General features: G+C 46.5%; 57 protein-coding genes, 1 tRNA gene and 2 pseudogenes (1 of these 60 running past the window's edge). 38 read left to right on the plus strand and 22 right to left on the minus strand.

Features of this window, described 5'->3' with window-relative positions:
- Positions 1–244: 244 nt before the first annotated feature.
- The 9 genes and pseudogenes from ACKTR5_RS03895 to ACKTR5_RS03935 all read right to left on the minus strand — a co-directional run bounded on the left by ACKTR5_RS03895 (position 245) and on the right by ACKTR5_RS03935 (position 7,732).
- Entirely contained in the window at positions 245–1,216 is a 972-nt protein-coding gene (locus ACKTR5_RS03895; protein ID WP_407879351.1) for an LPXTG cell wall anchor domain-containing protein, read from the minus strand.
- 239 nt (positions 1,217–1,455) lie between these two features.
- Positions 1,456–2,874: an NAD-dependent succinate-semialdehyde dehydrogenase gene (locus tag ACKTR5_RS03900; protein WP_407879353.1), complete on the minus strand. Its 1,419-nt coding sequence runs from the start codon at positions 2,872–2,874 to the stop codon at positions 1,456–1,458.
- A gap of 250 nt (positions 2,875–3,124) precedes the next feature.
- Positions 3,125–3,256, minus strand: coding sequence for a hypothetical protein (locus tag ACKTR5_RS03905; RefSeq protein WP_407879354.1), 132 nt, complete (start codon positions 3,254–3,256; stop codon positions 3,125–3,127).
- Between the two features lie 13 nt (positions 3,257–3,269).
- Positions 3,270–3,521, minus strand: coding sequence for a GlsB/YeaQ/YmgE family stress response membrane protein (locus tag ACKTR5_RS03910; protein ID WP_407879356.1), 252 nt, complete (start codon positions 3,519–3,521; stop codon positions 3,270–3,272).
- A gap of 131 nt (positions 3,522–3,652) precedes the next feature.
- Positions 3,653–4,402 (minus strand): annotated as a pseudogene (locus ACKTR5_RS03915) (SDR family oxidoreductase).
- A 170-nt stretch (positions 4,403–4,572) separates the two neighbouring features.
- Positions 4,573–5,583, minus strand: a complete 1,011-nt coding sequence (locus ACKTR5_RS03920) for a baeRF3 domain-containing protein (RefSeq protein WP_407879358.1) — start codon at positions 5,581–5,583, stop codon at positions 4,573–4,575.
- A gap of 462 nt (positions 5,584–6,045) precedes the next feature.
- Positions 6,046–6,495: an ArsC/Spx/MgsR family protein gene (locus ACKTR5_RS03925; RefSeq protein ID WP_407879360.1), complete on the minus strand. Its 450-nt coding sequence runs from the start codon at positions 6,493–6,495 to the stop codon at positions 6,046–6,048.
- Positions 6,496–6,572: 77 nt separating this feature from the next.
- Positions 6,573–7,037 carry a MarR family winged helix-turn-helix transcriptional regulator gene (locus tag ACKTR5_RS03930; protein WP_407879362.1) on the minus strand — a complete coding sequence of 155 codons (465 nt, stop codon included), beginning with the start codon at positions 7,035–7,037 and terminating at the stop codon, positions 6,573–6,575.
- Positions 7,038–7,315: 278 nt separating this feature from the next.
- Positions 7,316–7,732 carry a pyridoxamine 5'-phosphate oxidase family protein gene (locus ACKTR5_RS03935; RefSeq protein WP_407879364.1) on the minus strand — a complete coding sequence of 139 codons (417 nt, stop codon included), beginning with the start codon at positions 7,730–7,732 and terminating at the stop codon, positions 7,316–7,318.
- Positions 7,733–7,941: 209 nt separating this feature from the next.
- Here ACKTR5_RS03935 and ACKTR5_RS03940 point away from each other — a divergent pair, with 209 nt between their 5' ends.
- From ACKTR5_RS03940 to ACKTR5_RS03950, 3 genes are all read left to right on the plus strand, one after another.
- Positions 7,942–8,379, plus strand: coding sequence for a universal stress protein (locus tag ACKTR5_RS03940; RefSeq protein WP_407879366.1), 438 nt, complete (start codon positions 7,942–7,944; stop codon positions 8,377–8,379).
- Positions 8,380–8,616: 237 nt separating this feature from the next.
- Entirely contained in the window at positions 8,617–8,973 is a 357-nt protein-coding gene (locus tag ACKTR5_RS03945; protein ID WP_407879368.1) for a hypothetical protein, read from the plus strand.
- Between the two features lie 124 nt (positions 8,974–9,097).
- Positions 9,098–10,537: an MFS transporter gene (locus ACKTR5_RS03950; protein ID WP_407879370.1), complete on the plus strand. Its 1,440-nt coding sequence runs from the start codon at positions 9,098–9,100 to the stop codon at positions 10,535–10,537.
- Positions 10,538–10,615: 78 nt separating this feature from the next.
- Here the strand turns inward: ACKTR5_RS03950 and ACKTR5_RS03955 are convergent, their stop codons facing one another.
- The gene (locus tag ACKTR5_RS03955) at positions 10,616–11,113 is read right to left on the minus strand and encodes an isochorismatase family protein (protein ID WP_407879372.1); all 498 of its coding nucleotides are present in this window, start codon (positions 11,111–11,113) and stop codon (positions 10,616–10,618) included.
- A 44-nt stretch (positions 11,114–11,157) separates the two neighbouring features.
- Positions 11,158–11,502 carry a hypothetical protein gene (locus ACKTR5_RS03960; RefSeq protein WP_407879374.1) on the minus strand — a complete coding sequence of 115 codons (345 nt, stop codon included), beginning with the start codon at positions 11,500–11,502 and terminating at the stop codon, positions 11,158–11,160.
- Positions 11,503–11,761: 259 nt separating this feature from the next.
- Between ACKTR5_RS03960 and ACKTR5_RS03965 the strand changes: the two genes are divergently transcribed.
- Complete coding sequence (locus ACKTR5_RS03965) at positions 11,762–12,523, plus strand: nucleoside phosphorylase (RefSeq protein ID WP_407879376.1); 762 nt, start codon at positions 11,762–11,764, stop codon at positions 12,521–12,523.
- A gap of 84 nt (positions 12,524–12,607) precedes the next feature.
- Here the strand turns inward: ACKTR5_RS03965 and ACKTR5_RS03970 are convergent, their stop codons facing one another.
- Complete coding sequence (locus ACKTR5_RS03970; protein WP_407879378.1) at positions 12,608–13,042, minus strand: hypothetical protein; 435 nt, start codon at positions 13,040–13,042, stop codon at positions 12,608–12,610.
- 450 nt (positions 13,043–13,492) lie between these two features.
- On the opposite strand from ACKTR5_RS03970, the gene ACKTR5_RS03975 reads away from it, so the two are divergent.
- Positions 13,493–13,741 carry a hypothetical protein gene (locus ACKTR5_RS03975; protein ID WP_407879380.1) on the plus strand — a complete coding sequence of 83 codons (249 nt, stop codon included), beginning with the start codon at positions 13,493–13,495 and terminating at the stop codon, positions 13,739–13,741.
- Between the two features lie 42 nt (positions 13,742–13,783).
- On the opposite strand, the gene ACKTR5_RS03980 is transcribed toward ACKTR5_RS03975, so the two are convergent.
- Positions 13,784–14,620, minus strand: a complete 837-nt coding sequence (locus tag ACKTR5_RS03980) for a glycosyltransferase family 8 protein (protein ID WP_407879381.1) — start codon at positions 14,618–14,620, stop codon at positions 13,784–13,786.
- Between the two features lie 354 nt (positions 14,621–14,974).
- Here ACKTR5_RS03980 and ACKTR5_RS03985 point away from each other — a divergent pair, with 354 nt between their 5' ends.
- Positions 14,975–15,775 carry a CPBP family intramembrane glutamic endopeptidase gene (locus ACKTR5_RS03985; protein WP_407879382.1) on the plus strand — a complete coding sequence of 267 codons (801 nt, stop codon included), beginning with the start codon at positions 14,975–14,977 and terminating at the stop codon, positions 15,773–15,775.
- A 58-nt stretch (positions 15,776–15,833) separates the two neighbouring features.
- On the opposite strand, the gene ACKTR5_RS03990 is transcribed toward ACKTR5_RS03985, so the two are convergent.
- From ACKTR5_RS03990 to ACKTR5_RS04010, 5 genes are all read right to left on the minus strand, one after another.
- Positions 15,834–16,415, minus strand: a complete 582-nt coding sequence (locus tag ACKTR5_RS03990; protein WP_407879383.1) for an LPXTG cell wall anchor domain-containing protein — start codon at positions 16,413–16,415, stop codon at positions 15,834–15,836.
- Positions 16,416–16,447: 32 nt separating this feature from the next.
- Positions 16,448–16,852 (minus strand): hypothetical protein, encoded by a 405-nt coding sequence (locus ACKTR5_RS03995; protein ID WP_407879384.1) that lies wholly within the window; start codon positions 16,850–16,852, stop codon positions 16,448–16,450.
- Positions 16,853–16,933: 81 nt separating this feature from the next.
- Complete coding sequence (locus ACKTR5_RS04000) at positions 16,934–17,281, minus strand: acetyl-CoA carboxylase (RefSeq protein ID WP_407879385.1); 348 nt, start codon at positions 17,279–17,281, stop codon at positions 16,934–16,936.
- A 383-nt stretch (positions 17,282–17,664) separates the two neighbouring features.
- Positions 17,665–17,753 (minus strand) — tRNA-Ser (locus ACKTR5_RS04005).
- Between the two features lie 80 nt (positions 17,754–17,833).
- The gene (locus ACKTR5_RS04010) at positions 17,834–18,142 is read right to left on the minus strand and encodes a hypothetical protein (protein ID WP_407879386.1); all 309 of its coding nucleotides are present in this window, start codon (positions 18,140–18,142) and stop codon (positions 17,834–17,836) included.
- A gap of 233 nt (positions 18,143–18,375) precedes the next feature.
- On the opposite strand from ACKTR5_RS04010, the gene ACKTR5_RS04015 reads away from it, so the two are divergent.
- Positions 18,376–19,542: a hydroxymethylglutaryl-CoA synthase gene (locus ACKTR5_RS04015; RefSeq protein WP_407879387.1), complete on the plus strand. Its 1,167-nt coding sequence runs from the start codon at positions 18,376–18,378 to the stop codon at positions 19,540–19,542.
- Between the two features lie 90 nt (positions 19,543–19,632).
- Here the strand turns inward: ACKTR5_RS04015 and ACKTR5_RS04020 are convergent, their stop codons facing one another.
- A complete protein-coding gene (locus ACKTR5_RS04020; protein WP_407879389.1) occupies positions 19,633–20,259 on the minus strand; it encodes a hypothetical protein in 627 nt (208 codons plus the stop codon).
- A gap of 279 nt (positions 20,260–20,538) precedes the next feature.
- Between ACKTR5_RS04020 and ACKTR5_RS04025 the strand changes: the two genes are divergently transcribed.
- Positions 20,539–20,979 (plus strand): nucleoside 2-deoxyribosyltransferase, encoded by a 441-nt coding sequence (locus ACKTR5_RS04025; protein ID WP_407879390.1) that lies wholly within the window; start codon positions 20,539–20,541, stop codon positions 20,977–20,979.
- Between the two features lie 61 nt (positions 20,980–21,040).
- Here ACKTR5_RS04025 and lexA read toward each other — a convergent pair whose 3' ends face one another.
- The gene (gene lexA, locus ACKTR5_RS04030) at positions 21,041–21,670 is read right to left on the minus strand and encodes a transcriptional repressor LexA (protein WP_407879391.1); all 630 of its coding nucleotides are present in this window, start codon (positions 21,668–21,670) and stop codon (positions 21,041–21,043) included.
- A 235-nt stretch (positions 21,671–21,905) separates the two neighbouring features.
- Here lexA and ACKTR5_RS04035 point away from each other — a divergent pair, with 235 nt between their 5' ends.
- The 4 genes from ACKTR5_RS04035 to ACKTR5_RS04050 all read left to right on the plus strand — a co-directional run bounded on the left by ACKTR5_RS04035 (position 21,906) and on the right by ACKTR5_RS04050 (position 26,151).
- Complete coding sequence (locus ACKTR5_RS04035) at positions 21,906–22,145, plus strand: DUF896 domain-containing protein (protein WP_407879392.1); 240 nt, start codon at positions 21,906–21,908, stop codon at positions 22,143–22,145.
- A 103-nt stretch (positions 22,146–22,248) separates the two neighbouring features.
- The gene (locus tag ACKTR5_RS04040; protein ID WP_407879393.1) at positions 22,249–22,473 is read left to right on the plus strand and encodes a YneF family protein; all 225 of its coding nucleotides are present in this window, start codon (positions 22,249–22,251) and stop codon (positions 22,471–22,473) included.
- Positions 22,474–22,555: 82 nt separating this feature from the next.
- Positions 22,556–24,307 carry an ABC transporter ATP-binding protein gene (locus ACKTR5_RS04045; RefSeq protein WP_407879395.1) on the plus strand — a complete coding sequence of 584 codons (1,752 nt, stop codon included), beginning with the start codon at positions 22,556–22,558 and terminating at the stop codon, positions 24,305–24,307.
- Positions 24,307–26,151, plus strand: a complete 1,845-nt coding sequence (locus ACKTR5_RS04050) for an ABC transporter ATP-binding protein (RefSeq protein WP_407879396.1) — start codon at positions 24,307–24,309, stop codon at positions 26,149–26,151. Before ACKTR5_RS04045 ends, ACKTR5_RS04050 begins: the two co-directional genes overlap by 1 nt.
- Before the next feature lie 65 nt (positions 26,152–26,216).
- On the opposite strand, the pseudogene ACKTR5_RS04055 reads toward ACKTR5_RS04050, so the two are convergent.
- Together ACKTR5_RS04055 and ACKTR5_RS04060 are read right to left on the minus strand one after the other, a co-directional pair.
- A pseudogene (locus ACKTR5_RS04055) lies at positions 26,217–26,977 on the minus strand (MerR family transcriptional regulator).
- A gap of 134 nt (positions 26,978–27,111) precedes the next feature.
- Positions 27,112–27,846: a lysophospholipid acyltransferase family protein gene (locus tag ACKTR5_RS04060; protein WP_407879397.1), complete on the minus strand. Its 735-nt coding sequence runs from the start codon at positions 27,844–27,846 to the stop codon at positions 27,112–27,114.
- 157 nt (positions 27,847–28,003) lie between these two features.
- Between ACKTR5_RS04060 and ACKTR5_RS04065 the strand changes: the two genes are divergently transcribed.
- The 26 genes from ACKTR5_RS04065 to ACKTR5_RS04190 all read left to right on the plus strand — a co-directional run.
- Complete coding sequence (locus tag ACKTR5_RS04065) at positions 28,004–28,771, plus strand: tRNA1(Val) (adenine(37)-N6)-methyltransferase (protein ID WP_407879399.1); 768 nt, start codon at positions 28,004–28,006, stop codon at positions 28,769–28,771.
- Positions 28,771–29,049 (plus strand): GIY-YIG nuclease family protein, encoded by a 279-nt coding sequence (locus ACKTR5_RS04070; protein ID WP_407879484.1) that lies wholly within the window; start codon positions 28,771–28,773, stop codon positions 29,047–29,049. Before ACKTR5_RS04065 ends, ACKTR5_RS04070 begins: the two co-directional genes overlap by 1 nt.
- Positions 29,050–29,224: 175 nt before the next feature.
- On the plus strand, positions 29,225–29,983 hold the full coding sequence (gene rpsB, locus ACKTR5_RS04075; RefSeq protein ID WP_407879400.1) for a 30S ribosomal protein S2: 759 nt from the start codon (positions 29,225–29,227) through the stop codon (positions 29,981–29,983).
- A gap of 106 nt (positions 29,984–30,089) precedes the next feature.
- On the plus strand, positions 30,090–30,965 hold the full coding sequence (gene tsf / locus ACKTR5_RS04080) for a translation elongation factor Ts (protein WP_407879401.1): 876 nt from the start codon (positions 30,090–30,092) through the stop codon (positions 30,963–30,965).
- A gap of 92 nt (positions 30,966–31,057) precedes the next feature.
- Entirely contained in the window at positions 31,058–31,780 is a 723-nt protein-coding gene (pyrH, locus tag ACKTR5_RS04085) for a UMP kinase (RefSeq protein ID WP_407879402.1), read from the plus strand.
- A 2-nt stretch (positions 31,781–31,782) separates the two neighbouring features.
- Positions 31,783–32,346, plus strand: a complete 564-nt coding sequence (gene frr, locus ACKTR5_RS04090) for a ribosome recycling factor (protein WP_407879404.1) — start codon at positions 31,783–31,785, stop codon at positions 32,344–32,346.
- 288 nt (positions 32,347–32,634) lie between these two features.
- The gene (locus ACKTR5_RS04095; RefSeq protein WP_407879406.1) at positions 32,635–33,402 is read left to right on the plus strand and encodes an isoprenyl transferase; all 768 of its coding nucleotides are present in this window, start codon (positions 32,635–32,637) and stop codon (positions 33,400–33,402) included.
- A 52-nt stretch (positions 33,403–33,454) separates the two neighbouring features.
- Positions 33,455–34,234 (plus strand): phosphatidate cytidylyltransferase, encoded by a 780-nt coding sequence (locus ACKTR5_RS04100; RefSeq protein ID WP_407879407.1) that lies wholly within the window; start codon positions 33,455–33,457, stop codon positions 34,232–34,234.
- Positions 34,235–34,306: 72 nt separating this feature from the next.
- The gene (gene rseP, locus ACKTR5_RS04105; protein WP_407879408.1) at positions 34,307–35,569 is read left to right on the plus strand and encodes an RIP metalloprotease RseP; all 1,263 of its coding nucleotides are present in this window, start codon (positions 34,307–34,309) and stop codon (positions 35,567–35,569) included.
- A 67-nt stretch (positions 35,570–35,636) separates the two neighbouring features.
- A complete protein-coding gene (locus ACKTR5_RS04110) occupies positions 35,637–37,346 on the plus strand; it encodes a proline--tRNA ligase (RefSeq protein WP_407879409.1) in 1,710 nt (569 codons plus the stop codon).
- Positions 37,347–37,421: 75 nt separating this feature from the next.
- Positions 37,422–41,741, plus strand: a complete 4,320-nt coding sequence (locus ACKTR5_RS04115) for a PolC-type DNA polymerase III (RefSeq protein WP_407879410.1) — start codon at positions 37,422–37,424, stop codon at positions 41,739–41,741.
- Between the two features lie 151 nt (positions 41,742–41,892).
- The gene (gene rimP / locus ACKTR5_RS04120; RefSeq protein ID WP_407879411.1) at positions 41,893–42,375 is read left to right on the plus strand and encodes a ribosome maturation factor RimP; all 483 of its coding nucleotides are present in this window, start codon (positions 41,893–41,895) and stop codon (positions 42,373–42,375) included.
- Between the two features lie 40 nt (positions 42,376–42,415).
- Positions 42,416–43,582, plus strand: a complete 1,167-nt coding sequence (gene nusA / locus ACKTR5_RS04125) for a transcription termination factor NusA (RefSeq protein ID WP_407879412.1) — start codon at positions 42,416–42,418, stop codon at positions 43,580–43,582.
- Positions 43,583–43,613: 31 nt separating this feature from the next.
- Positions 43,614–43,916 carry an RNase P modulator RnpM gene (gene rnpM / locus ACKTR5_RS04130; protein ID WP_407879413.1) on the plus strand — a complete coding sequence of 101 codons (303 nt, stop codon included), beginning with the start codon at positions 43,614–43,616 and terminating at the stop codon, positions 43,914–43,916.
- Positions 43,913–44,224, plus strand: a complete 312-nt coding sequence (locus tag ACKTR5_RS04135; protein WP_407879415.1) for a YlxQ-related RNA-binding protein — start codon at positions 43,913–43,915, stop codon at positions 44,222–44,224. The genes rnpM and ACKTR5_RS04135 overlap by 4 nt, the downstream gene beginning before the upstream one ends.
- A gap of 13 nt (positions 44,225–44,237) precedes the next feature.
- Positions 44,238–47,057, plus strand: a complete 2,820-nt coding sequence (gene infB / locus ACKTR5_RS04140; protein WP_407879417.1) for a translation initiation factor IF-2 — start codon at positions 44,238–44,240, stop codon at positions 47,055–47,057.
- 35 nt (positions 47,058–47,092) lie between these two features.
- Positions 47,093–47,455 (plus strand): 30S ribosome-binding factor RbfA, encoded by a 363-nt coding sequence (gene rbfA / locus ACKTR5_RS04145; protein ID WP_407879418.1) that lies wholly within the window; start codon positions 47,093–47,095, stop codon positions 47,453–47,455.
- Positions 47,456–47,634: 179 nt separating this feature from the next.
- Positions 47,635–48,543 (plus strand): tRNA pseudouridine(55) synthase TruB, encoded by a 909-nt coding sequence (truB, locus tag ACKTR5_RS04150; RefSeq protein ID WP_407879419.1) that lies wholly within the window; start codon positions 47,635–47,637, stop codon positions 48,541–48,543.
- Positions 48,544–48,582: 39 nt separating this feature from the next.
- The gene (ribF, locus tag ACKTR5_RS04155) at positions 48,583–49,548 is read left to right on the plus strand and encodes a riboflavin biosynthesis protein RibF (RefSeq protein WP_407879421.1); all 966 of its coding nucleotides are present in this window, start codon (positions 48,583–48,585) and stop codon (positions 49,546–49,548) included.
- Between the two features lie 188 nt (positions 49,549–49,736).
- The gene (hrcA, locus tag ACKTR5_RS04160) at positions 49,737–50,786 is read left to right on the plus strand and encodes a heat-inducible transcriptional repressor HrcA (protein WP_407879422.1); all 1,050 of its coding nucleotides are present in this window, start codon (positions 49,737–49,739) and stop codon (positions 50,784–50,786) included.
- A gap of 30 nt (positions 50,787–50,816) precedes the next feature.
- Positions 50,817–51,407 (plus strand): nucleotide exchange factor GrpE, encoded by a 591-nt coding sequence (gene grpE / locus ACKTR5_RS04165; protein ID WP_407879423.1) that lies wholly within the window; start codon positions 50,817–50,819, stop codon positions 51,405–51,407.
- Between the two features lie 24 nt (positions 51,408–51,431).
- Positions 51,432–53,285, plus strand: a complete 1,854-nt coding sequence (dnaK, locus tag ACKTR5_RS04170) for a molecular chaperone DnaK (RefSeq protein WP_407879485.1) — start codon at positions 51,432–51,434, stop codon at positions 53,283–53,285.
- A 148-nt stretch (positions 53,286–53,433) separates the two neighbouring features.
- Positions 53,434–54,555, plus strand: coding sequence for a molecular chaperone DnaJ (gene dnaJ / locus ACKTR5_RS04175; protein WP_407879424.1), 1,122 nt, complete (start codon positions 53,434–53,436; stop codon positions 54,553–54,555).
- Between the two features lie 309 nt (positions 54,556–54,864).
- Positions 54,865–56,709 carry a translation elongation factor 4 gene (lepA, locus tag ACKTR5_RS04180; RefSeq protein WP_407879425.1) on the plus strand — a complete coding sequence of 615 codons (1,845 nt, stop codon included), beginning with the start codon at positions 54,865–54,867 and terminating at the stop codon, positions 56,707–56,709.
- A gap of 33 nt (positions 56,710–56,742) precedes the next feature.
- The gene (locus ACKTR5_RS04185) at positions 56,743–57,084 is read left to right on the plus strand and encodes a hypothetical protein (protein ID WP_407879426.1); all 342 of its coding nucleotides are present in this window, start codon (positions 56,743–56,745) and stop codon (positions 57,082–57,084) included.
- A gap of 139 nt (positions 57,085–57,223) precedes the next feature.
- Positions 57,224–57,671, plus strand: the 5' portion of a protein-coding gene (locus tag ACKTR5_RS04190; protein ID WP_407879486.1) for a zinc-binding alcohol dehydrogenase family protein. It continues 578 nt past the right edge of the window; the window shows 448 of its 1,026 coding nt (coding positions 1–448); its start codon is at positions 57,224–57,226; its stop codon lies off the right edge, out of view.

A 57,671-nucleotide genomic window follows, 5' to 3' on the forward strand; every position in this document is an offset into this window, starting at 1 on the left:
TAGGACACTGAATAGCTGTCCGGCAATATGATATCTGTTTCGAACAGCAAGTTTTGAAGCCGTTCCTGTTAGATACGCTTCAACAGCAATGATTTTAGTTTCAATAGAAATTTTAGTCATAAGAAAACCCCGAAAGTTTGTTTCAACTTTCGGGGTAAAGGTCAAAATGGAAATTGCGATCGCCTTTTTTTGATACCAAGGCGGAAGTGCGATCAGTGATAATCGATGTGCAATCCTTCCATGGCTAATTACGTTGCTTTTTGATGAGGTGGTAGCCAGTACCACCAAGCAGAAGGACGCCCACGGTAATAATGATTCCACCGATAACATGCGTGGTGGATTTACCGGTTTCGGGTAAAGTAGCTTGTTTTGAAACGGTGGATGTTGGCTGTCCGGAACCGTGTGAAGAATGACTTTCCGCTGGTACCATCGTCACCGCACTCACAGAGCTTGATTGCTGCGTTGCATTACTAACCGCTGATGAGTGGGTCGTTGAGGTGCTGGTTGAACTTTCAGAATTTGTGGAAGAAGCCCCAGGTCCACTTGTCGAAGATGAGCTTGATGAGCTGCTGTTAGAGCTCGATGAGGCCACAAGTTCATAGGTAATGGTGACCACATTTTGATCAGCGCCGTCTTGAGTCACGGTATAAGAAGTTGGTTGATTAGCCATGATGGTGTACCCGGAAAAGGTTGGTTGGGCGATCGGAACCGTGCGACTAAACTTGGTGTTAATGGTCTTTGAGTCCAGTTTCTTGCCATCGGTCGAAACGTAATTAACAGTCACCGTTTCATCGTTTGGCGTTAGGACGGTCTTGTAAGTTTGTGACCCGCCCAAATCCTCGGCCGTTATTTTAGTGTGCGTCCCGGTTACGTATGCTAAGTATGCGTCAACCGTTGGGAAATGTAGATTGTTGATGATGTCCGTGTAGGGGGCATCCAGGTTAACGTTACCGTCCACATCAGTTTGCAGGATCCGTGAAGCAGTGTTGTCGACGGCAAAGCCGGTTACCGAGACGGGGCGGAAGACCAGTGTGTCGCCAACAGCAAAGCGATCAGAAACGGCTGTTGGAGCCGTCCCTTCTGGATCAGTGTTGGTCCAACTGTAGTTAACGGTGAAATTTGTTTTATCTGCGAATCCTGGTGACGTCAATGACATAAAAAAGAGGGCACCAAGGATCGCCAGAAATAATGGTCGTTTGAACGATGTGTGTGTCATTCGGTTAAACCTCGCTTTCTTAACTTAGTTAAGTATATCAGTTATAAGATTAGCAATCAAAATGATGATTTTTAATGCATGATAATTAATTTCCGAAAACATTTCAATGATTATCAGTTTACCGATTTTATTGAAAATCGAATTCGCCAGCCAAAAAACGATTCGTTTCTGGTGTAGAAACAGCCTGTTAAAACAAGGCCGCTAATGAGTGATCAAGCTCATTAGCGGTCCTGTTTAAATTATAAATATGTTGCCGGAGCGACAAGACCACCAAATTCATTGTCATTTGGTGCATCACGTTTTACCACGAGTTCTTGATTAGCAAAGCTAAGAATGCCGCTTTCGCCCATTTCACGGCCATAACCGGACATTTTGACGCCACCAAATTCTAATTCTGGAAGCGTGGAGAAGAATGTATTAACAAACACCATGCCGGTTTCAAGTTGGGAAGCAATTTCGGCTCCGTGATCCTTATCGCCAGAGAAGACGATACCACCTAACCCAAGGTCAGAATCATTGGCTAAATTAATGGCTTCTTCATCGTCTTTAACCTTGTAGACCATTGCCACTGGTCCAAAGAATTCTTGATGGTAGGCGGGGTTATCCTTGGTAACATCCGTCAAGATGGTTGGCAGGAAGAACTGTCCGTCTGAATCAACTGGGTCATGACGGAAGTAGAGGGTGGCCCCAGCGTCAACTGCGGCATCAACTTGCTCCTGAAGTTTTTCTTTTGCACGTTTTGATGACATCGGTGCTAGCGTCGTCTTGGGATCCATGGGATCGCCAAGGACGGCGTTTTTAAATGCCTTTTTTAAAGAAGCTAAGAATGCGTCATAGTTGTTTTCTGTAACAATAAAACGTTTGGAAGACGTGCAGACCTGGCCACAATTATATAACCGGGCCCGTGGCGCAATGGCGTTCACTTGGTCCATATTGGCGTCACTCGCAACAATAAAGGCGTCCGCACCACCTAATTCCATTGTGTTTTTCTTGAGGTTTTTACCTGCTTCTTCGGCGACTGAGCGACCGCCACGTTCAGATCCCGTCAATGCAATGCCGACAACACGTTTATCTGCGATGACGTCTGTTACTTGATCATAGGACAAGAAGAGGTTTGTAAGAGCACCAGCGGGCGCACCGGCTTCTGTGACAGCCTTTTCGAAGGCAAGCGCGGCGCCTGGCGTATTGGCAGCGTGCTTATACACGATGGGATCACCAACCGCGTAGTTGGGGGCAAAGATCCGCATCATTTGATAATAGGGGAAGTTCCACGGTTCAACCGCTAGGAGAACCCCAAGGGGATGATTTTCTAATTGTGCCTCACCGGCGATTGACTCAATCTGCCGCGGTGCGAGCAGTCGTTCCGCATTCTTAGCGTAATAGTCAGCGATGTCCGCACAAAGCAAGACTTCACCTTTGGCTTCCGAATAAAGTTTCCCCATATCGACGGTTAAGACGGTTGCTAATTCATCGACATGGTCGCGAAAATGAGTAGCAAGTTTCTGTAAAACGGTGATCCGACTGCTGACCGGGTCATTGCGCCAGTGTTTGTAGAGCGCTTGCGCGTTTGTTAGTGCCCGCTCAACGTCGGTAGCGGTAGCATTTTCATAAACATGAACTGTTTCGTTGGTATATGGATTAATGGTTTGATAGGCCATGATTGTGCCTCCTTAGTGACTGATAGTGACATGAAACCGGTTTCAACAGTTATATTGTAATGACGATTGTTACAGAATGCCAATGAAAATGCTTGTGATATGGTGAATTTTTAGATGCTATTGTTTAGATGCGATTAACATAATCGTTGGCTACTTTGACACGTGTCGTAACAGTTACTGACTTAACTAAAAAAATCCGTTAAAGGCACATTCAAGTTATGTGTTTAACGGATTTTATAATTGTTTGAATTTAATTATGAAGACGATCTTGAAGCTTATCGCCCCATTTATCAGCTTCTTTGGCAGCAAATACGGTACCACCAATTAAGAGGCCTCCAATAATTAGAACCATGGAAAAAGCTAATTTAAGAATACTAGACATAATATTAACCTCCTTAAGACTGATTCATTCGTGAAAAAATAAATGAAACAATGAGGACAAGAAGCACGGCGCCAATCAAAGAAGGGATAATTGCCATTCCTGCAAGTTTTGGCCCCCAAGAACCCAGGATAGCCTCACCCAAAGATGATCCTACTAGACCGGCAAGGATATTGCTAATCCAGCCCATGGAGTGACCGCGATTAGTAATCGCTCCAGCAATGGCACCAATGACAGCTCCGATAATGATTACCCATAACCAATGCATAGACTTTTACCTCCCGTGAAATGAATAAAATTATGGTGAAATGATACGTCAAATCGTAAAATCATTTCATTAATAAAACTAACCTAAAAAGCTTTTGTCGTCAAAAGCAATGCCTATGATTAAATTGACCACTAGATTTGGATTGTCTTGAAGAAAATGACGTTGTCCTTTTTACCGCCGGTAACCCATATATTTAGCCGGTTACATAGCTAGCATTATTTGAAGCTAAAAAAACATAGACAGAGGCCAGTTCGGCTTGGTTGACCAGCGCGACTCAGCAAAGATTTTTGACCAAATCCTGGAATTGCACCTTTTGGTTGGCCATTGTTAAGTTGTAACGGGGTCCAAATCGGGCCGGGGGCGACACCGTTCACTTGAATTCCTTTTTGAATTATTATCTGAGATAAGTTAATTGTATAATTCGCAATTGCGGCCTTTGTGGCCGCATAGTCAATTAAATGAGGGCTTGGATGAAACGCCTGGACAGAAGTTGTCGTGATGATGGCACTGCCGCTTTGAAGGCTTTTTTTCTGCTGCTTTCACAAGTGCCATCATCAAAAATAGATTGATTGTAAATGTCTCATGAATTTGCTCCATGGATAGTTTTTGATGATCTTCGACGGCAATTTGTTGGGCTGCATAGCAATGGTATCTAAGCCCCAAAAGGAGTAATAACACGTTTAATCATTTCTTGGGGTGCGGACTCATCTCTTAAATTAATGGGAGTAGCAATGCCTTTTGACCGGCAGAAATTGAAGGGCAACATCAGCACCTTCTCGAGCAAAAGCAATTGCAACAGCGCGACCGATGCCTGAATCACCGTCTGAAATAAGAACATTACGCTTGTCCAGGAAGCCCCGTAAAGCTAGGATTGAAGCGATGGTAGTGCGGTAACCAGAACTGGCAAAATGATGTGCTTTTGTGGACAGCGATTCAATGAAAGCAGCCAGAACTAAAAACGGTCATGAGAAAGCAAAAATTGCTTTCTCATGACCGTTTCGGTGATTATTAATTAGTACGGTGAGTCGTTCTATTACTCAAAAATTGGGAATTAAATTGAATGACGCAAAATTGCGAGTGGAGCAGTTGGTGTTGTCATTTGGTTATTAAAGATGAAAATGTCCGTGTCACTAGCAACTGCCTGCTTAAGAAAGCTGTTAGCCACTGTCGTATCACCGAATATTGTCAGGCTATCAGTAGTGAGTACAAGTGTTGCGACATTAGCTGCGTCGGTTTGTGTAACGATTTTAGCTGGTGTCTGGATAAGCCTGTTGGCACCTTGGGCCTTCTCAATCTCTGCTTGGAGTGTCGCGATGCCAGCGTTTATCAATTGATTGCTAACTTCTTGTACCAACTGGGTCAACTGAATGTGATCAGCCGGTAAATTAGGGTCAATGGATGCGGAGATTGTGGTACTCAGAGATTGGTTTTTGCTAACTTTACGAAAAAGGCCTTGATCTTCTTGATTAGCAACTAAGATCAGGGGTGATTTATCTTGGTTGGAGACATCTTTTATGATTTGTTTGTCAATATTAGTGAAAAAAGTGGTCGTATCTGTTATACCAGTCTCACTAATTGCGATATTGAAAATTTGATTAACGGATACTTGATTGGAAAAAGTGGCTCGAATAACTTGAGCATGGTCTTTTTGTAATAATAGTAGATCAAAGTCGGGGCGCGGTCGATTGTTGATCAAGACTGGCCATAATAATGGCTGAGGATCAATGTAGAGACCAGCTTCAATTGAAAAATTAAGTTCCACCACTTCAATACTATTGGTTGATACATAAATCAATAGTCCCTGACTTAACGTTTCCGAAATTGGGAGACCATTTGCAAATCTTTTATCAATCTGAAATTGGTAAGCGTTCCAAAGCTCCGATGAATATTCTAATTTAATGGTTGTTTCAGCCTGATCAATTAGTGAATTAAATGTTACCGTGTCTTGTTCAGGATTGTCTTGTTGTGGATGGAGTGGCAAATACAAGGAAACAATTGTGCCTTCGATTTTTTCTAAGGTTAGTAAGTCTTTGATTTTTTGTTTACGATCTTTTCTTGACATGAATTATCCCTCCAATTAAATTACCATCGGTTAACAGCTTGTCTTTTGAACAAACATAGTCTAAATCAGAGGGTTAAAAAAAGGTAATTTATGTTCTCCCAACTTGATAATGTTTTCAAACGAAAAGTCGTGAGGCGTCATTTATAGACAATAAAGCAAAGTGATTCTTAGACAGATTCGTGGTCATCTTTAAGAGCGAACCGAAAACTACGCCTTAATTGAATGTTTCAACTTACATGGACAGCCAACGGGTAGCGATGAAGTCGATTTAATCTCTAAAAGGGGAGACGCGGGTAATGAACGTGAAAAGTTAGTGTTAGGGCGCCGAGGTGATCGGAAATAGGTTGACTAATCTAAATATTGGAAGGATCACCTAATGCCCCGTTTGTTAACGGAATGGATATTAACAAAAAAACAATCACCCATTGTTCATGATGAGAACAGTGAGTGATTGTCGGTTAATTAAACGCTTTTGGCGGTTGTGTGCTGATGATTACTTGAGTTCAGTGGTTCTAATAATTGAAGTAAACTGTCATGTCTAACTGCATGGGGAATAAATGTCCGAATGTCATCCTCCGAAAAGCCAAATTGAACGATGGAACGGTCCGAATCAAAAATGATTGGAAAATGGAGCATGGATGGATTCTCAGCAATTGTGGTAAGTAAATCGTTTAGCGAAATGTCATCAATGCTATGGGTTTGCTTGAAGCGCACCATTGCTTTACTTTTCAGGGCAAGTAAATCATCGACGCCATTTTCAGAAGCGGCTAAAAATGATTTAAGTGGCAATTTTACCAACGTGGGGGCACTTGGATGAACCCGGTACTCCTTAACGGTAATGTGATGGTCTTTAAACCAGGTGACTGCACGTCTGGAAGGAAAATTTGATGGTATGGTATATAAACTAATCATAGTCCCTAACCTCGAATATAGTTTTTTGCAACTACATTGTACAAAACATTCCTTAACGTTACAAATGATTAGCGGGGCTAACGTAAATGATCGCCATTGACGAGCTTGTTGTTCGGGAGGACATCAGTCTCAACTTTTTTAATTAGGCGTAGTAATTCCAGCGTTTCATCGTGACCAAGAGCATTGGCCCACTGGTCGAAACGGGCCAGATGCCGTTTTTCGAGTTCATTGACAATGCGAAGACCATCGTCGGAGAGGGTGAGCTGCCGAACCCGGCGATCCTCATTACTCAATGATTGGTTAACAAGGCCACGCTTTAATAACGGTGAGAGTTGAATTGAGGTGCTGGCGGGCGCAACCTTCATAATCTGGGCAATTTTTCGGTTGGTTAATTGTCCGTTATCCCGAATGAGTTTTAGGATAAGCCAAGCGTTGTGGGACAACTGATATTGTTGATCGACGGTGGAAACAAACTCATCAATAAACTTTCCCATAAATAAAAATGCATTATTATACTGATCCATTAATTCTTTGTTGTCCATGGTAACTGCCTCCGAAAGGGTACGCCCGCCACTAGTTTAGTCTGGTCCAAAGCATCAATTGTCGTCGTCAACTGACGGTAAAGGAAGACACGGGATCCTTATTTAGAAAGTCATTATAGCGATTAACCGTGTTAAACACCGCTCATAAAAATCCAGATTCAAAAAAATTAAGAAACTAAATTGCCGGTGAAATTACCAGACCAACGGGTTAAAAATAACGTAGGAAATCAAAAAGCGATTACCTACGTCGTTTTATCTTGAATGTTAGTCCAGTTGGCCTAATCTTTGACAGGTGAATTGGCAATTTCGGTTCCGGCGTCTGGACCAGCATCTAACCGAATAATCCGGTCAACGCTGATGACCACTGCCGCAATCAAGTCGGGAAGCTTGTTATCGGTAGCAAACTGTTTTGCGTCGTCAAAAATCTTACCGTCCGTATAAATTGTAGCATGGCCTTCCACACGGATGCCCTTTAACCCGGGATAAGGATGCACGGCCACCGCAATTTTGCCGTTGTCCTGTAAATTTTGCCAGGCGTGGCGGCCAGTCTCTTCGTTATAGATCAAGTGCTCATCGTCTAAGACCCGCAGTGTACCCTTGGGACCAATCTGCGGATTCCCGTGCGCGTCCACTGTTGCGATAAACGGGAATGCCTTGTCGACTAATTCTTTCATTTCAGCGGTTAATTTTGCCATGAGCGATTCCTCCTGTTTATTGATGACCCAATTATAGAGGTGTGCAATCAAACAGACCAATTTTTGGACTTGAAATTATTGTTGACCGATTAAAAGCATAAAAGCACACTAGATGGGCCGACGTGATGATAAAAGCACCTTGGTTAGTGATGAAGAAATATAGCACTCTCGGGTTAGCAGCTTAGCGATTCAGTTGAGGAGGGTTAGTCATGGATGACACGGCGCAAACATTATTAGTTGCCATTGATGAATCGGCGCACGCCGACACGGTTGTGAAAGCGGCCATTCGCTATGCGGTCGATTTACGGATGAAAATCTTATTTCTCTTCGTGGTTGATGCCACGGGGTTCCATTTTGATGATGCTGATGGGAAGTTGAACCTACTCGTTCAAACAGAGCAACTGGCGGAACAAAAGAAGCTGACGGGTTACGTTGACCAGGCAAAAGCTAGCCGGGTTTTTGCCGCCGCTTCTAAAGTGATGTTGGGGAACCCGAAGGAAGAAATCATTGCGCAAGGAATGGACTCATCAATCTTTGCGTTGATGATCGGTGCGCAGGGGGCCAATGCAATTGACGCAAGTAGCCTCGGATCAACAGCCGATTTTTTGATTCACCATTTCAGCAAGACAGTTATTGTCGTTCGATAAATAGCGGTTCAAAGTGATAATTAAACCGGCGTTTCACCATTGATTCTTAATGGTGGAACGCTGGTTTGCGTTGGTTAGCTGGATTGATTGATGAGTCTGCCGGACAAATGTCAATTTTTCGCCGCCCGTCCAGAATTTGAAAATGGGCTTTTAGTGCGGTGGTATCGTTGGTCGTAAACTGATTTTGGGTAGTTTGCGAATCAATGCAAACTTGCCAGTGAAAAGGGAGTAACGCCAATGATTAAAGCAGCAATAATTGATGAACTCAATGCAGCTATTGAAACACAAGCCCATGTTCAAACGCTCAATCGAAACGTTTATCGTGCCTTTGGCTACGATTTAAGCACCATCTACATGTTGTTGCGGTTACAGCAAGCAACGGATGGCATTGAAATTGCGGTGCTGGCCAAAGCACTTAACATCAGTTCTTCGGCGCTATCACTGCGGATTAGTACCAATGTTCACTTAGGTCTCATTAGCGTTAAAAATGTTGCGAGGGATCGCCGGACAAAACGCGTTTTCCTGACTCAATTGGGTGAGCAAGCGACGCAAAAGTTTGGGACTCAATTGCACCACATCTTGAATAAGAATTGACGTAAGCGTCGAATAGCTGGCGGTTACAGTCATGACATTAGAACAAGTGGTGACTAAATAAGTAAACAATCAAGTATTTAAAAAAGTCATGATGTATGCTTTGTTGGATAAAGGGGGAGAAGCCATGAATTCAACAAGTCAAAGTGTGAAACGCTGGCCAATCATCGTCATTTTGGGACTGTTCTCGTTAGTGACTTCGTTATCTGGATCGAGTACAAATCTCGCGTTACCTAAAATGGCCGTTTCACTTGGTGTCTCCAGTAGCACCGCCACGTGGATCGTTCAAGTTGGCTTAGTGACGACGACCATTTTACTCGTTATGTTTGGTCACATCGGCGACATCACATCAAAGACATTAATCTTTTTATATGGCGGCGGGCTATTTATTCTGGGATCACTGATGACCGGGATCGCACTGGCGTTTTGGTTCGTTCTTCTGGGGCGCTTCATTCAAGCCATTGGATCTGCCATGATCATGGCGAACTCAATGGGAATCGTCACAGAAACGTTTTCAGATAATTCACGGGCTGAGGCGTTATCGGTAATTTCAATGTTTATTGCCATTGGGTCCATTTCTGGGCCAGCACTGGGTGGGCTGATTATGTCAATTTCATCCTGGCGCTGGATTTTTCTCTTCAACGTGCCCATTGGCATCATTATTTTAATCTTTGGTTGGCGAGTGTTGCCATTTACAAAAATTGATCGAACACTTGTCAAAACGGTGTATCAGCAGGCGGATTGGCGCGGGCAAAATGTCTTCACCATCGGAATTCTTCTCTTTTTCTCCAGCAGTTTATTTTTTAACACGCATACGCCAGTGGCCATGCTAACGGGGGTGGTGGCGCTCGTTTTAGGAAGTGTGATTACACTCTATAGCTTTAAAGTGGATGGCGAATCGAAAAATCCGTGGATCGATCCGACGATCCTTCATAATAAGGCGTTCATGGTATCGATCTTTGCGATGGCGCTGTCGATGCTGACAAACGCGATTTCTAACATTCTACTACCATTTTATTTACAAAGTTATAGCGGGTTGTCGCCGTTAGTAAGCGGTTTGATTATGGGCTTGCAAGCGGGCGTCATGCTGATTGTGACACCAATTGCAGGCGCACTTGCAGATCACTGGGATCGGATGAAGTTAACCATTATTGGCCTAGTTGTGCTGCTTATTTCGCAAATCGGTTATGCCGTTTATCCGCTCACCCTAAATTTGGTTATGATCATTTGGCCAATTGTTTTAAACGGAATCGGGATGGCACTGTTCCTTTCACCAAATAATGCCATTACGATGTCATCTGTCAGTTCACGCTTGTCGGGTGTCTCGGGTTCATTCAATTCATTTGCCCGGACGATCGGGATGACGGTCGGCATTAGTTTCGGGTCAACATTATTGTTTGCCCAATTACCAAACGTGAAACACGTTAGTCAAGCGCTGGGGATGACCTTTGTTGCGGCCTTTCAACGGGTCTTTTGGTTTGCAATTTTCATTTCGGTGCTTGCACTACTGATCGTGCTTTATCGGGCTAGATCAGCCAAGACAGTTGGACAAGATTCACCGAAATAGTGCTGAAATTAAGAGTGCTCACCGTGTTTTTGATAATCCTTGGACGGGTTGTCAAAACATGGTGAGCGCTTTTGTTGATTACAGCGATGTGGTGGGCGCAACGATCGTGCCGAACCGATCCTTCCAAATGCTGGCGTGGTGGGCCTTGATTTGTTCGGCGGAGAGAAGGGCAGAATCGCAAGTGGTAATGCCATCTAAAAGGATCGAGACGGTGAAGCCGAGGTGAAAGGCGACCCGAATGGTGGTATCGACGCAGAATTCAACCTGAGCACCACAGATTTCAATGTGTGTCAGCTGATTCATGTTAAGAAAGTCATTGAGACCGGTTTGATAAAACGAATCGGGGCGTGTTTTGATGAAATAAGTATCTGAACCCTGAGCGTCAATGTCTGAAAACAACTGCCAACCAGCTGACGCCACTTCCATACCAGGCTCGGTGTGTTGAATGAAAACGATTGGTTTGTGGTCGGCCCGGTATAAGTTGATCCGCTGATTAATGACGGCAACTGTTTGAGTTCGGTGGGCAATGTCTTGTAAACCAGCTTGCATATCGATAATAATGAGTGCGTCAGCCATGAAAAGACTCCTTTGTGGGTGGATGAAATGACAACAAATTCGGGTTAATCGAGATCCTTTAGTAATTGCGTAACTGCTGAAGTGACCTCTTCATCAACGGTCTTGTGATCCAAAAGGTCCACGATTTGAGTGGCAATCAATAAATCATTTTGTTCATGTGATGTTTCCGCAATAAAGAAGTAGATTTTGATAAAGATTTCAAGTTGGTGACCAGCGTCAGCGTCACCCTGTAAGGCCTGATGGGTGATGTGCTTAATTGACGTGGCAAGTTTTCGTTCCCGACGTTTTGCCGTTCTAGCATTAGTAATGGTGGGTAAAAATAGTGCTGTACAGACGGCTAGTATTTCCGCAGCGGCGGTGACCCATTCGGAAAGTGGTCCGATTTCCATGAGGAAAAGCTCCTTTCAAAAAGCAATGTTTGATTCACATTATACGCCATGAGCGGATGAAACCTAGTGACACCTAGATAGAAGACACTAGTGTTTAACTATTAAGAATAAATGAGACGGCGTTTAACGCCTACTCGATAGCATAAGGCAAGGTTGTATTAATGCTCGACATTAAGGTTCCACAACAGTATGATTAAATGAAAATAAAATGAGAACACGGGCTGTATGTAAGAACTTAGAACGGAAGAAGGCTGTCTGAATGAACCTTAAATCACCACTCTTTAACTATGACGCCAATTCAAATAGTGTCGTATCGCCAACCGAAGATCCTGAATTTACGGGGTTTGCGAAATGCTTATTTGCCTTTGTGGAGGACAAGGATTTACAAAACTTCTTTGAGGATTATGACGTTGAACAGGTCTTTCAATTCGAGAACATTACGAAACAGTTTCCGATTTGGCGTCTCACAATTGAAAATGAAGCAATCATGGTTGCGCAGGCACCACTTGGAGCGCCCGCTGCGGTGCAGTTTTTAGATTATTTAATTGGGCATGGTGCCAAGCAAATAATCAGTTTAGGCAGTTGCGGCGTACTGACCAAGCGACCAGAAGCAGCGTTCTTGGTTCCGTTTACGGCATTACGCGATGAGGGAACCTCTTATCACTATCTTCCGGCGGCACCGACGATTGAACTTAATGAAACCATGCAAACAACAATTGAACGCCAAATCAATCGGACTGGTCGGACAACGAGCCGCGTCAAGACATGGACAACGGATGCGTTCTTTCGCGAGACTCAGGCCCTGATTGAAGAATACCGGGCGGCGGGGTACGAGACGGTCGAAATGGAGTGTGCCGCGCTGGCTGCTTGCGCTGAATTTCGGCAGGTTGCGTTTGGTCAATTTTTCTTTACGGCTGATAGTTTAGCGGATAGTAATAATTATGATAAACGCGGTTGGGGTCTTTCGGCACGCCAAGAGGCCTTACAAATGGGCTTAGCGATCTTGTTACATTTGGAATGATATGGGGCCGTAAAACGGAATCAGGGGCATCTTAAAAAACGAAGCACAAATGAAAAGCCCGCCAGATGGCAGGCTTTGCGAAAACTATTCAATGATCAATTCTTCAGTCCATTTCTCATTTGTAGGCTCCTTTGTGTCGTTCAGCAAGCCAATGGTTAGTTCGCCAAAGTAGTCATGCGCCCCATTTTTCAATTCAGATGGATTTAGTTTGAATGCTAACTCATTGTTAGCCCGGACAACTAATTCGTTGATGTGGCGACCGTAAGGAATGTCGACGTGAAAATAGATTGAGCCTAAACTTTCGTGGCCGACCGGTGAGTCAGCGACCAACTTGATCCAGAATTCCGGACCATAAGGTTTTCCACTAGGGGAGACCACTTTAAAGGTTGCGGTTTTTCCAGCACGAATGATTTCCGGGAAACTATCAACCCGATTTTTAGGATAAACATAGCGGTCACTAAGTAAGAGGTCCTGCTTAGTGGTGTTTTTTACGACTAACTGTGTTGTCCAATCTGCCATAGGCGAATGCTCCTTTGTATGAGGAATTTGTGTCCCATGCTGGCCAGCTGTGAGGACACTTTGTAGGTTACACCGCGCGTGAAAACGCAACAAAAAATCTGCTTTAAAAGCTGCACTAGTTGAAATGCCTGAGTGGTTGAAAAGTTTGATTTAGATAATAATCAAGTGAAGCTGTGAGGTATAATGATTTTGTAAATAAATCATAAAGAATGAGGGTGTCCTGGTTGGGCCCACTACCGTCATTACATGAAGTTGTTGGTGTTCTACTAGCGATAAATTGTGTCTACATTTGCTTTCACTTAGTTTATTGGCATAACCACCGGTTTAGACAATGGCTCAATCACTTTTCACGAGCCGAAATCTTTGATCGGGTGTTTTTGGCGATCTTTATTTTTCAACATGTTACGGGAATTTTGTACGGTCTATATCGTGGAATAGGGCGTTAACGCGATGGCAATTGTAATCATCATTATCACAGCTGGACTAATTACCGGAATGCTCATGAAGATAACCGACCGGAAATCGCTGAATTTAAATGTGATTTTTGTGGTTGGCACAGTTATTGCGGCAATTGTGGTTTACCTTGTCAATGAAGTTTTAAGGTGGCGTGGATTTAGTCGCACGTTAAAGAAAAGCCAAGCGTACTCCTTGATATCAAGGAGTGTGCTTGGCTTTTTCGATGCAAAAATGATTCTGTAAGAGCGATGAGTAACCGTGCAAAGATCGGTTGTGAGACCTCATTTAGTTCAATTGGGCAATGTGTCTGTTGGTTAGTTGTTGATATTGTAAATAGAGTGCTGTGAACCGTGAATCACTTTTAGCTTCCCATGGTTTAGGGCTTCCGGCAAAATGCAGGATAACGGTCTGCTGCATAACCCAAGCAAGCGTGTGTTCGCCCATGCTGCGGATTTGATACGTCATAAATTGACGTGTGTCATAATTCCAAATTTCTTCAGGAATTTCGACGATGTGGCTGTGATATAAGTGATTAAGGACGTCTTGATCTGGTAAGAGGAGCTGGTCATGATAGGTTTCGATGGTCTGCTGAATCGCACTCGCTTGAATAATTTGCCGGGTTTTGTTCAAATCCATTAAGAGCACACCAGTGTTGTAATACTTCCCCTCAGTATTGAGCCGTAAATTATTGATTGGTGTGACAGCATCAAGCAAACCGGTGTGAGAGGCGGCCGCCATCATTGCGTCACCCAAATCAAAGGTCCACAGGGGTGAAAGGTCATTAATAATCAAGGTGTCAGGGTCAAGATAAATAATGCGACTCACATCATCTGGCAAGAAGTCACCAGCGAGTAAACGAAAGTACATTTCTGATGGATAATCATGGATTGTCGTAATCTTTTGCGTGTCAAAGACCTGATCAATTTGAATGGCAGTGAAGTGCCAGTTGAAACTCTGTACAAACGTTGATAATTCCTGAATTTGCGCTGGAGTAATTGTTTTATGGAGTAAATAGATGTGAAATTCATAAGCACGGTTATTGGCCGCCAAGGATGTCAACGCGGTCTTTAGCGGCATAAGATAATTTTGATTTAGCGTGACTAGGATATTGATCAGTGACATGAGTGAGGCTCCTTCTGAAATGAGTTGATCCAATTGAATTGTAGCATAATTGAAAAAATAACAGGGTGAGGAGCGGTTGAGCTAGGTTATAAGTCAATTAAATGATAAACAAGCACTTTGAATTTCAATGGCTATTTTTATTCCGTCTTATGGCCGGTTACTATGATAATTAGGGGCTGGTTTTATTGCAGTCGAGTATACGTTTCGCACAATTTAATTGTGCTGTGCTACTCTTGTTGGGTGGTACTCTTAAATTTCAAGACCTCAGAAAGGAGATAAATAAAGATCCTCAAGAAAGCTGCTTCGAGGCCTTTAGTAATATGGTTCTAAACAATAGTAAAGGAAGTCATCATCATGTCAAAATATTATAAGGTGTTTGTTACATGGCTTGTGTTTATTGCGTTAGTTCTTACCGAAAACTATTGGACACCAGCAGGATTTCTCAAGAATCCAGCAGTTTCGATTATTTTTGATGAAATAATTCTTATTTTGGTTGTTGTTGCTTTAAATGTTTTTTGGCTCAAACAAGAAATAAGCATTAAACCAACTGTATCGATTAAAGAGCAATTGGCCGTTACCTGGTTGCCTTTGGTTGCGTACTTGTTTTTAAACATTACCGCCGTTTCTTTTCTTTCACATATTGGTCGCAGTAAGCCAATTGGAACATTATTATTATTCTATGCAGCGGCAGTTTTGGTGGGCATAGCCGAAGAATATCTTTTCAGAGGGCTAATCATTTCGACAATTTTGTCATCATTCAATAAAATTACGTATAAAAGTGTTATGTATGCCGCGATTATCTCTAGTTTGACCTTTGGTCTAACGCATGGCATTAATCTTACAAGCCAAAGTGTTTTGGCAACAGTGGTTCAAGCGGCTTCGGCGGCTATGACTGGGTTCTTGTCAGCGGCCATCTTGCTACGGACTGGTAGTATTTTATGGCCAATGCTTTTTCACGCAATGAATGATGGTATGACGTTTATTGCGGCTGGAATTGGGGACAGCAAGATTGTTTCACTTAGCCCTGTTTACTTAGTTCCTTTATTATTAGGATTTTGGTTGTTACGTAGATCTAAATTCTTTGATAAAAATGGAGATTCAACTGAGTCTTTTACGAACTTTTCGAGAAAAATAACCGATCACATTTCTAACTAAAGTTCCAAAGAAAGGCTCTAACTTCCTAATGTTGTAGGAAGTTAGAGCCTTTTTGTGATTAATGATTCCGTTTCTTAATTACAAATAAGGTGGTGACACCAGCTAAGATGATAATGCCAATGATGCTGGTTGTGTAACCAATTGCACTGGTACTTGGTAAGCTCGCGTGATGAGATGCATCATGTTTGCTAGTTTGTTGCGTTGGGGTGTTTGATGAGTTATTGCTTGAAGAATCTTCTTTGACAAGGGTAGCAACGATTGATTGACCATTACTGCTTTGTGAATTTGATTGACTAGCAGCTGATGATTGGCCGTTCGAAGTTACGATTGAGCTCGATGAAGAACTCCCAGAGACGCTTGAACTATCTGCATTACTGGGATTTGACGAAGAACCGTTTGAAGCGATAGAGGAACTTGATGAGCTTGAGCTTTCGGAATTTGATGAAGCGATAGGGTTATAAGTGATGGTCACAACGTTAGCACCTGCTCCATCCTTATCCACTTTGTATGAAGTGGGTTGATTAGATGAAATCGTGTAGCCAGCAAATGTTGGATGATCAATCGTAATTGTCTGATTGAACTTGGCCGCAATTGTCTTAGAACCGAGCTGTTTTCCCTCGACTGAAACATAATTAATCATCACTGATTCTTCGTTTGGCACTAATACGGTATTCAAAAAGTTTTCTGTACCGTTCCACTCCGGCTTAACGGTAAGGCCGCTATTATAGCTGTATCAATATAATCGTCAATGATTGTAGCACCAGGAAGACTATCAATGGCTGCTTTGTAAGAAAATGTTGCACTAGGAAACGAGGGATTCGTATTATCAATGATACTAGATTTATCGTTATCAATTGTGTATCCATTTTTTGATACATGAATGAGGGGAAAGGGCTGTCCCGCGGCAAAATGTTGAGAAATGGGAGAAAAGGTAACACTACCATCTTCAGATTTCCAAGTATAGGTTACGGTGAAACTATTGGGATCGGGAGCTGCCGATGCAGGAATCGTTAGGCCTAAAGTAATAATGAACATCAAGATAGAAAAAGCATTTCGAAAGGCTTTTGAATGTTTCATTTTAACCATCCTCCTGAGGATGACGTTTGTATACTCGGATTTTAGCATACCAACGCAGACTGAAAGAAGCGTTATTACTTCTTATGTGAAGGGTAGTTCACTGGGACGCCGCTCCTCTTTAGTAATCCGTGGCTCAATTCGTTTCATCGTTGACGGCCACTTGGCTTCTCCAAATGCGTTGAACTCAAACACCAGTTGTGTTTGAGTGCGAATGTCTTTAATGAGATCTTCCAAATAGTAAAGTTCGTAGGTATCTACAACACAAATAGGGATTGAACGTGTCCGCCGCCCCTTGTGTGTTATTAACATGAAAAAGTTGTAGGCTTTGTCGTACTTATCGTTTGCAACCTGAATATGGTACTGACATCCTGGCACTCGCGTAAACAGTCGGTTGACACCTTCCATTATCTTTTTAACATCTTTATTCATAGTGAATTACTTTCCTTAAGCATTACCGTTACCCAACTCTTAAATAGCCATTGCCTCGTTTGATGATTAAATTATACGAACGAACGTTTGCGACGACGAGGCAAAATGTTAGTTACTTTTGCGAAAATATCAATCTCCAAAATTGTGAAGAAGAACAGTGTAGGGATTAAATTTCTTCAATCGTTCATGTACTTGGTATACCTATTTTCCGTAAATTCACACACCTCAAAAGAGGCTTGCGCAAAATTTGCGCAAAATGTTTTTTTATTTCAGTGATTATTCAGTGATTGGTCAAAATCAAAAAAAATAAGCCAAGCCCATGATATAAAAGGGTTTGGCTTACTTTTTTCTCTTCTTCGTGACCGTTCAATAACGGGTCAAAAAGGAGACGACAGGATTTGAACCTGCGCGCCCGCTATAAACGGGTTCGACGGATTTCGAGTCCGTTGCATTACCGCTCTGCCACGTCTCCAAAAGTACTTAATTAGTATAGCATAAATTGCCGGACTGACAAGCATTGTGAGGGGATAAAGTGAGCGGGTAATGAATTAACTAATTGAATTCGATCTCAGTCATGGATTCTTCAATGTCTTCAAAGACGTGGTTGCCTTCAATAAACGTTCGCCACGCGTGATCATCGTTCACGTTACTCCCGAGAGCAGCGGCAATTCGGTTATAAATGTTCTCGAGGACGGGAACAAACATTTTATCGACGGCCCGGTCGAGTTGGGTGTCATTCCATTGTTTTGCCGCTAACCGTCGTTGGTTACGCGCCTGTTGAAAGGCGAGGGCCTGTTCATAGTAAATTGGCCAAATGTTTGAGTTATTTTCAAGATAAGTCTTAAACGTTTCGTGATCCATACTGAAACCCCTTTAGCGAATGTACGTTCGCATTTATTTAGTTTCCATTCTAATCCTGTCCCGTCCTGATAGCAATAACGAGTTTGATTGACGAGGGGATTATTATGAGCGCCTTAAAAAGTAGCCATGCCGAGCCAGTGATGTTTGACTGTTAAGCAAACAGCGGTTAAAGTTAACTCAACAATTAACGACTTAAACTGGTTTTAATTAAGACAGAATAAGGATGGCAACTCATGAACGTTGGAATTGATAAAATGGGGTTCTACACACCGCATTACGTACTGGACATGACGGATCTCGCCAATGCGCGTGGTGATGAGCCGGCGAAGTATCACATTGGCATTGGGCAGTCAGAGATGGCGGTCGTGCCGGTGACACAAGACGTCGTCACAATGGCCGCAAACGCTGCTGCTCAGGTGCTTGACGATACTGATCGTGATCAAATTGATCTGATTTTATTCGCGACTGAATCAGGCATTGATAATTCGAAGGCCGCGGCAGTTTACGTTCAGCACTTGTTAGGGCTGACTGAACACACCCGGGCAGTTGAAGTAAAGCAAGCATGTTATTCAGCGACCGCAGCGTTGCAACTGGGTCGTGATTACCTGGTAGCCCATCCTGACCGGCGTGTCTTAGTTCTGGCGGCGGATGTGGCCCGGTACGGGTTGGAAACGGCTGGAGAAATCACGCAGGGCGGCGGCGCGGTTGCCATGGTGATGAGCACGGAGCCCACAATCATGGCAATTGAAGCGGACAGTATGTATTTAACACGTGATGTTATGGATTTTTGGCGGCCAGTTTACGCGACGGAAGCACGGGTTGACGGGCATTATTCAGCCAACATTTACATCGATTTTTTCCAGGATGTCTGGCAACGATTTAAAACGCAATTTGATCAATCGGCGATGGATTTTGATGCATTTCTCTTTCATTTGCCGTTTACAAAAATGGGACTTAAAGCGTTGCGAACGGTTTTACCAGAAGTGGATGACACACAGGCGACGAAACTAACGACGAACTTTGAGGCCGCCCGTGAATGGAACCGTCATGTGGGGAATCTATACACGGGTTCTTTGTACCTGAGCCTGCTGTCACTATTAGCAAACGGTGAGCTCGCTGCTGGTGCCCGTTTAGGACTCTTTAGTTTCGGCTCCGGGGCAGAAGGTGAGTTTTATACTGGCCGACTGCAACCAGATTATCGCCAGGGGTTCAATAAGGCAGCGATTACGGAACTACTTAATAACCGGACGCCGGTTGATGTGGCCACATACGAAGCGCTATTTTCAGATCAATTGCCAACCAACGGCACGGATCGGGAGCTTGATATCAGTGCGGACCCAGCCCAATTTGTGTTAACAGGCATTAAGAACGAACAGCGCCAATATTTAAATCGTGGTTAATGAAAACGGTGGTCCTACGGGATTGCCGTTTTTTGGATGAAAAAAGTCCTGTCGATCAAGGATGATCAACAGGACTAAACGGAACGGTGATTATTTAATGAAGTTCGTGACAGTTTTACCGTTTTTTGCACTATACAAAACCTTGCCTGATTGGTCCGGGCTAACCATGGCCAGGGTGTAATCGTCCTTCAAGGATTTACTGATGTTGGCGGATGAGGCCCGTAAATGGTCTGTCATGGTTGGCCATTTAGCTTCCTCAGCGTCACTTGGCGTTTTTTCTAACTCCTCCAGAGCTTTAACGGCATCCTTATTGGTTGGATGAATGGTGTATGTCTTTGTGTCAGCGTCAAGTGTAACGGTACCAAGACTACTGAAGGCATTTGCCAGTTGTGATTTAACCTGGCTCTGTGCGTTAGCGGTTGCCGCACTCTTCTGGCCGGCCGTTTCACCATCAATGGCAGCTTGGTTCGGATTGAATACCGAGGCAGCTTTGGTTAATGCTGCCTTAGTGGTCGAACTGCTGGAAGATGACTGCATGCTCCATGAACCATGGTGGTGCCAGACGGGGAGCTTAACGACGCCGTAACCAGTAATGAGGGCAAAGACGACGACTAATAGGGTGGCAAAACGCCAAGTTCCGTAAGACTGAATTGAGTTGAGCAGGTAAAAAACGGCAAGGACCAACGCGATGCCACCGAAAACGGCCAAAAAGATCATGATTATTCCTCGATTTCATTGGGTAATGTTGTCTTTTAAGTGTACCATTGTGGCCGCCACCGAAAAAGGGGCCATTAATGAATTGAGTGGTGGAAATTAGTGATAACCGTATGTGAAACGGAAAATTGTGGGCAATGTTTCGATTTAGATTCATAAATGGTGAATCGATTGCCATTATCATGAGGATTTACTAAAAAATATGAATGAGTTTTCGGAATCACGGTGACAATGTTCGCTAATCGAGTATACTGAGAATACTACTTGAGGAGGAACACACACGTGAAATCAATTTACTTAGCAAGTCCTTTTTTTGATGAAGAACAAATTGACCGGGTTAAGCGCGTTGAAGCAGCCTTAGCCGCCAACGCAACTATTGGGGATGTCTTTAGCCCCCGGAAGTCGCAGTTTCCCGAATTGACCTTTGGGAGTCCTGAATGGCAAGAAACGGCCTATAACCATGACTTAGAAAACCTTAACGGGTCCGATATTGTTGTGGCAGTGTCTGACTTCACTGAAGATTCAGTTGATAGTGGGACGGCGTTTGAAATTGGTTACGCCGTGGCTAAGGGCAAGCAGGTAGTTTTACTTCACGAAAAGGATAGCCTTGTTAACTTAATGTTGGCTAAGGGGGCAGTGACTTACGTGACAACGGCTGAAGCCATTGCAGATCTTGATTTTGATGCCTTACCAAATCAAGCCTACCCAGGCGAAGTTCAATAATCAGTAAAAAAATCCCTGAACGGCTAACTGCGTTCAGGGATTTTTGTGTGGTTAAATAATGCTAATAAACAGAGTCACGGTAGAGGCCAACAACCTTACCTAAAATGGAAACTTGGTTAAGAATGATGGGCGCCATGTGATCATTTTCTGGCTGAAGCCGGTAGTGATCGGATTCCTTGAAGAATCGTTTACAAGTGGCTTCATTTTCGTCAGTCATCGCAATGACGATGTCACCATTGTCTGCATTTTGTTGGCGGCGGACAATGACCCGGTCACCAGTCAAAATGCCCATGTTGATCATACTGTCACCACGAATGGTGAGCATGAACAAGTCGCCATCATATTCGGTTAATTCTGGGGGAATGGGGAAGTAGTCGGTTGCGTCTTGAACCGCTAAAATGGGTTCCCCAGCAGCGACGACACCCAGAACCGGAATCTCATTAGGGGTCGTTGAAATGCCGAGGGCGGTTAGACCAGCGTCCGTTAGTTCAATGGCCCGGGGTTTTGTTGGATCTTTAACCAGGAGGCCCTTTTTTTGGAGTCGGTCAATGTGACCGTGAACGGTGGATGTTGACGATAACGCAACCGCTTCACCGATTTCACGGACCGTTGGCGGGTAACCTTTTTCGTTAACCCGGTCATAAATGAACTGGAGAACAGCCATTTGCTTCGTTGCAGCACCTTTTGCCATGTTTACACCTCGTTATTAAATGTCGTCGCCATGGGTCTTGTACACCACAAACGGGTGGCCGAAAATGGTGCCCATGATGGATCGGAAACGCCGAGCGACGCTTTTTGTTATTTAAAACTTAGCATATTTTACGAACAGGGTCAAACAAATGTTCGCTACATTGCAAATCTTTTCCTCTTTTGGCAATAATCTTGTATAATAGCTGTCAAAGCTGAATTAAGGAAGTGACTGAATAATGGAACCAGAAAAATTGCGTGCTCGGATTAACGAATTAGCTCAGAAAGCAAAAGATGGCGGACTGACTGAGGACGAACAAGCCGAACAAAAAAAGCTCCGCGAGGAATTCCTTGCAAACTTCCGGAAATCATTCCGTTCACAAGTTGAGATGATGCAGGTCTTCGATAAGAATGGTAATGAAGTGACACCGGAAAAGGTTCGCCAAGTTCAACGTGATAAAGGCTTGCGTGACGATTAATTAACGTTAATGAAGATTTTTTCGGTTAAAGGGTTTTCATCCGCCGATTAGTTGTGTAGTATAATAAGATGTATTTTATTTAAACGTAAAGGAGGGGTATTTGATGTCAACAGGGTTGTGGATCTTACTTATTATCGTAGCGGCAGTGGCTGGCGTTGTCGGCGGCTTTTTCTTTGCACGCCGTTACATGCAAAACTACCTTAAGAATAATCCTCCAATTACTGAAGAGATGTTACGGACAATGATGTTGCAAATGGGGCAAAAGCCTTCTGAAAAGAAGCTTAAGCAAATGCTTGCTACCATGCAAAGTCAGGCACGTAAAGGTTAATTCATGTAATTAAAGTAACGGATAGGATTATTCCTATCCGTTTTTTTGTCGTTTCATTTGAATTGAGAGAGGTTGGTGAGTTATGGCAATTTTTAGAAAGTTGGCCTGGTATTTTAAAACGGAACGGCGGCGCTATTTACGGGGTGTTCTTGGGTTATTGATCACGGCGCTCCTTGGCGTTATTCCACCCCGGATCCTCGGGGATTTAGTTGATTTGATGGGGAAACGCCAATTGACAGGGTCCCGGTTAGCACTGGACCTTAGCCTCATGGTTGCTGTGGCGTTAGGTGCTTATGCCGCCCGCTTTTTATGGCGAACGTCGATTTGGGGCGGTGCGGCAAACCTTGAACGAACGCTGCGGGAACGGTTGTACTGGCACTTTATGCAGATGGACGCGAGCTTTTATCAGCGTTACCGGACCGGTGATTTAATGGCTCATGCAACAAACGACCTTTCTGCCATTCAGCGAGTGGCTGGTGGGGGGATCTTGCAGTTTGCAGATTCCGTCATCACAGGGGGAACAACGTTAATTGCCATGCTGGTGCTTGTTAACTGGCGGCTAACGATTCTGGCTGTGTTACCACTGCCGTTGATCGCAGTTGTTGCCCGGTATTTGGGAACAAAGATTCACGTGGCCTTTGGTGAATCACAGGCCGCGTTTTCTCGGCTTAACAATAAGGCCCAGGAAAGTATCGAGGGAATCAAGGTCATTAAAACACTTGGTCAGGAGCAACAAGACGAAGCAGACTTTGAAACTCAAGTGAAGCAGACGATCGCCATTAATCGGCGAACTAACCGGCTAGACGCACTTTTTGATCCATTAGTCACAATTATTATTGGTCTTTCCTACGTTGCGACAATCATTTTAGGCGGTCGGTATGTGACAACTGGCGTAATCTCGCTGGGGCAGCTGGTGACTTTTATCGCCTACATTAGCATGCTGATCTGGCCAATGTTTGCCATTGGTCAGTTATTTAACACGATGGAGCGGGGGAATGCGTCGTACGACCGGGTTAATACATTGTTGCATGAGCAGTCCAGCATCGTCGAAAAGACGGCGGGGTTATCTGCGCCCGCCCACGGCGAATTAACGTTTAATATTGATGCCTTTCATTATCCTGATGAAACGGGCAACCAATTGACTGACGTTCACTTCACGTTGCCCGCGGGTCAAACACTTGGCTTAGTGGGCCGTGTGGGGGCGGGGAAGTCATCCGTTATGCGGCTGCTACTCCGTCAGTTTGATGCATACACCGGTGAAATTACGATCGGTGGTCATGACATCCGCAACTATACATTGGATGCCTACGTCGGTGTTTTGGGCTATGTGCCTCAAGATAGTTTCTTGTTTTCGTCAACGATTCGCGAAAACATCGCGTTTGCTAAACCACAGGCGACCCAGGCAGAAATTGACGCAGCGGCGCACATTGCCGCGTTTGACGTGGAGATTGCAACCATGCCGAATGGTTATGATACAGAAGTTGGTGAGGGCGGTGTATCCCTATCGGGTGGGCAAAAGCAGCGGTTAGCCATTGCACGGGCCCTGTTAGTTGACCCAGAAGTGCTAATTTTGGACGACGCGTTATCTGCGGTTGATGCGAAAACGGAAGCGCAAATTTTAGAGCGGTTACGAGCTGCCCGAAACGGAAAAACGACGATTATCGCAACCCACCGTTTGAGCGCGGTCGTGAACGCTGACCAGATTCTTGTGTTAGCCGATGGACACGTTGCCGAGCGTGGCGATCACGCAACGTTAGTGAAAGCGCACGGTTGGTACGAACGCATGTATGAACAACAACAGTTAGCGGATGCGATTGGAGGTGGCAATGCTTAATGGCAGAAAATAAACAATCAGCGTGGCATAAAAGCATGACCATGAAAGAGCAACGAACGGTGATCAAACGGTTATTGCCATATGCAGCACCATATAAGTGGTCCTTCATTTGGGCAATCGTCTTTGCGTTTATGGTTAGCCTTGTGAACGTGGCATTACCAAAATTAATGCAGACTTACATGAATCATTATTTACGGGTGAACAACGCTGGTCTCCGGGTAGTCTTGTTCTTTGCTGGCTTTTATTTTTTGGGCACGTTAATCAAAGCATTATTTCAATTTTCACAAGAATTTTTGTACGCAATGGGTGGCGAGTACATGCTGGAAAATGTGCGGGTGAAGCTTTTTCGAAAGTTACATTCACTGGGCATGAGCTACTTCGATCGGGTGCCAGCGGGTTCGATTTTATCGCGCCTCACAAATGACACGATGTCCTTTCAAACCTTTTGGTCCTTATTTTCCGCAGCAATTATTGCGCTGTTTTCTGTGGTGACGTCACTATACGCGATGTTTACCACAAATGTGACCGTGGCGTTTGCCGTGCTGGCCTTTCTTCCGGTGCTGTTGTTTGTGATTTGGTACTATCAGCACTTCAGTAGCCGGGTTTACCGGGCCATGCGTGAGCGTTTGAGTGAGCTCAACGCAACACTGGCGGAGTCAATCAGTGGAATTAGCGTCATTCAGGATTTTCGTCAGGAACGCCGGATGAACGCTGCGTTTGACGAAACTAACGAAGCTTATTACGGGACGCGTAAAGCGATGATTCGAATTAACTCATTACTGTTGAGTCCCGTCATTCAGTTGCTGTTCGCATTGAGTGAAGTGGCCGTTTTGTGGTTGTTTGGAATCAATGCGATGGATCACTTCGTTTTGGCGGGGACAATTTATGCGTTTGTGCTGTATTTGGATAATTTATATAATCCGATGTCCACGATGATGGACTCACTGTCTGATTTTCAGGATGGAATCGTTGCGGGTTCCCGGATTTTGACCGTGATGGATGATCAGACACTTGCACCACAGCAACATCCGGTGGCTGGCGCGAAGATCACCCGTGGTGAAATTGAATTCCGGCACGTGAACTTTAGTTATGACGGCGTTCATGATGTGCTACACGATGTGTCATTTACGGTTAAACCAGGGCAAACGGTGGCCTTAGTTGGTCATACCGGCTCGGGGAAATCATCGACCATCAATGTCTTAATGCGTTTCTATGAATTTGGTTCAGGACAGATTTTGATCGATGGCCGCGACATTCGGGAGTACGACATGGCGGAATTGCGGCGGCAGTTTGGGTTAGTGTTGCAGGATTCATTCATGTTTTACGGCGACATTGCCTCAAACATTCGAATGTTTGATGACAAAATCAGTGATGACCAGGTGGTCGCAGCGGCGCGTTTCGTTTCGGCGGATCAGTTTATCGACCGGCTTCCCGGGAAGTATCATGCAAAGGTGATCGAACACGGGACCAGTTATTCCGGTGGTCAACGTCAATTGATCTCATTTGCCCGGACGGTGGCACATGATCCGAAGGTCCTGATTTTGGATGAGGCAACAGCGGACATTGATACGGAGACGGAGACGTTGATTCAGGACGGTTTGAAGAAACTACAGGCCGGCCGGACAACCATTGCCATTGCACACCGGTTGTCGACCATTCGGGAGGCAGACCAGATCTTAGTATTGGATGCAGGCCGAATCGTTGAACGCGGGACGCATGCTGAACTCTTGGCGCAGGGTGGCCGGTATTACGATATGTATCAGTTACAAACGGCGAGCGATGCGGAGCACCGTGATGCGTTGTTAGACCAGGAAACGGAATCAATTGATGTTAACCGTGACTAAAAAGTCGCCACTCAGCTAATTTGCTGAATGGCGACTTTTTGTGATTGACAATTATTGCAATCGGTCTAAGCGTAATGGTCGATGATTGCTTTCAATGTTTGGGCCGCCCCTTTTTTACCAGTGCCCTTTTCGTAATAGGCGTTGAACCGTGGGTCGGTAACATACATGGCTGCCAGGCCCTTGTGTGCTTCGGGAGAGTACTGACCATATCTGGCCAGGTCATCGTCAAAAAAACCTTGTGCAGGTCGAAAATGGCCTTTGCGGCAGGCTGGTCGAAATCATGTGTCCCAACTAATGGTTGAAGAGCTGTAAGAATTTCCTGAGTTAACTGTTGTAAATGAGTTGATTCTTCTTCAGAGAAGGCATTGAATTTTTGATTGCTCCGGTTAATTACGTCGGTTCCGTATTGTTTGCGAATCTCTTTGCCGTATTGGTCTTCGTTATCACTGATTGCCTTTGTTTTAAACGCTGCGAATTTTTCTGTATCGGTCATGATTGACACGCCTTTCATGGTTGCGAGTGTTTGGTTTAGCGAGGTAAGTAGATTAGTTAACCGAGCCTGTTCAGCAATAATTTTTATGCGTTGCTCATTTAAAGCCTGATATTGGTCTGCTTCGGATGATTGTAAAATGATTTTGCTTAACGGCAAGTCAAATAATCTTAAAAACATGATTTTTTGTAGTTGGTTAACTGCGGTTTCGTCATAATAACGATAATTATTTTCCGGGTGTCGTTGTGCCGTTAGCAGACCCTTTGTTTCGTAAAAACGTAAGGTTCTTGTTGAAATACCGGCTAAGTTTGCTAGTTCCGTTACTGAATAGGTCATCGATAGTATCTCCTCACTTACAAGATAAATAATAAACGTTGACGTAGCGTTAAGGTCAAGTGGTTAGAAAAAAGCTGTTACTGATTATGCTTGTTTGCACAATCAGTAACAGCGGGGGTGAAAGTCATTAAATTTTACCGATGCGATTGATCATCAGTTGCTTTATCTTGCAATTGTTCAAGATTGTCAGCGTCTTTTGCCGCGGTTTCTTTTTCCGTTGCCTGTTTAGTTTGGTACGCGTCATACATTTTTTGGTTTGGATCAACGTAGTGGAAGTTAGGGTCAATTTCTTTATCCAGGGCGTCAAATGCGGCTTGTAACTGCTGGTCGATCTGTTGTTGACCAGCAGCGTCCGTTTTGAATTTTTGGTCGATCATGATGGGGTCACCAAAACTAACGGTGACCCGTTTACGTGACAGGAGGCCCCGGAAGGTTAGCGGGCCCTGGTACACAGTGGGAACCAAAGGCACACCAGCTAATTTGGCAATGACCACGGCGCCACCCTTTAATTCGCTGGAGTGGCGGGTGCCAGACGGAAAGATGATGGTTGACAATTCACCTTGCTTTAGAAGTTTCACGGGGGTCTTGATGGCCGATGGGCCGGGGTTGTCCCGGTCGACCGGGTAGGCATTCGCATGGTTTAGAACAAAGCGGATGAACCAGTTATCAAACAGCTCTTTTTTTGCCATGAATGAAAACTTTCGGGGTGCGCCGGCCAGGGCGTAATAGATTGGATCAAACCACGTCCGGTGGGGCCCAACTAAAATGTAAGTGCCCGCTGGCAACCGATCTTTGTGTAAAAAGCGGGCGCGGCCGTTAACAATCCATAAAATCACCCGAGCAACAACACGAATAAATGAATAGAACACAGGCATTCCTCCAATAAGCCAGTCGTTTCCGGTAAAATGGTCATAAGTCATTCAGAATAACTTGCAATTCCCGAAACCGACCCTAATAATCTGTTAAGAGTATGAATAACTGTGACGTGTAATGCAAGTCAATCATGGGTATCGAAAGGAAATAAAGATGGGAGAACCACATTTAGCAGCTGATGAACGAATTGATCAGTTGTACGGGGCCAACATTCAAATTATCCAGAGTCAAAGTGTTTTTGCCTTTTCACTGGATGCAGTTTTACTGGCAGATTTTGCCCAACCCGACCGAACACGACGCGGACTGACGGTTGATCTTTGTGCCGGTAATGGTGCTGTTGGGCTCTTCTTTAGCCCCAAGACAAAGGGCCAAATTCAGTTGGTGGAATTACAACCACGGTTAGCAGAAATGGCTGGACGGTCAATTGAGTTGAATAACTTAGAAGACCGGATGAGTGTACTAAATCTTGATCTAGCACAGGCGCCCACGGTGATCAAACCAGACAGTGTCAGCGTCGTGACGTGTAACCCACCGTACTTTAAGGATGTACCAACCTCACAAAAAAATCCAAATGAACACTATGCCATTGCCCGGCATGAATTAACGACCACCCTTGAGCAGGTGATCAAAACTACATCAACACTGTTGAAGATGACTGGGCATGCGTACTTTGTGTTTCGCCCAGACCGGTTTTTAGAAATGATGGCGCTCCTAGAAAAACACCGGTTAGCCCCCAAGAAAATCCAGTTCGTTTATCCGAAAGCAGGGCGGGATGCAAACATGTTCTTGGTGGATGCCATTAAGGACGGTCGTCCTGGTGGGTTAAAAATTTTACCACCGGTGGTCGTGGCGGATGATCAGGGAAACTACATCGGCCGAGTGCATGATTTGCTCTACGGTCCAACAAAGCCGGTGTCATGATGGCAAGCAAACCGTATTATTTTTACGTAATTCTCTGCGCTGACCACACCCTTTACGGCGGCTTCACGGATGACGTGGGCCGCCGGTTTGCCACCCACCAAGCGGGCAAGGGGGCAAAGTACACCAAGCCAGCGTTTCGCCACCCACTGACACTTTTATATGCTGAGGCGTTTGCCGATAAGTCAAGTGCATTGAAGGCGGAATATGCGTTTAAACATCAGTCACGGGTCAAAAAGGTGGCCTATTTATCTGCCCATGGGGTTCAACCATTTGAATAACCGGGTGTGATGCAGGGAAAAGGCTTGTCAGACCCGTGATTATTTGATATAATTTTTTCGGTTTAAAAAACCAATTCACACCTCGTTTGATAGCAATGTCGGTGCTCAGGGATGAGTGGCATGGTTATGTGAGAACGGGGGCGGAAAAAACACTTTTATTTGGAGGATTTAACACATGGCTGTTATTTCTATGAAGCAATTGCTTGAAGCCGGTGTCCACTTCGGTCACCAAACTCGTCGCTGGAACCCAAAGATGAAGCCATTCATCTTTACTGAACGGAACGGCATCTACATCATCGACCTGCAAAAGACGGTTAAGATGGCTGACGTTGCCTACAACTTCGTTAAGGACGAATCTGCTAAGGGTGCTAACATTTTATTTGTTGGGACGAAGAAGCAAGCGCAAGACTCAATCGAAGAAGAAGCAACTCGTGCCGGTATGTACTACGTTAACCACCGTTGGCTTGGTGGAACGTTGACTAACTGGAACACCATCCAAACGCGGATCAAGCGTTTGAAGGACTTAAAGAAGATGGCTGAAGACGGTACATTTGACCGTTTGCCTAAGAAGGAAGTTGCTTTGTTGACGAAGCAACGTGAAAAGCTTGAAAAGTTCTTAGGTGGGATCGAAGACATGCCTGGGATTCCTGATGTTATGTTCATCGTTGACCCTCGTAAGGAACAAATCGCTGTTCAAGAAGCACACAAGTTGAACATTCCGATTGTTGCCATGGTTGACACGAACTCAGACCCAGACGACATCGATTACATCATCCCATCAAACGATGACGCAATCCGTGCCATTCGCCTGATCTCTTCTAAGATGGCTGACGCTATCATCGAAGGCCGTCAGGGTGAAGACCAAGCTGACCAAGCTGGGGATTCAATGGAAGACATCGTTGAAGCCGTTGAAGGCGACAACGCAAACAACTAAGCATTAAAACCTTAGGCTGGCTATCAGTGAAGACCGTTGTGGCCTGAGATTGATAGTCAGCTTTTTTCTCAATTTTTGAACGATAAATAAGAGGAGGCCATCTCAAATGGCAATTACAGCAGCTCAAGTTAAGAATTTACGTGAAAAGACTGGTGTCGGAATCATGGACGCCAAGAAAGCCCTCGTTGCCACTGATGGTGACGAAGCAAAGGCATTGGACTTCCTGCGTGAAAAGGGAATTGCCAAGGCTGAAAAGAAGAGTGACCGGATTGCTGCCGAAGGGTTAACGGAAGTTTCAATTCACGGAAACAGCGCTGCCATCGTTGAATTGAACTCAGAAACTGACTTCGTGGCTTCAAACGACACGTTCAAGGACGTTTTGGCCACTGTTTCTGCACAAATCGCATTGGAAAAGCCTGCCGATGTTGAAGCTGCTTTGAAGTTGAAGGCAAACGAAACCACGACGTTAAACGATGCCATTATTTCAGCAACGCAAGTGACTGGTGAAAAGATCAGCCTGCGTCGTTTTGAAGTGGTTGAAAAGACTGATGACCAAACCTTTGGCTCATACCTGCACATGGGTGGTTCAATTGCATCATTGATCGTTCTGGATGGTGGCGATGCTGAAACAGCTAAGGACGTTGCGATGCACGTTGCTGCCATCAACCCTGAATACGTTGACCGTACGGAAGTGCCTGCTGACCGTTTGGCTCACGAAAAAGAAGTTCTTGCAAACGAAGATGACCTGGCCGGCAAGCCAGAAAACATCAAGGAACGCATGATCGAAGGCCGTTTGAACAAGTGGTTATCAAACATTTCATTAAATGACCAACCATTCGTTAAGGATGGCGATCAGACCGTTGCGCAATACGTTGCATCAAAGAACGCAACCGTTGCTTCTTTCGTTCGTTACCAAGTTGGTGAAGGAATGGAAAAGAAGGCCAATGACTTTGTTGACGAAGTTATGGGTCAAATCGAGTAGTTAAACGAGAAGGGGGCGTACATTGCGTGCGCCTTTTTTGTGAGACGACATTCACTGACATTGTGAACGAGGACAAGGAGGACGTTGGTCTTATGGCTGATGTAAAGTACAAACGGGTAATGCTCAAGCTGAGTGGTGAAGCACTCGCTGGTGAACAAGGCTTTGGAATCTACCCACCAAAGATTAAAACGGTGGCTGAGGAACTGCGTGAAGTGTACGCCCTTGGCGTTCAAATTGCGGTTGTTGTCGGTGGTGGGAACATCTGGCGCGGCGAAGCGGGTTCTGAGATGGGCATGGAACGTGCCCAAGCAGATTACGTTGGCATGTTGGCAACCATCATGAATGCGCTGGCACTTCAGGATAGTTTAGAGAGTCTTGGGGTTCCAACCCGGGTTCAAACGTCCATTGAGATGCGGCAAATTGCTGAACCCTACATTCGCCGCAAGGCCGTTCGGCACTTGGAAAAGAACCGGGTTGTGATCTTTGCTGGTGGCACTGGTTCACCATACTTCTCAACGGATACTGCGGCTGCATTACGGGCAACAGAAATCAACGCTGACGCCATTTTGATGGCTAAAAACGGGACGGACGGCATTTACTCTGCCGATCCAAACATCGATCCAACTGCCGAGAAGTTTGAAACATTAACGCACCTGGACATTATCAACAAGGGCTTGCACGTCATGGACACCACGGCGTCATCATTGTCGATGGAAAATGATATTCCACTGGTTGTGTTTGACTTTAACGAACCAGGCAATGTATTACGTGTCGTTCAGGGTGAAAACATCGGAACAACAGTAAAGGGGAACTAACAATGGCTGTTAACGAACCAATTTTAAAGGATGCACAAGAACGGATGGGAAAAGCGGGCGACGCCTTATCCCGTGAATTAGGGAATATTCGTGCCGGTCGTGCGAACGCTGGGTTGTTGTCAAACATCACGGCTGACTACTACGGTGCACCAACACCCATCAACCAAATGGCGTCCATCACAATTCCCGAAGCACGGGTTTTGCTGGTGACACCATTTGATAAGACAAGTTTGGATGCCATCGAACACGCAATTTTAGTGTCCGACTTAGGCATCAACCCCGCTAACGACGGAAATGCCATTCGTTTGGTGATTCCACAGTTGACGGAAGAAACTAGAAAGGACCTGGTCAAACAGGTTCATGCGAAGGCTGAAGAGGGTAAAGTTGCCGTACGGAACGTTCGTCGGGACGCCATGGATGCCTTGAAGAAGGGCCATAAGAATGGCGACTTTACTGATGACCAGTTACATGATCTTGAAGAAGAAGCACAAAAGATCACGAACGCTGCCATCAAGAATGTCGAAGCCATTGCCGCTGATAAAGAAAAAGAATTAATGAACGTCTAATTAACAGTAACTGTTTGTTAATAAGCACCTTCAAAAAATGGTCGATTTCCCACGGGAGGTCGATCATTTTTTAGTAAATGGTGGTCATGCCAACCGGCGAATCATGAGTGAGGGGCGCCATTAGTGACGGGATCATTTACGGGTTGTTGCATCACAGTTGACCGGTCTTCATTTCTCGTTCATAATCTTAAGTAACTGGCAGCAAAATGCATGAAACCACTGATTTTAATGTAAATGAGCGGTCTTTTTGTTAAACTAGATAAATGTAACTGAAAGGTGGACGTCGTTTTGTTTGGACGAAAAAAAGAACCGACACAGACAACAACCGGGACGATTGACATGGCGCGGGTTCCAAACCACATTGCAATCATCATGGATGGTAATGGTCGGTGGGCACAGGCACGTCACTTACCGCGAATTGCGGGGCACAAAGAGGGCATGAACACCGTTAAGACGGTCACAATGGCAGCTAGCCACTTGGGCGTTAAGGTGTTGACGTTATACGCTTTTTCAACGGAGAACTGGAAGCGGTCTGAAAAAGAGGTTAACTACTTAATGCAACTTCCCATCGACTTCTTCGATACGTTTGTGCCTGAACTAGTGGCTGAAAACGTGCGCGTCAATGTTATGGGGTACACGGATCAGCTCCCGGAAAAGACACAGGTCGCTGTGCATGATGCCATTGAAAAAACGGCTCATTGTACCGGAATGGTGCTAAACTTTGCGCTAAATTATGGTGGTCAGGCAGAAATTGTGACGGCTGTTCAGCAAATTGCGCAACAGGTGAAAGCGGGTCAGTTAGCGGTGGCGGATATTGATCCCAAAACAATCGATGGTGCCCTCATGACAGCACCACTTGCCCCATACAATAATCCGGAACTGTTGATTCGAACGAGTGGTGAAGAACGCATTAGTAACTTCCTACTATGGCAGATTGCTTACAGTGAATTGGTCTTTACAACTGGTTATTGGCCGGATTTTTCTGGCACTGACCTCGAAGACGCAATCGTGACCTTTCAGCAACGGGATCGTCGGTTTGGCGGCGTTAAGAAATAATTATTAAAAATGGAGTGGGCTAAAGTGGTCGGCTACCAGTAAGGAGTTTGTTATGAGAACGCGTGTCATTACGGCCGTTGTGGCCTTGTTGATTTTTATTCCGGTGATTATTTATGGTGGCTGGTTAATTCAGTTGGCAGCCATCGTGCTCGCCGGTGTCGCCATGGGTGAAGTCCTGGTGATGAAAAAGAAATTGGTGGTTTCGCCAGAAGCCATTATGAGTTTTATTGGGGTGTTGGTGGTTCTCGCACCCGCAGCGTGGTTACGTGACTTACCCATCAGTCGTGACTTTTTGTTTTTCGTTGTGGTCTTAGCGCTACTGCTGCACACAGTGTTTACACGCAACCACTTTTCCTTTGATGATGCCGGGGTCTTGACCCTTGCCATGCTGTACGTTGGGACCGGGTTTTATTACTTTGTTCAAGCACGGCAGGCTGGGTTAACGACCCTGCTTTACATCCTCTTTGTCATCTGGACAACGGATTCTGGTGCGTACATGATCGGCCGGAAACTTGGGCGCCACAAACTAGCACCACAGGTTTCACCAAATAAGACCTGGGAAGGGTCAATTGGTGGAACGGTTGTTGCCGTAATCGTTGGAGCCGTCTGGTGTTACTTCTTCCCACAACAGTACGGGTTGGTCACGATGACGCTTTTAACCATCCTGTTTAGTGTATGTGGTCAACTGGGTGATCTGGTTGAATCCTCCTTGAAACGCTTTTACGGCGTGAAGGACTCTGGTAAGATCTTGCCAGGTCACGGTGGGATTTTGGACCGGTTTGATAGTTTGTTGTTTGTCTTACCTGTGTTGCACCTGGTTGGGTTATTTTAAGCAACAAGGCGCCACAATTGGTAAAATCATCAGGAACCGTTAGTTATGAATCAATGAAAGGAATGCCAGTCAATGATTAAAACAATTGTTGCATTCATCATTATTTTTGGGATTCTGGTCGTGGTTCACGAGTTTGGCCATTTTTACTTTGCTAAACGGTCTGGAATCTTAGTTCGTGAATTTTCGATCGGGATGGGGCCAAAGATTTTTTGGACCCGGCGAAACGGAACATTATACACTGTTCGTTTACTTCCGTTAGGTGGCTACGTCCGAATGGCGGGGGCCGCGGAAGATGAGGACGACCAGCTTCAACCAGGGACGCCTGTGAGTGTCATGGTTGGCGAGGCGGGCAAAGTTACCCGCATCAACGCAAGTGACAAGACAACGCTTTTTAACGGGATTCCCGTGATCGTCACCCATGCAGACCTTGTTGATGCGTTAGTCATTGACGGGTATGAGAATGGGGACGAAAGTCAGGTGACCCGGTATTCAGTGGATCATGATGCGACCATTATTGAAGCCGATGGCACCGAAGTGTTAATTGCGCCCCGAGACGTTCAATTTCAATCTGCATCCTTGTGGAACCGGATTTTAACGAACTTTGCCGGCCCACTGAACAACTTCATTTTGGCTTGGCTTGTTTTCGCCATTATGGGGTTTGCCATGGGTGGTGTTGCTAGTAATGGCAACACGATTTCTGGCGTGGTGAAGAATTCACCCGCCCAAACGGCTGGCATCAAACAAGGTGACCAGATTGTTGCCGTGAACGGCCAGAAAACAAAAACGTGGACAGCCTTAACAACCGCCATTGCGGCGGACAAAAAGGGTGACATGAAGTTGGCAGTTCGCCATAATGGGCAAACAAAGCAGGTGACCTTAACACCGAAAACAACCACGACCGGCGGCACTAAGAGCCGGACAGTGGGGATTGAGCGCGGAATGGAAACAGGCTTTATGGCAAAACTGTTTGGTGGCTTCTGGAACACGACCACAATGCTGTTTGCGTCACTCGGCCACTTGTTTACGCACTTTAGCCTAAACGATCTGGGTGGTCCCGTTGCCATTTACGCCAATACAGCGACTGCCACACAGGCGGGATGGACGGGGATCTTGTACTGGTTAGGGTTCTTGTCACTTAACCTTGGGATCGTCAATTTATTGCCAATTCCAGCTCTGGATGGTGGTAAGTTATTATTAAACATCGTTGAAGCAATTCGCCGGAAGCCGATTTCTCAAAAGGCCGAGGGTGTTGTCACGATTATTGGGTTTGGATTTGTGATGTTACTGATGATCTTGGTAACGTGGAACGACATCATGCGATACTTCGTGCACTAATTGACGTTTACAAATGATGGTTATCAAACGGTTCGGTTGAGCCGTTACATATGAGGAGAAATTATTAATGAAGCAGAGTAAAATGTTAATTCCGACGTTAAAAGAAACGCCAAGTGATGCCGAGGCCGTTAGCCACCAGATGATGCTGCGGGCCGGTTACATTCGCCAAGTTGTTGCTGGGGTTTACGCGTACTTACCACTGGCCTACCAAGTGTTAACAAACGTTGAAACGATCATCCGTGAAGAAATGGCAAAGATCGACGCCGTGGAAATGCTGGCACCAGCATTGCTGCCTGCTGATTTATGGAAGCAATCAGGCCGTTACGACACGTACGGTCAAACGATGTATAAATTAAAGGACCGTCATGATCGGGATTTGATCCTTGGACCAACCCATGAAGAAACCTTCACCGGCTTCATTCGTGATGAAGTAAAGTCCTACAAGCGGTTACCACTAGTGATGTACCAAATCCAACAAAAGTATCGTGATGAAGACCGGCCTCGTTATGGCCTGTTGCGTGGTCGTGAATTTTTGATGTTGGACGTTTACTCCTTCCACAGTGACACCGAAAGTTTGGACCGGGTGTTCAAACAGATGGAAGTGGCCTACCGGAACGTCTTTGACCGTTGTGGCTTAGATTACCGTGAGATCCTGGCAGATTCAGGGGCCATGGGTGGAAAGCAGTCACGTGAATTCAACGCCATTGCCGCAGTTGGTGAAGACACCATCGCGTACTCTGACAGCAGCGATTACGCAGCAAACATTGAAACGGCAACCAGTTTGTACGTTCCAAAGAAGTCACACGAAGAATTGCGTGACCTTGAAAAGATTGCCACATCTGGTGAAAAGACGATCGAGGAAATCGCTGACCGGCTTGACCTAGACGCCAACAAGACGCTGAAGACGATGCTCTTTATTGCCGATGGCGAACCACTGGTCGTATTGATTCGCGGTGATCATGAGGTCAACGAAACGAAGCTGAAGAATGCGGTTAACGCTGTTGATTTAGAAATGGCAACCACGGAACAAGCCGAAGATTTCTTGGGCGCAGACTTTGGCTCACTGGGACCAGTTGGTGTAAACGAAGACATCAAGGTTGTCGCTGATCAAGACGTTGCGGACATGGTCAACATGCCGGTTGGGGCCAACGAAAACGGGTTCCATTATCTGAATGCGAATTTGGATCGTGACTTCCGTGTTGACGAATTTGTCGACCTTCGTTTGGTTCAAGAAGGCGATGTTTCTCCAGATGGTGAAGGGGTCTTGAAGTTCAATCGTGGGATTGAAATTGGGCACATCTTTAAATTGGGGACCCGGTATTCAAAGGCGCTGGGTGCCCAAGTCCTTGATGAAAATGGTCGGCAAAAAGACGTCATCATGGGGTCTTACGGGATTGGTGTGAGTCGGTTACTGTCAGCGATTGCTGAACAAAGTGCTGATGAAAACGGTCTTGCCTGGCCAAAGAGCATTGCACCATTTGATGTTCACCTGATTCCGGTCAACACAAAGGACGCTGAACAACAGGCGTTGACGGATGAATTAGAAACAGCGTTAACGGATGCGGGTTACAAGGTTCTGGTCGATGACCGCAAAGAACGGGCCGGCGTGAAGTTTGCTGATTCTGACCTCATTGGGTTACCATTACGGGTGACGGTCGGAAAGAAGGCCGCCGACGGAATCGTTGAAGTTAAACTACGGAAGACAGGCGAAGCGCTTGAAGTCCGGAAGGAAGAACTAACAGAAACAGTTGGGATTTTATTTAAGGGGATTGCTTAGTCTAGTGACAGGGGCAATGCCCTTTGTCGCGCTTTACGTCACTCAAGGTTTTATATGTGGGGAGGCCGCATTTTCGTGGCGTTAGATCAACAGGAATTATTTCAGAAATTATTACAACAATTGAACCTTGAAGACCAAGCAACAACCGCACCGTATGCAACAGGTGCGATTACGGCCATGACAGTTCATGAAAAAAGTCGAACGTGGAGTTTTGGCTTCTTATTTGAAGATATTTTGCCGTTTGAAACGTTTATGGACTTCACTCAGCGGCTTAATCAGGCGTTTAGTGAAATTGCGACCATCGACTTTCAGATTGCGACGCGGACTGCACAACCAACACTGGCGCTGATTGATCGTTATTGGCAGTGGGCGGTTAGTCACAGTGGGCTAAACGATCAGTTTGCCCGGCAATTATGCGACGGCCCCGCCCCCGTCATGCAGGGTGAGACCATCGTCATTACGGCCCCGAACCAAGTGGTCTCGGACTTTTTGAACGGCGAGACGCTGTCAGCCCTCACGGCAACGTACCAGCGGCTGGGGTTTCCGGCGCTAACGTTTGCCACCACGGTGGATGAGGCGGCCTCAGCACAACGTTTGGCTGAGCATGAAGCGGAAAAGGCGAAACGTGATGAGGAAATGGTCACGAAAGCCACGGCTGTGATTGTCAAAAAGAACGCTGAACGTTCCAGTGCCCCAACGGTTGATGGTCCCGTTACGATGGGCCGGAAAATCAAGGACGATGAACCCATTCGCCGAATGGATGAGATCACCGAAGAAGAACGTAGTGTCACACTTGAGGGTTATGTTTTTGCAAAGGAAATTCGGGTCTTACGGTCTGGGCGTCAGTTATTGACGTTAAAGATCACCGACTATACGTCCTCTTTTTTGGTGAAGAAGTTTTCACGGAATGAGGATGACGAGGCCAACTTTGCCGCCATCCCAGAAAAGGCGTGGGTCAAAGTGCGTGGTTCCGTTCAGGAAGATAACTTTTCGCGGGATCTAGCCGTGATTGCAAATGATCTCCAGGTGGTCACACACACGGAGCGTGAAGATACCGCACCAGCGGATGAAAAACGGGTCGAACTTCATTTGCACACGCAGATGAGTACGATGGACGCCACAAACAACATTGGTGACTTTGTGGCACGGGCTGCGAAGTGGGGTCATAAAGCGATTGCGATTACGGACCATTCGGGGCTCCAAGGGTTTCCAGATGCGTTTCATGCAGCGGAAAAAAATGGGTTGAAGATGTTATACGGGGTTGAAATCAACCTGGTGGATGATGGCGAGCCAATTGGCCTGAACGATGCTCATGAGCCCCTAAAGGGCCATGAGTACGTCATCTTTGACGTGGAAACGACGGGGTTATCCGCAATTTACGACCGGGTGATCGAATTATCCGCCGTCAAAATGGTGGATGGGAACGTGGTTGATCAATTTGAAGAATTTATTGATCCAGGCTTTCACCTTTCCGAAACGACAACGAATTTGACCAGCATTACGGATGACATGGTTGCCGGGTCAAAATCTGAAGTGGATGTCTTTAAACTATTCCGCGAATGGTATGGCGACGCCATTTTGGTTGGTCATAACGTGACGTTTGACGTGGGCTTTATGAACACGGGCTACGTGCGGCATGATCTTCCGGAAATTAGCAACCCGATTATCGATACGTTAACGTTAGCGCGCTTCCTGTACCCAACGTTAAAGGGGTACCGGTTAAACTCGTTGGCAAAGAAGTTTAACGTGTCACTAGAACACCATCACCGGGCCATTTATGATGCAGAATCAACTGGTTATCTGGCGATGATTTTCCTTAAAGACGCTGAGGAACGTTACGACATCGTTTATCATGATCAGTTAAATGAACACATGAGTGACAATGATGCGTACAAACATGCGCGGCCGTTCCACGCAACCGTGATTGCCCAAACGCAAGCCGGGTTAAAGAACCTGTTTGAATTGGTGTCCCTCTCAAACATTAAGTACTTCTACCGGGTGCCACGGGTCCCGAGAAGTGAGCTGAACCGGTTACGGGAGGGCCTCTTAGTGGGGTCAGCTTGTGCCTCAGGTGAAGTGTTTGAGGCGGCCATGCAAAAGGGGCAAGACGAGGCGCGCAAACGGGCCCGGTATTATGATTATCTTGAAGTACAGCCAAAGCCAGTGTACAAACCACTGATTGAAGGTGAGTTGGTGCATGACAACGCCAAACTTGAAGAAATCATTGAATCGTTAGTTAACGTTGCTGATGAATTAGATAAACCAATTGTTGCGACGGGGGACGTTCATTATTTGGATCCTCACGATGCCATTTACCGGAAGGTTTTGATCAGCTCACAAGGGGGGGCCAACCCACTTAACCGGCACTCACTACCAGATGTCCAGTTCCGAACAACGGATGAAATGCTGAAGGAATTTAGTTTTCTGGGTGAAGAACAGGCAAAAACGCTGGTTGTCACCAATCCGAATAAGATTGTCGACATGGTCGATGAAATCCATCCGCTGAAGGACAAACTGTATACGCCACGGATGGAGGGGGCCGAAGATGAAATTCGGACCCGGACCATGGACACCGCCCATGCGCTCTATGGTGATCCGTTGCCAGAAATTGTTCAGAAACGGGTCGACCGGGAGTTGAAGTCAATCATTGGGAACGGGTTCTCCGTTATTTACCTGATTGCTCAACGACTGGTGCATAAATCTAACAAGGATGGTTACTTGGTTGGTTCGCGGGGGTCCGTTGGGTCCTCCGTGGTGGCGACGTTTGCCGGAATCACTGAAGTTAACCCCTTACCGCCGCACTATTTGTGTAAGAATGCTGACTGTAAGTACAGCGAATTTTATACGCATGGGGAATACAGTTCGGGCTATGATTTACCGGATAAAGATTGCCCAGAGTGTGGGCAGCCACTGGATAAGGACGGCCAAAACATTCCGTTTGAAACGTTCTTGGGGTTCAAGGGAAACAAAGTGCCCGATATTGATTTGAACTTCTCTGGTGACTACCAGCCGATCGCCCATAACTATACGAAAGTGTTGTTCGGTGAGGACAATGTTTTCCGGGCTGGGACGATTGGGACCGTCGCGGATAAAACGGCGTACGGGTACGTGAAGGCCTATGAACGGGACCACGAGCTTAATCTGCGGCAAGCAGAAGTCGACCGTTTGTCAAGTGGGGCAACTGGTGTCAAACGGACAACGGGTCAGCACCCGGCCGGAATTATCGTTGTGCCGGATTACATGGACATTTACGACTTCACACCAATTCAGTATCCGGCTGACGATCAGGACGCTGCTTGGAAAACGACCCACTTTGATTTCCATTCGATCCATGACAACATCCTAAAGATCGATATTCTGGGTCATGATGATCCAACCATGATCCGGACGCTGCAAGACTTGTCCGGGATTGATCCACAAACGATCCCAACGGATGATCCCGGTGTTATGAAGCTATTTTCTGGAACGGATATTTTAGGCGTTACGGAAGAACAGATCTTCAGTAAGACCGGAACACTGGGGATTCCCGAATTTGGGACCCGGTTTGTTCGGGGAATGTTGGAAGAGACCCACCCGAAAAACTACTCTGAACTGCTTCAGATTTCAGGACTGTCTCATGGGACCGACGTGTGGTTAGGGAACGCGGAAGAGTTGATCAAGGACGGCACGGCGACGATTGCCAACGTGATCGGGTGTCGTGATAACATCATGACCGACTTGATCAACTACGGTCTTGATTCCGAAATGTCGTTTCAAATCATGGAACACGTGCGGAAGGGTCGCGGAATTCCAGACGAATGGCAGGACGCGATGCGGGAAGCGGATGTGCCCCAGTGGTACATTGATTCATGTTTGAAGATCAAGTACATGTTCCCGCGGGCCCATGCCTCAGCCTACATTTTGATGGCACTACGGGTGGCTTACTTCAAGGTTTACTTCCCAGTGTTGTATTACGCTGCCTACTTCTCCGTTCGGGCCGATGATTTTGACCTAACCGCCATGGCGCATGGTAAAGAAGCCGTCAAAAGTGCCATGAAGGTTGTTACGGACAAGGGAAATGAAGCTTCAACAAAGGAAAAGAACCTGTTGACGGTGTTAGAATTAGCCAATGAAATGTTGGAACGTGGATACACGTTTAAGATGATCGACGTTGAACGTTCCGATGCCCAAAGCTGGTTGATCGATGGTGACACACTGCTGGCACCGTTTAATGCAGTGCCAGGGTTAGGTGATAACGTTGCTAAACAGATCGTGGCAGCTCGTGAGGATAAGCCGTTCTTATCGAAGGAAGACTTGAGCAAGCGAGGCAAGGTTTCCGCCACGATTATTGATTACCTGACGGAAAACCATGTGTTGGATGATTTACCAGACGAAAACCAGTTGAGCCTCTTTTAGAAATCGGTGTTATCACTGGTGCAACGGGGCTGGTGGTTGCGCCAACCAGGTCTGTGTGTTATAGTGTTCAATGTAATTTAAGACTCTTAATCTAAGAGTGAGCCGTTTTCGGCTCGCTCTTTTTTCAGGGAAAAATAAGGAGGTGGACTACTTGAGCAATGTGGTAGAGACGGTCACCGACATGGTGCGCCCAATCGTTGACGAACATCACTTCCAGTTAGTGGATGTGGAGTTTGTTAAGGAAGGCAAGAGCTGGTATCTCCGCGTTTACGTTGACAAACCAGGTGGAATTACCATCGATGATTGCGTTATCGTAAACGATGAACTGAGCGCAAGCTTAGACGCAGCAGATCCTGATCCAATCCCCCAAGCCTACTATTTGGAGGTTTCATCACCGGGCGCTGAGCGGCCGTTGAAGAAGGAAGCAGACTTTCAAAGTGCTGTGAACCAATACATTCATATTTCACTGTACCAACCGATTGAAAAGGTGAAGGTCTTTGAAGGAACGTTAACCGCGTTAACACCAGAGCAATTGACGTTGGTGTACAAAGTTAAGGGAATTAGTAAAACAATTACCATTGATCGGTCAGCTATCGCCAGCGCCCGCCTGGCCATTGATTTCAGCGGGATGTAAGTTCAGCGCACGCGATCGTGACTAAAGGAGTACGACAAACATGAGTAAAGAATTGGTGGGCGCCTTAGACGCCCTCGAACAGGAAAAAGGGATTAAAAAAGAGGTTGTGGTTGAGGCCTTGGAAGCAGCGCTTGCCGCAGCTTACAAACGCAACTACAACCAGGCTGGAAACGTTGACGTTGTTTTCAACGATCGGAAGGGCGACATTAAGGTTTACGCCGTAAAGACCGTTTCAGAAACAGTGGAAGATTCTCAGCTTCAGATGAGTTTACAAGATGCATTAGCCATCAATAAGGCGTACGAACTGGGCGATGAGATTAAGGTGGAAGTCACACCGAAGAACTTTGGCCGGATCGCGGCTCAAACGGCTAAGCAAGTCATCATGCAACGGGTGCGTGAAGCCGAACGGGGCTTGATCTACGCTGAGTACAGTCAGTACATGGATGAAGTTGTGACCGGTGAAGTGGAACGTCAGGATACGCGTTACCTGTACGTTACGCTCGGGAGCGGTTCTAACACTATTGAAGCCGTTATGGCGAATTCCGACCAGATGCCAAACGAGACCTACAAGATGCATGACCGCATCAAGGTTTACGTGGCCCGGGTTGAAAACAACGCCAAGGGCCCACAAGTGTTTGTTAGTCGGACCCACCCAGAATTATTGAAGCGGTTATTCGAGGAAGAAGTCCCAGAAATTTACGATGGAACGGTTGAAGTTGTTTCAATCGCCCGTGAAGCTGGTGACCGTGCCAAGATTGCTGTGAAATCAAACGATCCAAACCTTGACCCCGTTGGGACTTGTGTTGGTCCTCGTGGTCAACGGGTCCAAGCCATCGTGAACGAACTGGGTGGCGAAAACATGGACATCGTGGAATGGATGGAAGATGACGCACAGTACGTGGCGAACTCATTGAACCCAGCTGAAGTCATTGACGTGGTTTTTGATCCAGAAAACGAACGCGCTTGCACGGTCGTTGTCCCTGATTACCAGTTGTCATTAGCAATCGGTAAACGTGGTCAAAACGCCCGGTTAGCTGCCAAGTTAACTGGTTTTAAGATCGACATTAAGTCTGAAACAGAAGCAAAATCACTGTTTGAGGATGCTGAAGACCAAGAATACGTTGAAGCAGGTTCTGAACCAACGGAACTGGCAGATGTTGAGGTAACCGTTGATGAACCCGTTAATGATCAGCGGGCCGACGACTAGCCACTAGTTGGCGATCAAAGGGGGAATTTTGATGCACCAGCGTAAAGTACCCATGCGTAAAGACATCGTAACCGGTGAGATGTTCCCTAAAAAGGAATTGATCCGGGTTGTGAAAAGCAAAGAAGACGTCATTACCATCGACCCAACCGGGAAACAAAATGGCCGGGGCGCGTACGTTAGTATTAACGTTGAAACTGCTAAAAAGGCACAACATAATCACAGTTTGGACAAAGCGTTTGGCATGAAGGTCAGTGATGAGTTTTACGAAGAACTCATTGCTTACGTTGACCATCAACAAGCCCGGCGGCAACTGTTTGGTGACGATGCCAAATGACAACTGAACAACAATTACTGAATTTACTTGGGATTGCGCAACGGGCGGGGAAACTCGTAACTGGTGAACCCATGGTCCTCGCCGCCATTAAAGACCAGTCATTAGCACTGTTATGGTTAGCAAGCGACATGGGGGCAAGCTCAAGTAAAAAATTAAGCGATAAAGCACATTTTTATGGCATTCCATTGAGTACCGCGTTTACCGTGGCAGAACTCAGTCAAGCGACAGGCCGACAACGGTTTGCGATTGGTGTCAATGACGCCGGCTTTGCTAAAAAAATGCAGTCATTACTTGAAAATTTGAAATGAGGAGAGTGAAAGGATGGCCAACAAGCGTATCTATGAACTCGCAAAGGAACTTAATGTTTCGAGCAAGGATCTCTTAACCAAGGCAAGCGCCAAGGGAATGAAGTTTAATAATCACATGGCAACGGTCAGTGATGATCAAGAGAAGACCTTACGAAACACAATCGGGAGCCGCCCAGCTAGAAAGCCGGCAGCAACCAGCAATGATGAACAACCCGTAAAACACAAGGTTGTTCACCATTTGATCAATAACAATAAGAAGCCTGACCATCGCCATACGAACTTTGGTCGCAACGGCGGTGCAAACTTGCACGGCGAGGGACGAATTATGAACCTAGATAACCCGCGGACCAACAACAATCGGCCTTCAAATCGGCAAGCTGAAACGACCAGCGCTGCTGCAAAGCCAGCAACAAGTTCGGCAGCGCCAAAGAGTGCCTCGGCAAGTGCAGCAGCACCAAAGTCACAGGCTTCTGCATCAGCAACCAGTCAAGCACCACGGTCAACAAGTAGCAACCACCAAACGAGCGCCCAACGGCCAAGTAATGGTGGTAACAACCAACACCGGTCATCATCAACATCAACGAACCGGAGTAACGGTAGCTACAACCGGAACAACAGTAATAGCAACAACGGTGGTAACCGCAATGGTTCACAGTCAACAAACCGCAGTAACAACAGCGGCAACCGGACTGGCGGTTACAACAATAACCGGAACGGCAATAGTAATAACGGCAATGGTAACCGTAGTGGTAGCAACAACAACCGCTCAACGAGTTCATCACGGCCAAGTAACACCAACTCACGGCCAAGCCAGAACCAATCAACCAGCAGCAATCGGACCAACGGGAGTGCCTCAACAAGTAACAACACTGGCGCACGTAACAACCGCTTTGGGAACAACGCCGCTGGTGGGAATGGTGGTAACCGTTTTGGTGGCAATAACAACCGTCGCGGTGGCCGTGGTGGTCAACAACAATACGGTCAAAAACACCAAAAGCGGAACAGAAAGAACCAGCGAATCAAGCAAACAACGCAGGCTCAACCAGCACCAACGCGGAAAGAACGGCCATTACCAGAAGTCCTGATGTACGATGTTGGCATGAACGCCCAGGACTTAGGGAAGATCTTGCACCGCGAACCAGCTGAATTGATCAAAAAGTTGTTCATGCTTGGCGTGATGGTTAACCAAAACCAAAGTTTGGATAAGGATACCATTGAAATTTTGGCTGCTGATTACGGCATTGCCGCTGAAGAAAAGCCAAAGGAAGATATTGCCGACATCGACAAGTTCTTCGAAGAACAAGCAGAAACGGATCCAACTAAGTTAGTTGACCGGCCACCAGTCGTAACAATCATGGGACACGTTGACCATGGTAAGACGACGTTGCTGGACCAATTGCGGAATTCTCACATCACGGCTGGTGAAGCTGGTGGGATCACGCAAAAGATTGGTGCTTACCAAGTTGAATTGAAGGGTCGTAAGATCACCTTTATCGATACACCAGGACACGCGGCCTTTACTGCAATGCGTGCGCGTGGTGCGGACATCACCGACATTACGATTTTAGTGGTTGCGGCTGATGACGGTGTCATGCCACAAACAATTGAAGCGATTCACCATGCTCAGGCAGCGAAGACACCAATTATCGTGGCGGTTAACAAGATCGATAAGCCAGGTGCCAACCCGAACCACGTGATCGAACAGTTGGCTGAATATAACCTGATTCCAGAAGCCTGGGGTGGGGAAACCATCTTCGTTGAAATTTCTGCGAAGTACGACAAGAACCTTGATGAACTGCTTGATATGGTTCTGTTGCAAGCTGACATGATGGAATTAAAGGCTGATCCAGACCAACGTGCGTTGGGATCAGTTATTGAAGCCCGGTTGGATAAGGGCCGTGGTTCTGTCGCAACGGTACTTGTTCAAGAAGGAACGTTGAAGATCGGGGACCCAATCGTTATTGGGAACACCTACGGCCGGATTCGGACCATGAACAATGACCGTGGTCGGACAGTTAAGGAAGCAACGCCAGCTACACCAGTAGAAATCACTGGGATGAACGATGTTCCAGAAGCCGGTGACAAGTTTGTCGTCTTTGAAGACGAAAAATCTGCCCGGGCTGCCGGTGAAGAACGGGCTAAGCGGGCACTGATTGAAGAACGTTCACACTCAACCCACGTCACGTTGGACAACCTGTTCGACACGATGAAGGAAGGCGAAATGAAGGAAGTTGACATCATCATCAAGGCTGATGTTCAGGGTTCCGTTGAAGCCTTAGCAACTTCATTCCAGAAGATTCAGGTTGATGGTGTTCGGGTTAACATCATTCACCAAGCCGTTGGGGCCATTAACGAAAGTGATGTCACCTTAGCAGCTGCCTCAAACGCCATTATTGTTGGGTTTAATGTGCGGCCAACTGCACAAGCCCGGTCACAGGCCGATAGCGATGGTGTGGACATTCGTCTGCACAACGTGATCTACAACGCCATCGATGAAATCGAATCAGCCATGAAGGGAATGCTTGAACCAGTTTATAAGGAAGAAGTCACTGGTGAAGTTGAAGTTCGTGAACTGTACAAGGTTTCAAAGGTCGGAACGGTTGTCGGTGGGATGGTTACTGAAGGTTACATTAGTAGCGACGCCGGAATTCGTTTGATCCGTGATGGTGTGGTTATTTACGAAGGTAAGTTAGGTTCACTTCAACGGTTCAAGGACTCAGTTAAGCAGGTTAAAGCCGGCTTTGACCTTGGGTTGACCATTGCAGGTTACAACGACTTGCGGGTCGGTGATGTGATTGAAGCTTACGTTATGAAGGAAGTTCCGATTGACTAAGCGTTACCATAACGAAAGATAAGGCGGTGAAGATAATGCCAAGCAAACAATATCGTGTTGGTCGGCTGGAACAAGAAATCCAGCGCGAAGTAACGGACATTTTGTTGAAGCGTGTGCGGGATCCGCGTGTGACGGGCGTAACCATTACGGGTGTTGAAGTTACTGGTGATCTACAGGAAGCAACGTTGTACTACAGCATTCTGTCAGATAAAGCCAGTGACAACGAAAAAACAGCTGCTGGTTTGGAAAAGGCTAGTGGCCTCATTCGTGGGGAACTCGGGCGGCGGTTGAGCATCTACAAGACGCCTGAAATTTTCTTTGTTCAGGATAAATCCGTTCAGTACGGCAGTCACATTGATGAATTGATCAATAAACTGCACCAACAAGAACGCGATTAACTAAAAAATCACTCGGTGATTGACCATTATGGTCCAGTTACCGGGTGATTTTTTGTTTGTCAGCTTAAGCAGCCGGCCGGTGCGTGCAGTCGCTTTTTTCACAACCCTACGGTATAATGATGAACGTTATCGGCTCATTCAGAGTCGTTTTTGACAGATGAAAAGTGAGGTTTTGAACGATGGAAGGCATTCTCCCGATTAACAAGGCACGTGGCATGACAAGTCATGATGTTGTTTTTAAGCTCCGCAAAATCTTGCACACGAAAAAAATTGGCCATTCGGGCACGCTGGATCCAAATGTGGACGGCGTTTTACCGGTTTGTATTGGTGCCGCAACGAAAGTGGTTCCGTACTTGATGGCTTCTGGTAAGGTGTACCGTGGCACCGTGACGCTCGGGTTTGCAACGGAAACTGAGGATCTTGACGGCGCGGAAGTTACACGCACGGCGTTAACACAACCGTTTACAGACGCCCAAATCATGCAGGGCATGGAGGCACTTACGGGCGACATTGAACAAATTCCGCCAATGTATTCTGCAGTCAAGGTCAATGGCCGCAAACTTTATGAATATGCCCGGGCCGATGAAACGGTGGCCCGGCCTGTTCGACAAATTCACGTTGATTATTTCAAGCAAACGGGTCCCAGTACCTTTGATGAACAAGCAGGCACCCAAACGATTCCGTTTGAAATCGGGTGTGGTAAGGGGACGTATGTCCGGACGTTATCGGTTCAACTTGGTGAGCAACTGAATATTCCCGCAGTGATGAGTGATTTGACCCGGATCAAAAGTGGGGGCTTCACATTATCACAAGCGTTAACGTTAGAGGCGGTAGAACAAGCAGTGGCTGACGAAACAATTAACGCCAAGCTTCTTCCAATCGAATACGCGTTGGCCCATTACCCGATGGTTGATTTAACGCCAGATCAATGGCAGTTAGTCACAAATGGGGGGTGGCTTGAACCCGCTGTGTTAGGCGATGCTGATGTTGTCGCCGTTCGGTTTGGCGGTCAGGTTAAAGCGTTGTACCAACGCTCTGCCGACGGTAAAGCGGCAAAACCGTTGAAGATGTTTTCTAATCATCTATAATCAATGAAAAGAATGTTTCCATAAAGGTGGCAAAAAACAGTGCAAGTCATTTATTTACGACAACCCTATCAGCAGGCACAAATTCCCGACACGCCGGTCGTGTTAGCCATGGGCTTTTTTGATGGTGTTCACCTCGGTCATCAAACGGTCATTAACCGGGCGCGAAAGTTGGCCGATGAACGAGGAGTGAAGTTAGCGGTGCTGACATATACGCACCAACCAGCATTGGTCTATCAAAATAATCCCGAGGTGTTTCGGTACCTGTCCCGGTTCGACCGGAAGCTAGCGTTACTGAAGCAACTGGGTGTCGACATCGTCTACGGGGTCAGTTTCACATCGCAACTGTCCGCTCTACAGCCACAAACATTTGTGGACGACTACATGGTCGGGTTGCACGCCGTGGCCGTTGTGGCTGGGTTTGACCATACGTACGGCAAGGTTGACGTTGCCAGCATGAAGCAGCTCCCCGCGTATGCGAACGGGCGGTTTGACGTTGTGGAAGTTGGCCAAGTGTCCGTGAAGGATGCAAAGGACAGTTCGACCCGGATTCGGCAGGCCATTGATGACGGCGACGTGGCCGACGCAAATCAACTGTTGGGGTACACGTACCAAACAACCGGGATCGTCGTTCATGGCGAGGCGCGTGGTCGGACACTCGGTTATCCAACGGCAAACATCGATCCCGTGGTGACTGAACGGCTCCCAGGCATCGGCATTTATGCGGTGTGGCTTAAATTGGGCGACGTGTGGTACCCAGGCATGGCGTCAATTGGTCGCAATGAGACGTTTGGTGACCACCGGCCCGTGACGATCGAAATCAATCTGCTGGACTTTGATCAACAGATCTATGGGGAAGAAGTGGTGGTCGCCTGGGGAAGTCATCTCCGTGATCAGGTGAAGTTTTCAGGGGTCGACGACCTCGTTGCACAATTAGATCAGGATGCATTGGCGACCAGAGCATTCATGGCTGATCACGCCAAACCTCTTGAAACAATTGGTGATTAGGGACGCTCGCTTTTAAGGGCCGGCTTAGGACATTGCTGTCGTAAGCCGGCTTTTCTTATAGGCAAACGGCTGATTAATTTTTCCAATAAAAAAGTCAAATTGAATTATGAATTTGTTTGACTTTCTTTGACCAAGTTGTTATATTAGTAACTGTTCTTAGCACTCAAATAGCGTAAGTGCTAAAAGGGGTGAGTAAGACGATAACAGATCGACAAAAAATGGTATTACAAGCAATTGTCCGTGCATATACGGAGACTGGGGCTGCGGTTGGTTCAAAGGCCTTGGCAACGTGGCTACCGATCCACGTGAGTTCTGCCACCATTCGTAATGATATGGCGGCGTTAGAAGAAGCGGGTTACGTGCAAAAGGAACATACGTCCTCTGGGCGGGTGCCATCCTTAGCAGGCTACCGCTATTACGTGGACCACTTGGTCAATGACAATGTGGTGGATCATACAGACATTCAGCTGATTCAAAATGAGTTGAGTGGCTCATTTTCAAAGATTGATGAAATCGTTGAAGAATCCGCTAACCTGTTGTCAAAATTAACGTCGTACACGGCGTTTACGTTGCGGCCTGAACAGGCTGATGCCCATTTAAGCGGGTTTCGGTTGGTACCACTAGGTAACCGGCAGGTCATGGCCATTTTGGTCATGGATAGCGGTGATGTGGCGAACCAGACGTTTGTCCTGCCACGTGACATGGACAGTGACCAGCTTGAGGCGGTCGTCCGGTTGATCAATGATCAACTGGTTGGCTTGCCATTAACGCAGGTTATGGAGAAATTACGGGTTGAGATTCCAGCCCAGGTGAGTCAGTACATGCAAACGCCAAACGGATTTTTGAATCTCTTTGGGCAAGTGCTGGATAAAGCTGCGGCTGACCGTTACTTTGTTGGCGGTCGACTGAACCTTCTGAATTTCTCGACGAATCATGACCTTCATGACTTCAAGTCGTTGTACCAACTCTTTGATACAACGGATGACATCGCAAGCGTACTGAGTCCACCAGACAGTCAGGTTCAAGTCCAGATTGGTGACGAGATCACGAATGACTTGTTGAAAGATTATAGTTTGGTGACCGGCACGTACGATGTTGGGGCTCATGGTCGTGGCATGATTGCTGTGCTTGGCCCAACCCGGATGCCGTATTCGCGGATGATCGGGTTGGTCGGGGCGTTTCGTGAGGAACTTGCCGCCAAGCTTTTAGATTATTATCGACACCTTGATGAGGATTAAGTGCATTGAGGATGATCACAAATGAAATGAATGGAGGTGGCAAATTTGTCTCATAAAGATGACAGTCAAACTGCTGAACAAGCAGAAAGTGCATCAGACACGACAACATCACAGGCCACGGACCCAACTGCAAAGGACATCAAAAAAAAGCCAGAAGCAGCCGTGGAACAAGATGAAATTGCTGAGTTAACGGCTCAAGTTGCCGCGATGGAAGATAAGTACCTACGGGCACAAGCGGAAATCGCCAACATTCAGCAACGTAACCAAAAGGAAACGGCCCAGTTGATGAAGTATGATGGTCAACAACTGGCCCATGATATTGTCCCTGAATTGGACAATCTTGAACGGGCGCTACAAACGCCGGCTGAAGATGAAGCAGCTAAACAGTTGCAACATGGGGTTCAGATGGTTTACGATCATTTGCAAGCAGCGTTAGCACAAAACAACGTGACGGAAATTGAATCGTTGAACAAGCCGTTTGACCCAACCCTTCACCAGGCAGTGCAAACTGTCCCAGTAGAAGCGGGTCAAACGCCTGAAACGGTTGTGACGGTGTTGCAAAAGGGCTACATGCTAAAGGATCGTGTGTTACGGCCGGCCATGGTCGTCGTTGCACAATAATTAGATTAAATAATAAGGAAGTTTATAAAAATGGCTAAAATTATTGGAATTGATTTAGGGACCACGAACTCAGCAGTTGCTGTGCTCGAAGGTAGTCAACCAAAGATTATCGCTAACCCAGAAGGTAACCGGACGACACCATCTGTTGTTTCATTCAAGAACGGTGAAACACAGGTCGGTGAAGTGGCTAAACGCCAAGCAATCACGAACCCCAACACGGTTCGTTCCATTAAGCGTCACATGGGTGAAGACGGCTACACCGTTGACATCGAAGGTAAGAAGTACACACCACAAGAAATCTCAGCAATGATCTTGCAATACATCAAGGGCTTCGCTGAAGATTACCTTGGTGAAAAGGTTGATCAGGCTGTTATCACAGTACCTGCTTACTTTAATGACGCTCAGCGTCAAGCAACCAAGGATGCTGGTAAGATCGCCGGCTTAACGGTTGAACGGATCATCAACGAACCAACGGCTTCTGCCTTGGCATACGGGATGGACAAGAAGGATAAAGACGAAAAGATCCTGGTCTACGACCTTGGTGGTGGGACATTTGATGTTTCCATCCTTGAATTAGGTGATGGTGTCTTCGACGTTCTGTCAACAAATGGTGACACACGTCTTGGTGGTGACGACTTTGACCAAAAGATCATCGATTGGTTAGTCGACAACTTCAAGAAGACAAACGGCATCGACCTGTCAAGCGACACAATGGCCATGCAACGGTTGAAGGATGCTGCTGAAAAGGCGAAGAAGGACCTGTCAGGGGTTAACGAAGCCCAAATTAGCTTGCCATTTATCTCAAGCGGTGACAACGGCCCACTTCACTTGGAAGAAACTTTGTCCCGTGCGCAATTTAACCAAATGACGGCTGACTTGATTGAACGGACAAAGACGCCGGTTCAAAACGCCTTGCGTGACGCTGACTTAACGATGGATGACATCGATGAAGTTATCTTAAATGGTGGGTCAACTCGGATCCCAGCCGTTCAAGAAGCCGTTAAGGAATTGGCCGGTAAGGAACCTAACCACTCCATTAACCCTGATGAAGCCGTTGCCTTAGGGGCAGCCGTTCAAGGTGGTGTGATCACTGGTGACGTGAAGGACGTTGTGCTTTTGGACGTTACGCCATTGTCATTAGGGATTGAAACAATGGGTGGTGTGTTCACGAAGCTGATCGACCGGAACACAACGATTCCAACGTCAAAGAGCCAAACATTCTCGACTGCCGCGGATAACCAACCAGCCGTTGATATTCACGTGTTGCAAGGTGAACGGCCAATGGCAAACGACAACAAGACCTTAGGAAACTTCCAGTTGGCAGACATCCCTGCTGCCCCTCGTGGTGTCCCTCAGATCCAAGTGACATTTGACATCGACAAGAACGGGATCGTGAACGTTTCTGCCAAGGATCTTGGAACAAACAAAGAACAAAAGATTACGATCAAGAGTAATTCTGGTTTGTCCGACGAAGAAATCGACCGGATGAAGAAGGAAGCCGACGAAAACGCTGATGCTGATAAGAAGCGTAAAGAAGAAGCTGACTTGAAGAATGAAGTTGACCAACTCTTGTTCCAAGTTGACAAGACGTTGGAAGACCTGAAGGGGAAAGTTTCTGATGAAGAAGTCAAGCAGGCCACTGATGCGCGTGATGCATTGAAGAAGGCCCAAGATGACAACAACATCGATGAAATGAAGACCAAGAAGGATGAATTGAACAAGATCGTTCAAGACTTGACGGTCAAGTTGTACCAACAAAATGCTGATTCACAAGCTGGTGCTGATGGCTCAGCTGCGGGTAGCGCTGACGGCAGTGCCGGTGGTGATGACACAGTTGACGGTGACTTCAAGGAAGTTGACCCAGACGACAAAAAGTAAGCATAGGTAACGACGGGGAGTCAAAGGCGCAGGCGCATCTTTGACTCTTTGTGCGTTTTACGGGTTGGTTTGTGTTACACTTACGCAATAAATGGCTGATCGTCACTTGGCGAGTCGGTTGTCACAAGTTAATTTTGGGGGTTCACACATGTCTCAAGGAAGAGATCCGTATGATGTGCTTGGCGTTGGCCGGGATGCATCACAGGACGAGATTAAGAAGGCGTACCGGAAGCTTTCAAAAAAGTACCATCCGGACTTGAATAAGGAGCCCGGCGCAGAAGATAAGTTTAAAGAAGTGGCTGATGCGTACGAAAAGGTCGGTGACCCACAAAAGCGGCAGCAGTATGATCAATACGGTGATGCTGGTCAGCAGTTTGGTGGTCAAGGTGGCTTTAACCAGGGCGGCTTTGGCGGCGGTCAGGGCTTCGGTTTTGATGACATCTTTAGCCAAATGTTTGGTGGTGGCGGTGGCGGTGCCCGGCGGAATCCTAACGCGCCACAACCAGGTCAAGACTTGCAGTATTCCATGTCGCTGAAGTTTGAGGAAGCGATTTTTGGGAAAAAGACCACGATCAAATACGACCGTGAAGAAGTTTGTGAGACGTGTGGTGGTAATGGAGCCAAACCGGGAACTTCACCCGTCACGTGTCACAACTGTGGCGGCTCTGGCTACGTTGAAACGGTCCGTAACACGCCACTTGGCCAGATGCGGTCACAACAGGTTTGTGACGTTTGTGGTGGAACGGGTAAGGAAATTAAAGAAAAGTGCCCAACCTGTCATGGTAATGGTCACGTGAGCGAAAGCCACGAGATCGAAGTGAGCGTGCCTGCTGGTGTTGATGATGGTCAACAAATGCGGCTGCAAGGTCAGGGTGAAGCCGGGACAAATGGTGGCCCTTATGGTGACCTGTATATTGTCTTCACGGTGCAACCAAGTAAGGACTTCAAGCGTGACGGCACGGACATCTACTTTGACCAACCATTAACGTTTGCGCAAGCTGCGTTAGGTGACGAAGTGGAAGTCAAGACGGTTCACGGTAACGTTAACCTGAAGATCCCTGCTGGAACGCAAAGCGAAACGACCTTCCGTTTGCGCGGTAAGGGTGTTCCGCACCTGCGTGGTAACGGCAATGGTGACGAACGGGTTACGGTGAAGGTTCAGACACCAAAGGGCCTCAATAAGGCGCAAAAAGAAGCACTGAAGGCCTTTGCGGAAGCAAGTGGTGAATCAGTGCCAAATGGTCACGGCGGCCTCTTTGGCCGGCGTTAATAGTGATTAATGACAAGGCACCCCTGGACAGATGTTGTTCATGGGTGCCTTGCTTGCGTTCTAAAATGACAGTCAATTAATGATCAGTTCCCGTTACTAATTGAGTGACCAGCAAAAAAGTGGGCACAAACGTTTGATAAAAATTGTGTGTTCACATAATCATTGCTATAATAAATGTTTAGGATTTCACATTAGCGAAGTCGGCGCAGCAGGTTACAACGGGACCGGCGCCAGTGACAGTTATTGTCAGCCAACCGTTTATGAAAACGAATCGCGATCATCAGGGTCGGATTCAAAAGGAGGACACGTATGGATCACCAACAAATGGCCGAACGGCAGCGGCACATTCGAAACTTTTCGATTGTTGCGCACATTGATCATGGTAAATCAACGCTGGCAGACCGGATCCTCGAACTAACGGACACCATTTCAAAACGCGAAATGCAAAATCAGGTTTTGGATGATATGCCGTTAGAACGTGAACGTGGGATTACAATTAAATTAAACGCCGTGGAATTACATTACCACGCAAAAGATGGGGAAACGTACATTTTCCATTTGATCGACACACCAGGGCACGTCGATTTTTCCTATGAAGTGTCACGATCACTTGCAGCGTGTGAAGGCGCCTTGTTGGTGGTTGACGCCGCTCAGGGGGTCGAAGCCCAAACGTTGGCGAACACCTATTTAGCAATTGATAATGACTTGGCAATTCTTCCGGTCATCAATAAAATTGATTTACCATCGGCCCAGCCTGAAGTGGTTCGTGAAGAAATTGAGGAAGACATCGGGATCGACGCCAGCAATGCTGTTTTGGCAAGTGCAAAGAGCGGAATCGGGATCACCGAAATTTTGGAACAAATCGTTCAAGAAGTGCCTGCACCAACGGGAGACCTGACAAAGCCGCTCAAGGCGTTGATCTTTGATTCTGTTTATGACGATTATCGTGGTGTCGTCCTGAGTTTACGGATCGTTGAAGGAACGGTGAAACCCGGTGATAAGATTCGGCTGATGAACTCCGGGACCGAGTATGAAGTCACGGAAGTGGGGGTCAACTCACCAAAACCCATCAAACGTGATATCTTGATGGCTGGTGATGTGGGTTATATCACGGCTTCCATTAAAGACATCGCGGACACGCAGGTTGGTGACACGGTCACCAGTGCAATTCATCCAACGGAAGCCGCCTTACCAGGTTACCGCAAGATGAACCCAATGGTGTTTGCCGGGTTATATCCCACAGACAACGGGAAGTATAACGATCTGCGTGAAGCACTTGAAAAGTTGCAGTTGAACGACGCTGCCTTGACGTTTGATCCTGAAAAATCACAAGCGCTGGGCTCTGGGTTCCGTTGTGGGTTCCTGGGAATGCTCCACATGGATGTCGTGCAGGAACGGTTGGAACGGGAGTTTGACCTCGATTTGATCACCACCGCACCGTCAGTGACGTACCATGTTGATCTGACGGATGGCGAGCAGGTCGTGGTGGAAAATCCGTCTGAAATGCCAGAACCGTCAAACATTAAGACCATTAACGAACCTTACGTTAAGGCAACCATTATGGTGCCGAATGATTACGTCGGTGCCGTCATGGAATTATGTCAGCGAAAACGTGGCGATTTTGACACCATGGAATACTTGGATGACCACCGGGTGAACGTGATTTACTACATGCCACTTTCAGAGATCATTTTTGATTTCTTTGATCGCTTGAAGAGTAGTACCCGTGGTTATGCGTCATTGGATTATGAGCTGAGTGGTTATCGTCCAGGTGACTTAGTGAAAATTGACATCCTGTTAAACGGTGATAAGGTTGATGCGTTAAGCTTTATCGTTGCCCGTGAGTTTGCGGCAAACCGTGGCCGGACGATTGTTGCCCGGTTAAAGAAGATCATCCCCCGGCAGAACTTTGAAATTCCGGTTCAGGCAGCCATTGGTTCTAAGGTGGTGGCCCGGTCGGATATTAAGGCGTACCGGAAGGACGTGACCGCTCACCTGTATGGTGGGGATCGCACTCGGCGGATGAAGCTGTTGGAAAAACAGAAAGCCGGGAAGAAACGGATGAAGTCTGTTGGGATCGTTGATGTGCCGCAAGAGGCCTTCATGGCAGTCCTTCAGACGGATGAAGAAGAAAGCCACAAAGCAAAATCATAACTGTAAAAAGATAAGACTAAAGGGGGTAAGCGGATGCTAACACGGACAAAAGCGTTTTTGAAGGCAAATCAGTTCCGTTATGAGAAGACGTACATTCGGCCAATGATGGTTCCGCAACACGTGTACGTCCTCCGGTTTGGAAAGAAAAAGGTTAATAACCGTTTGATTGTGAAGTATAGTCATGGTTGGACGGGTCGCTTGAAGATCGATGAGATTGACTTGCGACTTCATGGACAGCACAATCCGCGCGTTTTTCAAAATGAGGACGAGCTGCTGGATTATTTGGCTAGCCACATCTTAACCGAAGATGGCCGTGAACGTTATGTTCACGCAAGACGTGTTTCAGGACGTCATGAGCACCATCGCCAATCGTAAGTAAATAAAGGACTGATTGACAGTGACGTCAACCAGTCCTTTATTTGTTGTGCCTTAGTTAAAGAAGATCTCTCCATGGTATTTTGGCCTTAATTTTGGCACAATGGACACAGACAAGAATAACGAGGAGGAATTCATGATGAAGGTAATCGAATCGTTTGCAGCAACAAGCATTAATGAACCAGCGGCGATGGTGGATGGCACACGACCAGCACCAGTCGCTGGTGATCATGACGTTGTGGTCGCGGTGACTGCTGTGTCCGTTAATCCAGTGGATACGAAGTTACGCCAAAACTTAACGGCTGCTAAAATTCTGGGCTATGATGCCGTTGGGACGGTCATCCACGCGGGTGCGCTAGTTGATAATGTGGCGGTTGGTGATCGGGTCTATTATGCCGGCACAACTGGGCGTGATGGGTCAAACGCTGAGCAACAGGTTGTGGACGCACGCATCGTCGCAAAGGCACCAGCGACCTTAACGGATGCTGCGGCTGCGGCATTGCCATTAACGTCACTGACCGCAAGTGAAGTGCTGTTTGAAAAGATGGGGTTCACTAACGCCGTCAATGCGAATCGCGGTCAGGAAC

It is taken from the genome of Furfurilactobacillus entadae (assembly GCF_045862745.1).
Taxonomy (GTDB): domain Bacteria; phylum Bacillota; class Bacilli; order Lactobacillales; family Lactobacillaceae; genus Furfurilactobacillus; species Furfurilactobacillus entadae.

Bases quoted from the DNA above. Each gene is read 5' to 3' on its own strand.
- ACKTR5_RS03895 (WP_407879351.1), bottom strand. From the start codon at position 1,216: ATGACACACACATCGTTCAAACGACCATTATTTCTGGCGATCCTTGGT.
- ACKTR5_RS03900 (WP_407879353.1), bottom strand. From the start codon at position 2,874: ATGGCCTATCAAACCATTAATCCATATACCAACGAAACAGTTCATGTT.
- ACKTR5_RS03905 (WP_407879354.1), bottom strand. From the start codon at position 3,256: ATGTCTAGTATTCTTAAATTAGCTTTTTCCATGGTTCTAATTATTGGA.
- ACKTR5_RS03910 (WP_407879356.1), bottom strand. From the start codon at position 3,521: ATGCATTGGTTATGGGTAATCATTATCGGAGCTGTCATTGGTGCCATT.
- ACKTR5_RS03920 (WP_407879358.1), bottom strand. From the start codon at position 5,583: ATGTCAAGAAAAGATCGTAAACAAAAAATCAAAGACTTACTAACCTTA.
- ACKTR5_RS03925 (WP_407879360.1), bottom strand. From the start codon at position 6,495: ATGATTAGTTTATATACCATACCATCAAATTTTCCTTCCAGACGTGCA.
- ACKTR5_RS03930 (WP_407879362.1), bottom strand. From the start codon at position 7,037: ATGGACAACAAAGAATTAATGGATCAGTATAATAATGCATTTTTATTT.
- ACKTR5_RS03935 (WP_407879364.1), bottom strand. From the start codon at position 7,732: ATGGCAAAATTAACCGCTGAAATGAAAGAATTAGTCGACAAGGCATTC.
- ACKTR5_RS03940 (WP_407879366.1), top strand. From the start codon at position 7,942: ATGGATGACACGGCGCAAACATTATTAGTTGCCATTGATGAATCGGCG.
- ACKTR5_RS03945 (WP_407879368.1), top strand. From the start codon at position 8,617: ATGATTAAAGCAGCAATAATTGATGAACTCAATGCAGCTATTGAAACA.
- ACKTR5_RS03950 (WP_407879370.1), top strand. From the start codon at position 9,098: ATGAATTCAACAAGTCAAAGTGTGAAACGCTGGCCAATCATCGTCATT.
- ACKTR5_RS03955 (WP_407879372.1), bottom strand. From the start codon at position 11,113: ATGGCTGACGCACTCATTATTATCGATATGCAAGCTGGTTTACAAGAC.
- ACKTR5_RS03960 (WP_407879374.1), bottom strand. From the start codon at position 11,502: ATGGAAATCGGACCACTTTCCGAATGGGTCACCGCCGCTGCGGAAATA.
- ACKTR5_RS03965 (WP_407879376.1), top strand. From the start codon at position 11,762: ATGAACCTTAAATCACCACTCTTTAACTATGACGCCAATTCAAATAGT.
- ACKTR5_RS03970 (WP_407879378.1), bottom strand. From the start codon at position 13,042: ATGGCAGATTGGACAACACAGTTAGTCGTAAAAAACACCACTAAGCAG.
- ACKTR5_RS03975 (WP_407879380.1), top strand. From the start codon at position 13,493: ATGGCAATTGTAATCATCATTATCACAGCTGGACTAATTACCGGAATG.
- ACKTR5_RS03980 (WP_407879381.1), bottom strand. From the start codon at position 14,620: ATGTCACTGATCAATATCCTAGTCACGCTAAATCAAAATTATCTTATG.
- ACKTR5_RS03985 (WP_407879382.1), top strand. From the start codon at position 14,975: ATGTCAAAATATTATAAGGTGTTTGTTACATGGCTTGTGTTTATTGCG.
- ACKTR5_RS03990 (WP_407879383.1), bottom strand. From the start codon at position 16,415: ATGATTAATTATGTTTCAGTCGAGGGAAAACAGCTCGGTTCTAAGACA.
- ACKTR5_RS03995 (WP_407879384.1), bottom strand. From the start codon at position 16,852: ATGAAACATTCAAAAGCCTTTCGAAATGCTTTTTCTATCTTGATGTTC.
- ACKTR5_RS04000 (WP_407879385.1), bottom strand. From the start codon at position 17,281: ATGAATAAAGATGTTAAAAAGATAATGGAAGGTGTCAACCGACTGTTT.
- ACKTR5_RS04010 (WP_407879386.1), bottom strand. From the start codon at position 18,142: ATGGATCACGAAACGTTTAAGACTTATCTTGAAAATAACTCAAACATT.
- ACKTR5_RS04015 (WP_407879387.1), top strand. From the start codon at position 18,376: ATGAACGTTGGAATTGATAAAATGGGGTTCTACACACCGCATTACGTA.
- ACKTR5_RS04020 (WP_407879389.1), bottom strand. From the start codon at position 20,259: ATGATCTTTTTGGCCGTTTTCGGTGGCATCGCGTTGGTCCTTGCCGTT.
- lexA (WP_407879391.1), bottom strand. From the start codon at position 21,670: ATGGCAAAAGGTGCTGCAACGAAGCAAATGGCTGTTCTCCAGTTCATT.
- ACKTR5_RS04035 (WP_407879392.1), top strand. From the start codon at position 21,906: ATGGAACCAGAAAAATTGCGTGCTCGGATTAACGAATTAGCTCAGAAA.
- ACKTR5_RS04040 (WP_407879393.1), top strand. From the start codon at position 22,249: ATGTCAACAGGGTTGTGGATCTTACTTATTATCGTAGCGGCAGTGGCT.
- ACKTR5_RS04045 (WP_407879395.1), top strand. From the start codon at position 22,556: ATGGCAATTTTTAGAAAGTTGGCCTGGTATTTTAAAACGGAACGGCGG.
- ACKTR5_RS04050 (WP_407879396.1), top strand. From the start codon at position 24,307: ATGGCAGAAAATAAACAATCAGCGTGGCATAAAAGCATGACCATGAAA.
- ACKTR5_RS04065 (WP_407879399.1), top strand. From the start codon at position 28,004: ATGGGAGAACCACATTTAGCAGCTGATGAACGAATTGATCAGTTGTAC.
- ACKTR5_RS04070 (WP_407879484.1), top strand. From the start codon at position 28,771: ATGGCAAGCAAACCGTATTATTTTTACGTAATTCTCTGCGCTGACCAC.
- rpsB (WP_407879400.1), top strand. From the start codon at position 29,225: ATGGCTGTTATTTCTATGAAGCAATTGCTTGAAGCCGGTGTCCACTTC.
- tsf (WP_407879401.1), top strand. From the start codon at position 30,090: ATGGCAATTACAGCAGCTCAAGTTAAGAATTTACGTGAAAAGACTGGT.
- pyrH (WP_407879402.1), top strand. From the start codon at position 31,058: ATGGCTGATGTAAAGTACAAACGGGTAATGCTCAAGCTGAGTGGTGAA.
- frr (WP_407879404.1), top strand. From the start codon at position 31,783: ATGGCTGTTAACGAACCAATTTTAAAGGATGCACAAGAACGGATGGGA.
- ACKTR5_RS04100 (WP_407879407.1), top strand. From the start codon at position 33,455: ATGAGAACGCGTGTCATTACGGCCGTTGTGGCCTTGTTGATTTTTATT.
- rseP (WP_407879408.1), top strand. From the start codon at position 34,307: ATGATTAAAACAATTGTTGCATTCATCATTATTTTTGGGATTCTGGTC.
- ACKTR5_RS04110 (WP_407879409.1), top strand. From the start codon at position 35,637: ATGAAGCAGAGTAAAATGTTAATTCCGACGTTAAAAGAAACGCCAAGT.
- nusA (WP_407879412.1), top strand. From the start codon at position 42,416: ATGAGTAAAGAATTGGTGGGCGCCTTAGACGCCCTCGAACAGGAAAAA.
- rnpM (WP_407879413.1), top strand. From the start codon at position 43,614: ATGCACCAGCGTAAAGTACCCATGCGTAAAGACATCGTAACCGGTGAG.
- ACKTR5_RS04135 (WP_407879415.1), top strand. From the start codon at position 43,913: ATGACAACTGAACAACAATTACTGAATTTACTTGGGATTGCGCAACGG.
- infB (WP_407879417.1), top strand. From the start codon at position 44,238: ATGGCCAACAAGCGTATCTATGAACTCGCAAAGGAACTTAATGTTTCG.
- rbfA (WP_407879418.1), top strand. From the start codon at position 47,093: ATGCCAAGCAAACAATATCGTGTTGGTCGGCTGGAACAAGAAATCCAG.
- truB (WP_407879419.1), top strand. From the start codon at position 47,635: ATGGAAGGCATTCTCCCGATTAACAAGGCACGTGGCATGACAAGTCAT.
- grpE (WP_407879423.1), top strand. From the start codon at position 50,817: ATGGAGGTGGCAAATTTGTCTCATAAAGATGACAGTCAAACTGCTGAA.
- dnaJ (WP_407879424.1), top strand. From the start codon at position 53,434: ATGTCTCAAGGAAGAGATCCGTATGATGTGCTTGGCGTTGGCCGGGAT.
- lepA (WP_407879425.1), top strand. From the start codon at position 54,865: ATGGATCACCAACAAATGGCCGAACGGCAGCGGCACATTCGAAACTTT.
- ACKTR5_RS04185 (WP_407879426.1), top strand. From the start codon at position 56,743: ATGCTAACACGGACAAAAGCGTTTTTGAAGGCAAATCAGTTCCGTTAT.